The sequence below is a fragment of the Pseudoalteromonas sp. JC28 genome (assembly GCF_013319255.1).
GTDB lineage: Bacteria > Pseudomonadota > Gammaproteobacteria > Enterobacterales > Alteromonadaceae > Pseudoalteromonas.
Map to the genome: position 1 here is coordinate 57,672 of NZ_QOKX01000007.1, position 57,671 is coordinate 115,342.

Annotated in this window: 52 protein-coding genes (2 of these 52 cut by a window edge); 23 read left to right on the forward strand and 29 right to left on the reverse strand. The window is 45.0% G+C overall.

Annotated elements, in window-relative coordinates:
- The 6 genes from DS891_RS15755 to dapE form a co-directional block, all read right to left on the reverse strand.
- Positions 1 to 3,589, reverse strand: the 5' portion of a protein-coding gene (locus DS891_RS15755) for an SDR family NAD(P)-dependent oxidoreductase (RefSeq protein ID WP_174170305.1). It extends 950 nt beyond the left edge of the window; only the first 3,589 of its 4,539 coding nucleotides appear in the window; it begins with the start codon at positions 3,587 to 3,589; its stop codon lies beyond the left edge, outside the window.
- 2 nt (positions 3,590 to 3,591) lie between these two features.
- On the reverse strand, positions 3,592 to 9,048 hold the full coding sequence (locus DS891_RS15760; protein ID WP_174170306.1) for a non-ribosomal peptide synthetase: 5,457 nt from the start codon (positions 9,046 to 9,048) through the stop codon (positions 3,592 to 3,594).
- A 126-nt stretch (positions 9,049 to 9,174) separates the two neighbouring features.
- Positions 9,175 to 9,915, reverse strand: coding sequence for an alpha/beta fold hydrolase (locus tag DS891_RS15765; protein WP_174170307.1), 741 nt, complete (start codon positions 9,913 to 9,915; stop codon positions 9,175 to 9,177).
- The gene (locus DS891_RS15770; protein WP_010607677.1) at positions 9,912 to 10,148 is read right to left on the reverse strand and encodes an MbtH family NRPS accessory protein; all 237 of its coding nucleotides are present in this window, start codon (positions 10,146 to 10,148) and stop codon (positions 9,912 to 9,914) included. Before DS891_RS15770 ends, DS891_RS15765 begins: the two co-directional genes overlap by 4 nt.
- Positions 10,149 to 10,471: 323 nt before the next feature.
- Positions 10,472 to 12,088, reverse strand: a complete 1,617-nt coding sequence (locus DS891_RS15775) for a cyclic peptide export ABC transporter (protein WP_174170308.1) — start codon at positions 12,086 to 12,088, stop codon at positions 10,472 to 10,474.
- Positions 12,089 to 12,355: 267 nt separating this feature from the next.
- Positions 12,356 to 13,552 carry a succinyl-diaminopimelate desuccinylase gene (dapE, locus tag DS891_RS15780; protein WP_174170309.1) on the reverse strand — a complete coding sequence of 399 codons (1,197 nt, stop codon included), beginning with the start codon at positions 13,550 to 13,552 and terminating at the stop codon, positions 12,356 to 12,358.
- 321 nt (positions 13,553 to 13,873) lie between these two features.
- Here dapE and DS891_RS15785 point away from each other — a divergent pair, with 321 nt between their 5' ends.
- Positions 13,874 to 14,635, forward strand: a complete 762-nt coding sequence (locus DS891_RS15785; RefSeq protein ID WP_174170310.1) for an IucA/IucC family C-terminal-domain containing protein — start codon at positions 13,874 to 13,876, stop codon at positions 14,633 to 14,635.
- On the opposite strand, the gene DS891_RS15790 is transcribed toward DS891_RS15785, so the two are convergent.
- The 4 genes from DS891_RS15790 to DS891_RS15805 form a co-directional block, all read right to left on the reverse strand.
- Entirely contained in the window at positions 14,600 to 15,232 is a 633-nt protein-coding gene (locus DS891_RS15790) for a GNAT family N-acetyltransferase (protein ID WP_174170311.1), read from the reverse strand. The two genes, DS891_RS15785 and DS891_RS15790, sit on opposite strands and share 36 nt — an antisense overlap.
- A 151-nt stretch (positions 15,233 to 15,383) precedes the next feature.
- Positions 15,384 to 16,280: a sensor domain-containing diguanylate cyclase gene (locus tag DS891_RS15795; protein ID WP_254605904.1), complete on the reverse strand. Its 897-nt coding sequence runs from the start codon at positions 16,278 to 16,280 to the stop codon at positions 15,384 to 15,386.
- Positions 16,281 to 16,465: 185 nt separating this feature from the next.
- Positions 16,466 to 17,164 carry a DUF3581 family protein gene (locus DS891_RS15800; RefSeq protein WP_010607683.1) on the reverse strand — a complete coding sequence of 233 codons (699 nt, stop codon included), beginning with the start codon at positions 17,162 to 17,164 and terminating at the stop codon, positions 16,466 to 16,468.
- A gap of 177 nt (positions 17,165 to 17,341) precedes the next feature.
- Positions 17,342 to 17,980, reverse strand: a complete 639-nt coding sequence (locus DS891_RS15805; protein WP_102056190.1) for a cytochrome b/b6 domain-containing protein — start codon at positions 17,978 to 17,980, stop codon at positions 17,342 to 17,344.
- A 238-nt stretch (positions 17,981 to 18,218) separates the two neighbouring features.
- On the opposite strand from DS891_RS15805, the gene DS891_RS15810 reads away from it, so the two are divergent.
- The 3 genes from DS891_RS15810 to DS891_RS15820 all read left to right on the forward strand — a co-directional run bounded on the left by DS891_RS15810 (position 18,219) and on the right by DS891_RS15820 (position 20,064).
- Positions 18,219 to 19,076, forward strand: coding sequence for a transporter substrate-binding domain-containing protein (locus DS891_RS15810; protein WP_174170312.1), 858 nt, complete (start codon positions 18,219 to 18,221; stop codon positions 19,074 to 19,076).
- A gap of 75 nt (positions 19,077 to 19,151) precedes the next feature.
- Complete coding sequence (locus DS891_RS15815; RefSeq protein WP_010379179.1) at positions 19,152 to 19,640, forward strand: glutathione peroxidase; 489 nt, start codon at positions 19,152 to 19,154, stop codon at positions 19,638 to 19,640.
- Positions 19,627 to 20,064 (forward strand): MarR family winged helix-turn-helix transcriptional regulator, encoded by a 438-nt coding sequence (locus DS891_RS15820; RefSeq protein WP_102056188.1) that lies wholly within the window; start codon positions 19,627 to 19,629, stop codon positions 20,062 to 20,064. Before DS891_RS15815 ends, DS891_RS15820 begins: the two co-directional genes overlap by 14 nt.
- A 65-nt stretch (positions 20,065 to 20,129) precedes the next feature.
- Here DS891_RS15820 and gltX read toward each other — a convergent pair whose 3' ends face one another.
- The 4 genes from gltX to proB form a co-directional block, all read right to left on the reverse strand.
- On the reverse strand, positions 20,130 to 21,617 hold the full coding sequence (gltX, locus tag DS891_RS15825) for a glutamate--tRNA ligase (protein WP_010607688.1): 1,488 nt from the start codon (positions 21,615 to 21,617) through the stop codon (positions 20,130 to 20,132).
- An 83-nt stretch (positions 21,618 to 21,700) separates the two neighbouring features.
- The gene (locus tag DS891_RS15830) at positions 21,701 to 22,066 is read right to left on the reverse strand and encodes a glutaredoxin (RefSeq protein ID WP_026000901.1); all 366 of its coding nucleotides are present in this window, start codon (positions 22,064 to 22,066) and stop codon (positions 21,701 to 21,703) included.
- Between the two features lie 86 nt (positions 22,067 to 22,152).
- Entirely contained in the window at positions 22,153 to 23,121 is a 969-nt protein-coding gene (locus tag DS891_RS15835) for a GGDEF domain-containing protein (protein ID WP_174170313.1), read from the reverse strand.
- Between the two features lie 71 nt (positions 23,122 to 23,192).
- Entirely contained in the window at positions 23,193 to 24,332 is a 1,140-nt protein-coding gene (gene proB / locus DS891_RS15840; RefSeq protein WP_010607691.1) for a glutamate 5-kinase, read from the reverse strand.
- A 220-nt stretch (positions 24,333 to 24,552) separates the two neighbouring features.
- Between proB and DS891_RS15845 the strand changes: the two genes are divergently transcribed.
- Entirely contained in the window at positions 24,553 to 24,780 is a 228-nt protein-coding gene (locus DS891_RS15845; RefSeq protein ID WP_010379194.1) for a hypothetical protein, read from the forward strand.
- Between the two features lie 17 nt (positions 24,781 to 24,797).
- Here the strand turns inward: DS891_RS15845 and DS891_RS15850 are convergent, their stop codons facing one another.
- Positions 24,798 to 25,298 carry a DUF1543 domain-containing protein gene (locus DS891_RS15850; protein WP_010607693.1) on the reverse strand — a complete coding sequence of 167 codons (501 nt, stop codon included), beginning with the start codon at positions 25,296 to 25,298 and terminating at the stop codon, positions 24,798 to 24,800.
- A gap of 108 nt (positions 25,299 to 25,406) precedes the next feature.
- Here DS891_RS15850 and DS891_RS15855 point away from each other — a divergent pair, with 108 nt between their 5' ends.
- On the forward strand, positions 25,407 to 27,047 hold the full coding sequence (locus DS891_RS15855) for an amidohydrolase (protein ID WP_174170314.1): 1,641 nt from the start codon (positions 25,407 to 25,409) through the stop codon (positions 27,045 to 27,047).
- On the opposite strand, the gene DS891_RS15860 is transcribed toward DS891_RS15855, so the two are convergent.
- Positions 27,038 to 27,256, reverse strand: a complete 219-nt coding sequence (locus tag DS891_RS15860; RefSeq protein ID WP_010379202.1) for a YgjV family protein — start codon at positions 27,254 to 27,256, stop codon at positions 27,038 to 27,040. The genes DS891_RS15855 and DS891_RS15860 overlap by 10 nt on opposite strands.
- A 284-nt stretch (positions 27,257 to 27,540) precedes the next feature.
- Between DS891_RS15860 and DS891_RS15865 the strand changes: the two genes are divergently transcribed.
- Complete coding sequence (locus DS891_RS15865) at positions 27,541 to 28,197, forward strand: Crp/Fnr family transcriptional regulator (RefSeq protein ID WP_010607695.1); 657 nt, start codon at positions 27,541 to 27,543, stop codon at positions 28,195 to 28,197.
- A gap of 58 nt (positions 28,198 to 28,255) precedes the next feature.
- Here the strand turns inward: DS891_RS15865 and DS891_RS15870 are convergent, their stop codons facing one another.
- The 8 genes from DS891_RS15870 to DS891_RS15905 all read right to left on the reverse strand — a co-directional run bounded on the left by DS891_RS15870 (position 28,256) and on the right by DS891_RS15905 (position 36,946).
- The gene (locus tag DS891_RS15870) at positions 28,256 to 28,819 is read right to left on the reverse strand and encodes a phosphoribosyltransferase (protein ID WP_010607696.1); all 564 of its coding nucleotides are present in this window, start codon (positions 28,817 to 28,819) and stop codon (positions 28,256 to 28,258) included.
- A gap of 345 nt (positions 28,820 to 29,164) precedes the next feature.
- Entirely contained in the window at positions 29,165 to 31,468 is a 2,304-nt protein-coding gene (parC, locus tag DS891_RS15875) for a DNA topoisomerase IV subunit A (RefSeq protein ID WP_174170315.1), read from the reverse strand.
- A gap of 8 nt (positions 31,469 to 31,476) precedes the next feature.
- Positions 31,477 to 32,586, reverse strand: a complete 1,110-nt coding sequence (locus DS891_RS15880) for a sorbosone dehydrogenase family protein (protein ID WP_174170316.1) — start codon at positions 32,584 to 32,586, stop codon at positions 31,477 to 31,479.
- Between the two features lies 1 nt (position 32,587).
- Entirely contained in the window at positions 32,588 to 34,477 is a 1,890-nt protein-coding gene (gene parE, locus DS891_RS15885) for a DNA topoisomerase IV subunit B (RefSeq protein WP_174170317.1), read from the reverse strand.
- Between the two features lie 77 nt (positions 34,478 to 34,554).
- Positions 34,555 to 35,118 (reverse strand): YqiA/YcfP family alpha/beta fold hydrolase, encoded by a 564-nt coding sequence (locus DS891_RS15890; RefSeq protein WP_174170318.1) that lies wholly within the window; start codon positions 35,116 to 35,118, stop codon positions 34,555 to 34,557.
- Positions 35,103 to 35,879: a metallophosphoesterase gene (locus DS891_RS15895; protein ID WP_174170319.1), complete on the reverse strand. Its 777-nt coding sequence runs from the start codon at positions 35,877 to 35,879 to the stop codon at positions 35,103 to 35,105. The genes DS891_RS15890 and DS891_RS15895 overlap by 16 nt, the downstream gene beginning before the upstream one ends.
- Positions 35,866 to 36,321: a DUF1249 domain-containing protein gene (locus tag DS891_RS15900; RefSeq protein WP_010379051.1), complete on the reverse strand. Its 456-nt coding sequence runs from the start codon at positions 36,319 to 36,321 to the stop codon at positions 35,866 to 35,868. The genes DS891_RS15895 and DS891_RS15900 overlap by 14 nt, the downstream gene beginning before the upstream one ends.
- A gap of 22 nt (positions 36,322 to 36,343) precedes the next feature.
- Positions 36,344 to 36,946 carry an NUDIX domain-containing protein gene (locus DS891_RS15905; RefSeq protein ID WP_174170320.1) on the reverse strand — a complete coding sequence of 201 codons (603 nt, stop codon included), beginning with the start codon at positions 36,944 to 36,946 and terminating at the stop codon, positions 36,344 to 36,346.
- Between the two features lie 247 nt (positions 36,947 to 37,193).
- Here DS891_RS15905 and tolC point away from each other — a divergent pair, with 247 nt between their 5' ends.
- From tolC to DS891_RS15920, 3 genes are all read left to right on the forward strand, one after another.
- Positions 37,194 to 38,540, forward strand: coding sequence for an outer membrane channel protein TolC (gene tolC, locus DS891_RS15910; protein WP_174170321.1), 1,347 nt, complete (start codon positions 37,194 to 37,196; stop codon positions 38,538 to 38,540).
- 105 nt (positions 38,541 to 38,645) lie between these two features.
- The gene (gene lpxL, locus DS891_RS15915) at positions 38,646 to 39,569 is read left to right on the forward strand and encodes an LpxL/LpxP family Kdo(2)-lipid IV(A) lauroyl/palmitoleoyl acyltransferase (RefSeq protein WP_010607704.1); all 924 of its coding nucleotides are present in this window, start codon (positions 38,646 to 38,648) and stop codon (positions 39,567 to 39,569) included.
- Positions 39,570 to 39,595: 26 nt separating this feature from the next.
- The gene (locus DS891_RS15920) at positions 39,596 to 40,204 is read left to right on the forward strand and encodes a TcpQ domain-containing protein (RefSeq protein WP_017217000.1); all 609 of its coding nucleotides are present in this window, start codon (positions 39,596 to 39,598) and stop codon (positions 40,202 to 40,204) included.
- Here the strand turns inward: DS891_RS15920 and glnE are convergent.
- Positions 40,201 to 42,996, reverse strand: coding sequence for a bifunctional [glutamate--ammonia ligase]-adenylyl-L-tyrosine phosphorylase/[glutamate--ammonia-ligase] adenylyltransferase (gene glnE, locus DS891_RS15925; protein ID WP_174170322.1), 2,796 nt, complete (start codon positions 42,994 to 42,996; stop codon positions 40,201 to 40,203). The two genes, DS891_RS15920 and glnE, sit on opposite strands and share 4 nt — an antisense overlap.
- 79 nt (positions 42,997 to 43,075) lie before the next feature.
- On the opposite strand from glnE, the gene DS891_RS15930 reads away from it, so the two are divergent.
- From DS891_RS15930 to ruvX, 6 genes are all read left to right on the forward strand, one after another.
- Positions 43,076 to 43,969, forward strand: a complete 894-nt coding sequence (locus tag DS891_RS15930; RefSeq protein WP_029215930.1) for a hypothetical protein — start codon at positions 43,076 to 43,078, stop codon at positions 43,967 to 43,969.
- A gap of 11 nt (positions 43,970 to 43,980) precedes the next feature.
- Positions 43,981 to 44,478: a hypothetical protein gene (locus DS891_RS15935; RefSeq protein ID WP_010607708.1), complete on the forward strand. Its 498-nt coding sequence runs from the start codon at positions 43,981 to 43,983 to the stop codon at positions 44,476 to 44,478.
- A gap of 62 nt (positions 44,479 to 44,540) precedes the next feature.
- Positions 44,541 to 45,275 carry a 16S rRNA (uracil(1498)-N(3))-methyltransferase gene (rsmE, locus tag DS891_RS15940; protein WP_010607709.1) on the forward strand — a complete coding sequence of 245 codons (735 nt, stop codon included), beginning with the start codon at positions 44,541 to 44,543 and terminating at the stop codon, positions 45,273 to 45,275.
- A gap of 57 nt (positions 45,276 to 45,332) precedes the next feature.
- Positions 45,333 to 46,292, forward strand: a complete 960-nt coding sequence (gshB, locus tag DS891_RS15945) for a glutathione synthase (RefSeq protein ID WP_174170323.1) — start codon at positions 45,333 to 45,335, stop codon at positions 46,290 to 46,292.
- Between the two features lie 19 nt (positions 46,293 to 46,311).
- Positions 46,312 to 46,869, forward strand: coding sequence for a YqgE/AlgH family protein (locus DS891_RS15950; RefSeq protein ID WP_010607710.1), 558 nt, complete (start codon positions 46,312 to 46,314; stop codon positions 46,867 to 46,869).
- 42 nt (positions 46,870 to 46,911) lie between these two features.
- Positions 46,912 to 47,361, forward strand: a complete 450-nt coding sequence (ruvX, locus tag DS891_RS15955) for a Holliday junction resolvase RuvX (RefSeq protein WP_102056175.1) — start codon at positions 46,912 to 46,914, stop codon at positions 47,359 to 47,361.
- 307 nt (positions 47,362 to 47,668) lie between these two features.
- Here the strand turns inward: ruvX and DS891_RS15960 are convergent, their stop codons facing one another.
- From DS891_RS15960 to DS891_RS15970, 3 genes are read right to left on the reverse strand one after another with little or no spacing between them, the layout of a single operon-like run.
- Positions 47,669 to 48,556: a hypothetical protein gene (locus tag DS891_RS15960; RefSeq protein ID WP_174170324.1), complete on the reverse strand. Its 888-nt coding sequence runs from the start codon at positions 48,554 to 48,556 to the stop codon at positions 47,669 to 47,671.
- Positions 48,534 to 49,655, reverse strand: coding sequence for a PilT/PilU family type 4a pilus ATPase (locus DS891_RS15965; RefSeq protein ID WP_174170325.1), 1,122 nt, complete (start codon positions 49,653 to 49,655; stop codon positions 48,534 to 48,536). The genes DS891_RS15960 and DS891_RS15965 overlap by 23 nt, the downstream gene beginning before the upstream one ends.
- Positions 49,656 to 49,669: 14 nt before the next feature.
- Positions 49,670 to 50,716, reverse strand: coding sequence for a type IV pilus twitching motility protein PilT (locus DS891_RS15970; RefSeq protein WP_010379026.1), 1,047 nt, complete (start codon positions 50,714 to 50,716; stop codon positions 49,670 to 49,672).
- A 30-nt stretch (positions 50,717 to 50,746) separates the two neighbouring features.
- On the opposite strand from DS891_RS15970, the gene DS891_RS15975 reads away from it, so the two are divergent.
- The 7 genes from DS891_RS15975 (at position 50,747) to DS891_RS16005 (ending at position 56,899) form a co-directional block, all read left to right on the forward strand.
- Positions 50,747 to 51,430 (forward strand): YggS family pyridoxal phosphate-dependent enzyme, encoded by a 684-nt coding sequence (locus tag DS891_RS15975; protein ID WP_010607714.1) that lies wholly within the window; start codon positions 50,747 to 50,749, stop codon positions 51,428 to 51,430.
- Between the two features lie 13 nt (positions 51,431 to 51,443).
- Complete coding sequence (gene proC, locus DS891_RS15980; protein ID WP_174170326.1) at positions 51,444 to 52,265, forward strand: pyrroline-5-carboxylate reductase; 822 nt, start codon at positions 51,444 to 51,446, stop codon at positions 52,263 to 52,265.
- 9 nt (positions 52,266 to 52,274) lie between these two features.
- The gene (locus DS891_RS15985) at positions 52,275 to 52,808 is read left to right on the forward strand and encodes a YggT family protein (protein WP_010607716.1); all 534 of its coding nucleotides are present in this window, start codon (positions 52,275 to 52,277) and stop codon (positions 52,806 to 52,808) included.
- A gap of 10 nt (positions 52,809 to 52,818) precedes the next feature.
- Positions 52,819 to 53,253 (forward strand): DUF4426 domain-containing protein, encoded by a 435-nt coding sequence (locus DS891_RS15990; protein WP_010607717.1) that lies wholly within the window; start codon positions 52,819 to 52,821, stop codon positions 53,251 to 53,253.
- 7 nt (positions 53,254 to 53,260) lie between these two features.
- Positions 53,261 to 53,854 carry an XTP/dITP diphosphatase gene (locus tag DS891_RS15995; protein WP_174170327.1) on the forward strand — a complete coding sequence of 198 codons (594 nt, stop codon included), beginning with the start codon at positions 53,261 to 53,263 and terminating at the stop codon, positions 53,852 to 53,854.
- Complete coding sequence (gene hemW / locus DS891_RS16000; protein ID WP_174170328.1) at positions 53,851 to 54,987, forward strand: radical SAM family heme chaperone HemW; 1,137 nt, start codon at positions 53,851 to 53,853, stop codon at positions 54,985 to 54,987. Before DS891_RS15995 ends, hemW begins: the two co-directional genes overlap by 4 nt.
- Positions 54,988 to 55,066: 79 nt before the next feature.
- A complete protein-coding gene (locus DS891_RS16005) occupies positions 55,067 to 56,899 on the forward strand; it encodes a DUF885 family protein (protein ID WP_010607720.1) in 1,833 nt (610 codons plus the stop codon).
- A 150-nt stretch (positions 56,900 to 57,049) separates the two neighbouring features.
- Here DS891_RS16005 and DS891_RS16010 read toward each other — a convergent pair whose 3' ends face one another.
- Positions 57,050 to 57,671, reverse strand: partial view of a HAMP domain-containing sensor histidine kinase gene (locus DS891_RS16010; protein WP_174170329.1) — the end only. The gene runs 1,181 nt beyond the window's last position; 622 of the gene's 1,803 nt are visible here — the last part of the coding sequence; its start codon lies off the right edge, out of view — the gene reads right to left on this strand; its stop codon occupies positions 57,050 to 57,052.

A 57,671-nucleotide genomic window follows, 5' to 3' on the forward strand; every position in this document is an offset into this window, starting at 1 on the left:
TTTGCTGTTGTGCCTCTGAAGGCGTGCTGCGACCAAGTAACACTAATTTAGCCTGGTAGTGCTCCGCCAAATGCTCAGCCATTACCAAACCAACGCCACCTAAACCGCCGGTAATTAAGTACACCCCACCTTGGCGATAAATCGCTTCATTTTGCTTAGGTTTAGCCGTTGCTTCAAAGCCCATCAGCCAACGATGATAAGACCGATAAGCAACCACCTCGCCCGCTTCGCCATGCTGCTCTGACAACAACCAATCTACCCAGTCACCGTGAAGTTGTGCACCAAAATCAACCAATTGACACTGAATGTGTGGGAACTCCTGCGGGATGACTTTACATGGGCCAAGTAACATCGACTGAGCGGGTGAAATCTCATCATTGCCCGACACATCGGCCAACCCTTGGCTCACTACGCTCAAATTAACCGGCTGACCTAACTGTTGCGATTCAAGTGCTTGAGCAAGTGCGATTAGACTCATCATGCCCTGTTGTTGAGTTTGGCTTAAATCAGTAGGCTCGCTGGTCGGCAAGCTCCACAAATGGAATATATGCGATACAGGACCATGAATTTGATTCACGCTTGCAATAAGTTGCTGATAGTCGCTCAACTGTGCCGCGCGGATCACAAACTCATTATCCGATTCTTGCTGATATGCTTGCCCTAATTTGACCCGAATTAGCTTATCGCTCTGCGTGTGCAGCTTATCAAGGAGCAGGTCGCAGGCCTTATGCTCTGTTTCAAATAGCAAAGTACAACCCAGTTCAACGGGCTGAGTTAAATCAGGAACCGAGCGCTTATATGAAGGGATGTAACACCACTGTTCAATCGGTTTTGGTGCTAAGGCGTTATGGTTGTTTTGCGCCACAATATTTGCATCAGCTTCAATCCAAAAACGTTTTCGCTCAAACGGGTAAACAGGTAAGGCGACGCGATGAGGCGTCTGCTCATACAAGGCATCCCAATCAATCTCTACGCCCTCAATCCATAAACGCCCCAAGGCTAAGGCAAAGTGTTGCTCTGTCTCTTGCGCTTTTCTTGGGTGTGGTAGCGAAGTGACAATACTCGTTTGCGCTTTTACTTCTGCATCCCGTCCAGCAAGTTGACTTAGCGTATTACTTGGTCCCACTTCGAGTAGCACAGTTTGCTCTAAGCCATTTTCTGACTCTGGATTGTCAAGATTGATGATAGTGCGCAGACCTTGGTTAAAGCGCACCGCTTGTGCTAAATGCTGCGCCCAATATTGAGGGTCGGTCGCTTGTTGGTCAGTTATCCAAGTGCCTGTTACATTCGATACAAATGGAATGCTTGAGGCATTGCACTGAACCTGGGCAATCAACTTAGCCAGTTGATCACCTGCATCACTCACCAAGGACGAATGGAACGCATGGGAAACATGTAAAGGCTGTACTACGGCCCCTTGCTCAGTGAGCCTATTTGATAGTGCCGCTATCGCTTGCTCTGAGCCCGATACAACACAGTTTTCAGGGCTATTCACCGCTGCCAGCTCAACTTTATGCTCAAGATTGTCGGTATCAAGATAAGGAGCTAAGGCGGCTTCTGAGAGCGCCACCGATAACATACAGCCCGGTGCTTGCGCCTGAATAAATTCGCCCCGCTTGGCGACTAGGTATAATGCATCCTCTAAACTAAACACCCCGGCAATACACGCGGCGACGTATTCGCCGATACTGTGGCCAATCATAGCACTGGGCTTTACTCCCCACGCCAACCATTGCTGCGCCAATGCATATTCCACAGCAAATAATACCGGCTGAGTGACTGAGGTTTGTTTTAGTTGCGCCGCACCGTGCTCAACGTCCGCTTCATCAACAAAAATAAGGTCTTTAATATCTTGCCCAACATGCGCTATCAGACCCTCCCGACAGCGGTCAAATGCATCTCTAAACACGCTTTCTGACTCATACAGTGCGCGGGCCATATTGATATGCTGCGAACCTTGCCCCGGGAACATAAAGGTAACGGGTCTGTCACCCGAAACCGTTAACTGCCCTTGTGCTCTTAATGTGCTGGTGTCGTCAGCCAGTGCTGCAATCGCTTGCTCACTATTTTGCGCTACCACGACAGCACGATGGGTTAGGCCTTTCCTACCGACTTGCAAAGTGTAAGCACTATCTTGCCACAAAGGCTGAGTGCTTGCTTGCTTAAACCAAGTTGCTAACTGCTCGCGGCGACTGGCCAGTGCAGTTTTGGTATGGCCTGACAGCGGCAAGATTTGCCAGTTGCGCTGCGACTGCGTCGCACGTTGAACTGGTGGCTCCTCAAGGACCACATGCACATTGGTGCCACCAATGCCGAATGAACTCACCCCAGCACGGCGTGGGCCTGTTTCATTTGACCAAGGCGTCAGCTTATCCGCGACATAAAATGGGCTATTGGCAAAGTCAATTTCTGGGTTAGCTTGCTTGTAGTGCAAACTCGGCGGGATTTGTCCGTGCTTCACTGTCAGCGCGGCCTTTATTAACCCGGTAACCCCTGCGGCTGCATCTAGGTGGCCGACATTCGATTTGACTGAACCTACGGCACAATATTGCGTTTGCTCAGTATCCATTCGGTAGGCGCGGGTGAGCGCAGCAATTTCAATGGGGTCGCCAATCACCGTGCCGGTACCATGCGCTTCAACGTAACCAATGCTCTCTGCCGGGGTATCAGCCATTTCCAGTGCTGCGGCGATAACTTCAGCCTGCCCATCCACACTAGGTGCGGTGTAACCTGCTTTAGTATTACCATCATTATTCATTGCAGAGCCTTTGATCACGGCATAAATGGTATCGCCATCAGCCATTGCATCTTCAAGGCGTTTAAGTACCACGACACCAGAGCCAGAACCAATTACCGTCCCTTGAGAATCTGCGTCAAACGGACGACAGTGACCATCTGGAGACAAAATTGCGCCGGGTTGATATACATAACCGCCCTGATGCAAAAAGTTCAACCATGAGCCGCCAGCCAAGGTCATATCTGACTCATAATTCAATAATGAGCGTGTCGCCATGTGGACTGCAGCCAAGGAAGTTGAGCATGCCGTTTGTACCGTTACCGCAGGGCCCTTTAGGTTTAGTTTGTAGGCCAGTGTCATGGTCATGGCATCTTTGTTATTACCGTTCATCAGCGCTTGTAGCTGCGAGATATTACCAAGATCGCTAAAACGGCCACTTTGCATCAAATTAGAGATTAGATAAGTGTTTACGCCACAGCCGCCATAGACACCTATTGGAAAGTCACACTTGTCACCATCGTAGCCAGCATTTTCCAGCGCCTGCCAAGCGGTTTCTAAAAAGAGACGTTGCTGCGGGTCAAGCTCTTCTGCTTCACGCGGTGAATAGCCAAAAAATGACGCGTCAAACTTGTCTTGATCAGGCAACAACGCACACCGAGGGACAAAGTTGGGGTCAGCAATAGTCGCTTCCGGCACCCCAAGTTCACGTAATTCTGCCTCTGTGAAGGTTTTGATTGATTCCACCCCGTTTTTTAGGTTTTCCCACAGGGCATCTACGTTCTCAGCTCCTGGGAAACGACCTGCTAGGCCGACAATGGCAATATCTGTGCTTGAATAAGTTTCTGTAGTCATGCTTAGCTTTCCACTTTTGTGCGTGTTTTTTTCAAGAAGGCTTGGCGCTGGCGTTGACCACGCGCCGATGCTTTTTTCATTTCTTTGGCAACTGCTTGCTGTGCATTCGCAGCGCCTTCAGGTGTACGTTGTTCAAAGTAAGTGGCCATGGCACTTACGGTTGTCATATGAAACAGTTCTAACATGGTCAATTTACAGCTAAATTCGGCTTCAAGACGTTGCTGAATCTGACCAAACAATAGGGAGTGACCGCCCAAGTCAAAGAAGTTGTCATGCAGGCCAATTTGTTTCGCATCTAGACCTAGCACTTCCGCCCAAATCGCAGCGACTTTATTTGCTAAGCCGCCTGTTGGTACTTGATGGCTTTCACCACTCCCCCACTGAGGTTCGGGTAAGTGATGACGGTCAATTTTGCCATTGGCCGTCACAGGCAAGTTTGCCAATACGGTGATACAACTCGGGACCATGTAGTCTGGTAGTTTTTGCAGTAAACTTTGCTTCAGTGTTTGCGCGCTAGGTAATACGCCTTGGCCATTCGCCTCAGCGCCAACATAAGCCACCAAATGTGTCCCAGAATGACCATGTTGGCCATCACCGTCTTTGGCCAATACAACCGCTTCTTTAATGTGTGGAAGTGCCATTAATTGCGCTTCAACTTCACCGAGCTCTATCCGAAAACCACGAATTTTGACTTGATGATCGATGCGCCCTAAATATTCCAGTTCATCGCGTTGATTCCAACGAACCAAGTCTCCCGTTCGATATAAGACTTCGCCATCGCTACTAAATGGGTTGGCAACAAAACGCTCTGCGGTCAGGGCTGGACGCCCCAAATAACCACGAGCAACACCACGACCACCCACGTAAAGTTCACCGCTTGCTCCTTGTGGTACAGGATTCAGATCGGCGTCTAAAATATAGGCCTCACGCGCACCTATCGGCTTGCCAATTGGTACAGTGCTAACCTCATGTAGCTCACCCGGTAAACTGATCCATGCCGTTGGTGTAATAATGGTTTCAGTTGGCCCATAGGCGTTGACAATCCGAGGCGCAGAAAACGCCCGATGAGCGTCTTGATAATCTGTGCGGCTAAATTCTTCACCGCCGACAATACAGGTGCGAATTTGCTTACAGTCGTGCAAATGCGGCGTCAAAAGGCGTAAATAGGCGGGCGGTAAATGCAGTGCCGTCACCTTGTGCACGTTTATTAACTCACTGACGGCCTCCACATTGAGCTGCGCCTTAGTCGCCAGCACTAACGCACCACCTTTGATCAGTGGTGTCATCCACTGCTCACCTGCGGCATCAAAGTTAATCGAAAAGAACTGCAGCTCCGTGTGATCGCTATCCACTCCATATACGTCAACCATATTTTGAATATGCATGGACAATGGGCCATGCGTAACGGCAACCCCTTTGGGCAACCCCGTCGAACCTGAGGTGTAAATAACATACGCTAAGTGCTGGGAATGTGATGCAATCGCAGGGTTAGTCGTCGCAAAGTCGCCAAGTGATATATGCTCGTATGCAAGCACTGGGATGGCGTTTTCAGCGTTTGGAATATGCGCCACGAGCGCAGCATTCGTCAGCACCAACTTAACCCCGCTATCCTTCACCATGTGAACAAGCCTGTCCTCCGGGTACGTCGGATCGAGTGGCACATAGGCGGCTCCCGCTTTCCAAATCGCAAATAGGGTGACATACATCTCAATACCGCGCTCAAGCGCCATACCGACACAATCTTCAGGCCCAATACCTCGACTTTTTAAATAGTGCGCGAGCTGGTTGGCTCGTTGATTTAATGCGTTATAACTTACGGTTTGTTGGTTGAAGATAAGTGCGGGCGCATCTGGCGTGCGCTTCACTTGCTGCTCAAACAATTGATAAATGGTAGAGTCATCCGTTGCAACCGCAGGCCCTTTGGCAACCTGAGTCAACCACGCTTGCTCTGCCGAGGTTTGCACACATAGCTGCGCAAGTGGCGTTGCGCCAGACTCAAGCTGGGCATGTAGCAGAGCAACATATTGCTCAGCCATACGCGCTATCGTTTGCGGCAAAAATAGTGCTCTGGGATAAACAAACTCTAGCGCTACTTGATCCTCTTCTAGCTCGTAAGTTTCAAGCGTTAAGTCAAATTGCGGCGCCACTTCTAGTGGCTGCCAAGCGCGGGCTGATAAGTTAGTATCCGTTGCGACCAACGGCTGCCATGCACGAGTATCATGCTCCGTATGGCTAAACATTACTTGGAAAAGCGGATGTGTATCGACGCTCCGATCCGGCGCTAGTGCTTCGACTAGATACTCAAAAGGAACATCTTGATTTGCTTGTGCGCCCAAGACGGCAGTTTTGACTTGCGCCACAATATCTTGCAAACAAGCCTGACCCGAAAACTTCGCAGGGATCACTTGGGTATTTACAAAAAAGCCTACTAACTCTTGGAGTTGAGGCAAATGGCGGTTCGCAACTGGTATCCCCACTCGAATGTCATGTTGCCCAGTATGACGATAAAGCAATGCATGAAAACTGGCTAACATCACCATAAATAAGCTGGCGTTTTGTTTGGCCGCTTGGCGACGAAGTTGCTTAACCAGTTGAGCCGGTAAGACGACACTGTGATTTGCACCTAACAGTTGCTTATTATTTTCAGGAGAGTGCGATTTATTGACTCGAGGAAAATCCGTGCATAACTGCAAAATAGGTTGCTCATCGCAGGCAAGCTGTGCTTGCCACCACGTTAATTGTGCTTGCGCTGCATCGGAGGTGAGATACGAGCGCTGCCACAAAGAAAAATCTTGATAGGTGATTGCACCCTCTCGCACTTTACTCGCGCTCAAGGTGCCCAAATAAATATGTGCAAGTTGGTCAAGTAATATTTGCATCGATACGCCATCGGAAACGATGTGATGCATCACTAGGATCAACTGATAGCCTTGCTCACCTAGATTAATTAGCGCCGCGTTGACGACATCCCCTTTAGTTAAATCAAATGCGTATTGGCTCACTGTGGCAACCAATTCAGCCAATGCCGAAGTTTGCTGCGGCGCTGCAACATTACTTAAGTCAAATTGTTGCAGCGGCCAATGACCCGTTTGCGCAACCACTTGGATTGCCGTACCGAGTTCATCGGTATCAAAGCGTGTGCGCAGCGCTTGGTGTTCAGCCACCAGAGTATTTAATGCGTTTTGCAAGCGCGTAGCGTCTATGTCTGAGTGTAGGTTGATGCGCGCACCAATATTGTAAGCACTGCTATGGGGCTCTAGTTGCCATAAAAACCATAGTCTCGCTTGCGCATGAGACATTGGAACGGCCCGCTCAATTCCATACTCGTTGGCAATAATGGAATTGATTGATGACACGTTGGAAGCTTCTTTAGCCACCAACTGTTGGCGTTGTGACGCGGCCAAAATAGCATCGGCTTGCTCGCCTAAGCGCAAACAATGAAATATTTCTGTGGGATCAAATTTCACTTGCCAGTGTTGCTCAATGGCGTGAATTAACTGTACCGCTTTTAGCGAGTTACCGCCTTCTGCTAGAAAGTGTGCATCGCGACTAAAATCACTCTTACGATTGAGCACGGCTTGCCAGATATTGGCCAGTGCTTGCTCGTGTTCTGATAAAGGTGCTGGGGCCAAAGTATCTGCCAGTGTTTGACCACGCACCAGCTGATGATGTGCATAAATCGCATAAGCCTTATCAGCATTATCTTCTGACAATGGCGCAGCGACACTCAATTCAGCGGCTTGCGTCCACATTTGCTTGCAGGCGCTGCGCTGTAATTTGCCACTGGATGTTTTTGGCAAGCTTGCAGGTTGCATCATCAAAACGCCTGTGACGGACTCATCACAATATTCTGCAACGATTTCCTTTAAGCGATTAACCAACAACTGCGGACTCACTTGGCGCTGAACCTTGCGCGCAATTTCTAGGGCCACGCCAACGCCTTCGCTATGGTTATCCGTGGCTGCAAATACCGCGATCCGACCTTTCCGGGCGAACTCAAATTCTGCTTCGATAATTTTTTCAATATCCTGAGGGTAGATATTGCGACCATGAGAAATGATCAAATCCTTGATGCGGCCAACAATGTATAGTTGATTATCTTGCCACACTCCTAAGTCCCCGGTGCGAAGCCAGCGCGCTTGCTCATGTTCTACAAAGGTGTCTGCCGTTGCAGCTGGGTTTTGCCAATAGCCCTGAGCAATACTCGGCCCCGATACCCAAATTTCACCCACATGTCCTGCCGGCAATGCCGCCTTGGTCGTGCTGTCTGTGATCCGTATACTATGATGTGAAGCTGGTACGCCACAGGCTACCTGTTTTACGCCGTGCTCAGCTTGTTGTGCGATACCTTGTGCAAGCGAGGCGGCAGAAAGTGACTGTACCACTAGGCCAGATTGTCTTTTTGGCCCAGTAACAAATAAAGTTGCTTCAGCCAATCCATAACAAGGGTATATGGCTTGAGGATTAAAACCTGCAGGCGTGGCTTGTGCAAAAAAGCTATCAAGCGTATCGACCCTTACAGGCTCTGCGCCGCTAAAGGCAACTTGCCAAGAAGACAGATCCAAATTCGCCATTGCGCTTGGTCTTATCCTTTCAACACACAAGCGATAACCAAAATCTGGGCCACCGCTTGACGTACCTCGATGTCTAGCAATTGCTTCAAGCCAGCGGATCGGTTTTTCAAGGAAGTAGCGAGGCGACATCAAGACACATTTTGAGCCATTGAATAAAGGCAAAATCAAGCCAGCCATTAATCCCATATCGTGGTACAGAGGTAACCAAGACACCACAACCTCGTCTGCTATCACCCCACACCCTTCGCTGATGGCTATTTCATTTGCAATTAAATTACCGTGACTCACCATAACCCCTTTCGGTGCTGCCGTTGAGCCTGAGGTATATTGTAAAAATGCCAACTCTTGTGGTTGTGGTGTATGCGCTTGCCAACAGCCATGCTCTTGATGAGTTAACTGGTCAACAAACATTAAACTTGCAGCACTTAGGCCGCTGTTGTGCATTTCTTGTTTGGCTAGTTCAACTAACTGATGATCTACAGAATGCGCTAAAATAGCGGTTGCTTGACAATTTAGCGCAATCCCAACAACGCGCTGAATATGCTGAGAGCGTGAAGATTCGGGAACAAATAAAGGAACCGCGATGAGACCGGCATAAAGGCACGCGAAGAAGCTGATAACGTAGTGTTCATTGTTATCTAGCATCAACAGCACGCGATCACCTTGACGACACTGTAGCTGCAGCTCGGCCGCTAGTCTTTTAATCTGTATATCTAATTCACCATAGGTAAATGAGCGCTCATCCAGCACACCTTCTTTGTCACTAACGACCACCAGCGCGGTTTTATCCGCTTGGATCTGCGCAAGGTGTTGTAAACGCTCAACCATACTGTGGGGCGTCTCGCCCGTGAGATACGGGTTTAGTTGTAATGGCTTGTGTTGCATATTGCAGCTCTACCTCAATTTTTCTATATGGGCTCGCGACTAGAGACAAGATTAAAAAGCGAACCGACTAATACCAAGTGTTTAATGCTGTGTGATAACCCAAGTCCTCAAGTGCAGCGCTTGGTTTTACTCACAACTACTGACCAAAGCAGCCGCTGATGTATTATGGCGACTCAGTGTTTGCTCAAGTGCAGACAACACTGAAGCTTGGGCACTGTGAATATAAAAATGCCCACCAGCGAACCCTTGTTGCGATAATGGATGACGGGCGTGTTGCTGCCAGGCCAGTACTTCGCTAACACTGATTAAGTCATCGTGACCATAAAAAGTGGTTACCGGCACGGTTATTTGCGAAGAGCTCGGTGGCGTAAACGAGCGCAATGCGCGATAGTCAGCGGCCAGCACCTCAAGCGTCATCTCCAATAAATCAGCATTGTCAAATAGCATGTCTGGCGTTCCTCCCTGCGCTCGCAATTCAGCAATGAGCGCTTGCCGATCATTAGGTTCTGGATAGCGCTCAGGATGAATAAACTGTGGCGCAGGACACGCCGATAGCATCAAGGCGTTAGGCAAAGGTAAATTGCGCTGTTGCAACTGCAGTGTGACGCCATAGGCAAGCAAAGCTCCCATGCTGTGGCCAAAAAAAGCATAATCACCGACCATCTCATGCTGATAACACTGAAGTATCGCACTCACTTGCTCGTGGTAGTTTTCGACTTTCGCTTCATCTAACCTAGGGCCTCTCCCTGCAAGCTCAACGGGTACTAGCTTTATCCAGCTAGGTAATTGCCGACTCCAACGTAAGTACATTGAGGCACTCGCCCCAGCACAAGGCAGGCACAACAACTTAATGCTTGGTGTACTCACGCGTCACCTTGTTGCGCTTGCTCAGCCATCCACTGACGCAAAGAGGCAGGTCGCATATCTGTCCAGTGCTCGTTAATGTAACTTTGCACGTGGGCCTTATCGCCCTGAACACCCGCTACAGCTTGCCAACCCGCAGGTACCGCTTTCCACTCGGGCCAAATTGAATATTGTTCTTCTTGATTAATAAGCACGATGAAGGTTTCATCTTCGCGGTCAAAACAGCTCACTGACATGACATCTCCTGATAAATATTGCACTGCTACTATAGGCAGTCGGTTTACATTCTGATGAGGTTGGGTAGCCATAAGGTATGTATCTCCGTGCTACCTTCTCAACATGCCAATAAATTTGGCGATATTGCCTCTGTAGACGAATAGAAATGCGAATTGTTTAAAGAAAAAGGCGTCTATATTCTGATTTTTTACCAGTGCAGATAATTGAACGCGTATAGGAGGGGGATTGCGGCCTAAATATGCTTAGCCGCTAAGCGGTTATCAAGTTAAACGCAGTGATAGTGTTGGCTTGCACTGCGCTCAACTTTAACCACTCAGGTTATTTATGCAGCTGCCTCTTCACGCTGATAAAGTTGGCCGTGCTCCATTCGCAACAGTCGATCGGCGCAGTCAAAATACTTATCGTCATGAGAGATAACCAACAGCGTTTTACCCTGCGCTTTAAGCTCTGGTAATAACTGGCGATAAAACACCTCTTTAAATATAGGATCTTGGTCCGCCGCCCATTCATCAAAGACTAAAAACGGACGCAGCTCTAAATGGGCTACCACCATGGCTAGTCGCTTTCTTTGCCCTTGAGATAACGCACGCGTTGAAAATGCACCATTGGCAACATGCACTTTACGATTAAGTTGGAGCTTTTCTAACAGTGAGTTTGCGGCCGCATCTAATTCAGCCGAAGGGATATCCAGCAATTCTTCAAACAAATAAAAGTCAGAGAAAATTGCGGTGAAAAGCTGCCTATACTCATCTAGATCTTCTGGGTTAATGGTTTTGCCATCTAAGCGAAGTTGACCAGTATTACTCTTGTATAATCCGACCAACATCTTAGCCAGCGTGGTTTTGCCACTGCCATTACCGCCAACCAAAAAGACAATTTCCCCCGGTTTAAATGATAAATCGATAGGTCCAAGTGTGAATAAATCATCAGAAGGTTCATGATAAAACTGATGTGTTAATCCGCTTAATTCAAGCTGCTTAAACGAAGATGGCGCATTCGGTAAGTGCTTTTCTTTCGCTCCTTCGGATAAATGCGCGGTGACAGCTTCAATGCGCGCAGCTGATGCTTTCGCTATATTGGCCGCGGGCAGAGCTTTTAGTAAGTTCTCTAAGGGCGCAATCATATATATAAAGACCAACGCAAAGCCCGTTAGTATTTGGGTACGCTGCGCTGAATCTGCTACCAGCGCGAACAAAACCGCGCCAATAAATGCGTAGATTAAGAAATTTCCCCAAGCGGTAGAAATAACAAAGACAGACATGCCCACCGTCCGTTGCTTACGAACCGATTCAATGGAATCTCCAAGCACGTTATCTGCAAATCGCTGTCTTTTACCAGCATGTAAGCGTAGCTCTTTGGCACCATCAACCAAAGCACTAAAGTGTCCAAACAAGCGATCTTGCTCTTTTGCTGCACTATTTAAATAGCCGATGGCTTTGAGATGAACCAAATGATAGCCAATAGAGCCTAAACCCAAGACCACCAGCGCCATCACAAATACATCCAGCGATAACCAAGCAATGAAAGCCATACAACCAATAACAATTATACCGTTGACAACGATCACCGGTAAACGGACGAAAAACTCAGCGACCTTTAAGCAGTGTTCAGACAGCGCTGATTGCACCTTGGCTCCGCCCACTTCTTCAAGTTGACGATAATCTGCTTGCAGCACCTTATCTGAAATATGCCTTCTCAGCACAGCGTGTGCCTGTTGACTCAATCGCTCAAACAATGTTGAAGCCACCACCTGAAAAACCAGCACAGCCACCACCAAGGCCACAAAAATACCAAAAAATTGATTGGCTTCTTGTTGTGATGAATTCAATACCTTATTAATTTGCGTGAGTAACAATACGGCACACACACCGCAGATTGCACTCGTGAACACAGCCGCACCTAACAACCATTTTGATTGACGAATTAAATACCCAAGCACACGATTTCCTCATAATTCAATTACTGAGTCTGATAGCAACAAGACGAAGCACTTCTAAAGTTGTTTAACGAAAGTCTAAAAAAAACTAGATTTATACCAATTTACCTAAATGTTGAGGCCAGAAAATCTTGTCTTTAGTCAGGCAAAAATTTTGCTATTTAGTTGTTCTAACTGATAAATTTTTAACACAGCTCGCGTCAGATTTAATCCCTCCAAATCGAGCAAGTATGAAGTCAAACTGGTATTGTCTGCCTAAAGGCGAGCAACTTACTCACCAGCGGGCAAATTAAGGTGTTGCTTAGCGCCAAAAAAATCACTGAGCACCGTTAAATAAATCTGCTCGATTTCCAGTAAATCACTTATGGGTAAACACTCATTGGCTTGGTGTATCGTGTCGTTTTTAACACCACATTCAATCGTTTGGGTGTGACCATTGGCAAAAAAACGCCCATCAGACGTGCCTCCAGCGGTGTTCACTATGGGGTATCTCGCAGTACACCGCACGATGGCGTTTTCCACTAAGTTTAAGAACGAATCTTCGATATCTGCACTGGTATAGTAGGGGTTACATGCCCTTGACCAATCTAGACTCAGGTTGTCTTTAAATCTTGCTAAGTGATTTTCGATAATGCCGATGATCTCTTGATTACTATACCCATGGCTGTATCTAATATTGAAATTAACCTGGCACGCTTCAGGTACGATATTATCCACATCAGTCGTCGTATTGACGCCCGTGACTTGAAGGGTTGTTTTGACATCTGGCTGGTCTTTTTGCCACTGTAAACCGCACAGTGTCGCCACTATTTTACCCGCGATATGCGCTGCATTGATCGTTTGTTCGGGATAAGCGACATGGCCTGCTTTCCCTTCAATTTTTATGGCACCTGAGATTGAGCCGCGGCGACCATTTCGGATCACATCACCCACTCGATTGTGCGAGGTAGGCTCTCCAACAAGGCAAGCGTCAATCGTTACACCATCTTGACTGAGTCGCTCGACGATTCGCTTGGTACCAAATTCAGCTTCCCCCTCTTCATCGGATGTCAGCAACCAATAGAAAGTGCCTTTAAGCTTTTGCTTCGAAGCCAGTAAGACGCGTGTGGCACTCAGCATGGCAGCAATGCCCCCTTTCATATCGGACACGCCCCTGCCATAAATAACATCGTTTACGACAGTCGCTTTAAATGGATCGGAATGCCAATGCTCCTGCTCAGCGGGGACAACATCAACATGACCAGAAAATGCAAAACTTGGACCTTCAGAAAAAACCTGCTTGGCTATAAGGTTACGCACTCCATTTTCTTCAAACCATGAGGTTTCAAACCCGAGTTCCTCAAGATATTGGGCGATTGTTAAGATCAACCCGGCATCACAAGGCGTCACAGACGGCGCTGCAATGAACTCCTGTAGAAGACTTATAGAGGTACTTATTTGGGTTATTTTTTTAGTTAGTTCTTGCATGTAGAGCCTAGTTCCCAAGCCGAATATTTGTTTTTGTTGCACACCACTTTTAGGCAGCAACCACGACACTCAGACTAGTGACGAAACTAAACTAAATTTTTTTACATAAGATTATTGATTTGTCGGCGTTCGGTATTTTTTACCCCGCCAAAACATGTAATTTGACCATTAACTGAATTTTTCTAGTGCCGTTTTTGGCAGATAACAGCCAAACAAACATAAGCACTACAGTAATGTGGGAGTTTGAGACTAAAAGGCGGTATTAAATTAATGAAGTTGCGCTTCGTCATTAACCATAAACCTCTATAGCTGTTCGTTTCAATGCTGCCGAATTTAGTGCCTTTTTTTAAACCTCCTTATGATACGTATGCGCAAGGTGTTGACCTCACCCCTTTACGATCTACAGCGACTTTTTCTGAGTTATTAGAGTCACCACATTTTATCGACCACATAACTCGCTTTAGCTTAGAGAGAGGCGTAACGAAATCAAGGGCTCAAGCCTCCGTGTGGCATATGTATTACACCTTCAATATTTTTCCAAGCATCATCGTGAGCCATTCATTATTGCTAACACCCTTGCCACTAAAGCTTTGCGAATTGAGCTACAACCCTGAGCAGCTCAGCATTTTGCTGCCGCATCAAGGTAAAGCACTTAAAAACAGTGACACAGAAACACGCTATCACGACTTGTTGTTCAATCACTTATCACCGCTTCACGACCTGCTACACCAAGCTTTTGGCGTAAAAGAGCGGACGTTATGGAGTAATTGCTTTTATCGCTTGAATGACTTTTTCGACATTATTATGGGGCTTGTGGGTACGCATCCAACATTGCTTCAAGATAAACAAATACTGACTACATCCGCCCACTTAGGGGCGCTAAAGAATCCGCTTAAGTTTGCCGAAATAACCGCACATGATCCGAGTGGCAAATATCAAATCCGCCCTGAATGCTGCCTTCTCCACGACCGAGAAAATGGCAATTACTGCCGCGACTGTCCCAAACACAAGCACAATATGGTGCAAAGAAAAGCCGCGTTAAGTAACCTAAGCAAACTGAGGAAAAACGTCTCGATAGAATGAAGCTTTCTCAGCCATCACTAACGCAGCCCGCTTATGAGGAAAATCAAACTCAAACTGGCTATGATAGCCAAGTTCTGCAATGCGAGTGAGTAACCTTGCATTATCATGGCGAGGCTCTAGTACAATGCGCTGAGTATCTTCATGCCCTAAATAAATAAGGTGACTTAAACTGGTCATCCAAGCACGAAAATTTTCGGGACCTCTGCATGATTGCTCGCCAACTAATAAATGGATGCCTCTATCTTTAGGCTGCCACTCATAATATCCCGCTAACTTATCTAACTCAGCCCAATAGACTTCAACATAGCCAAATGGCTGTTCATCAAAATACACGATAAGTGGCAAACTATAGTTGTCTGCTAAGCGTTCGCTGAGATACTGCCATTGCTTTTCTTCTGACCACGCCTGCTGCCAAAAATGTGCAACTCGAGGATCGTTCATCCACTGACAAAATAGTGGTAAATCCGCTTTTGAGATCAGCTTAAAGCGCACTGTCTTATTGATCTGCGGGTTGTGATACGAGGCAAGCTCTGTACCTTGCAGCGCGGTTTTGTCGGCACAAGGGAATTGCTGCCACAAAGGGTGAATTGAATACATACTTTTCCACTTAAATTACACAAACGACTGTCATTGAAGCGACAAAGCCCGTTTGAAAGATTTAGTAACCGAGTCATGAGGTTACATGCACTCTGTTTAGTAGACGGTGACTAAGGGAATTAATTTAAGGAAAGCGCGATTTGTAGGCACGCTAGTTCATTTTTTTCTGATACATGTATTTGTCTGCTCGAGAGAATAAACTGGTCATGCTTTCAAACTTACTGTCGCTCTTGGCAAATCCCGCAGAAAAACCACACTTGGGGAGCTTTTTCTTTTTTAACGCCTGATAGAAATTAGCCTCACTTTGAAAAATAAAGTCGTTTACTGCTTCTTCATTATCTCGTTGTACAATAGCCAGAAACTCATCGCCGCCATAGCGCCCAATAATATCATCTTCGCTACTTGCGGCTTTCAAGGCTTCAGCCAAACTTTGTAACACCTGATCTCCAACTTCATGACCATAGCTGTCATTTATCGGTTTAAAACCATCTAAATCAAGAAAGACACAGTAAAGCGCACCACCCAGTTTTAAGGCAATATCACGCTTATGTTCACCGAGTATTTCAGTCGCACGGCGATTTAGTACTTCAGTCAACGGATCTTGCATCGCTATCGCTTTGATTTTGCTATAGCGCTCAATCATCACCAAATCGTCTTCTAGCATATCGCGTAAGTGTTCAATAAACTCAACCAACGAAGCGTTGTAATTTGTAGGCTTAAAATCCATCACACACAATGTGCCAAACGATTTTCCATTGGGCCAGTGGATTGGTACACCCAAATAAGACTCAAAGCCATCATTGGCAACCTCAGGGTTATCGTCCCATTGATAGTTTACGCTGGCGTGCTGCTCATATAGATTGCGATTATTAGCGACAACATGCTTACAAAAGATATTGGTTTCTTGCGGTATAAAACCACCTGCAGGATACGGGTTTTCTTCTTGGTCACTTGCAATCATCACTGCAAAACCGTCTTCTTTTTTTTGTACCACAAACGCAGCAGGCGCCGAAAAAATCTTCGCCATCAAATCGACTGTTTTTGCCATTTTAATAATGTTTGTTGTGAGGCTTCTGGTTTGAGCAAGTCAGCATACGGCACAGTAATACCATTTAATTCAATTACATTTTATCTAAACAGTATAGCGGACAGCTGAAGAGTGGATGAATTATTGTTTCAAAGGAAAACGGTGTGGGCAACACGCTGACAGGTGCGTCAGCGTGTATTGGGAGGTTACGGCTTTAATGCTACTTTTCTATCGTTGTAATAGGCAATCAAATCATCAACGGTTTGCTGACAATACTCACGGATCCCAGAAACTAACATGTGCTTTTCACCATAACCGACTTTAGTGCCGTTCGACAGCAAGTTAAAACGCAGGTTGATTTTGCCACGTTTGCCTTCATAGCTAAACTCAGGTTTAGCCGCTTCCAATGTTACTTCCGTTACCGATATATCATCCATATGAATAGACATAGATTCGTATATCACCATTGGCCTTGCTGGGTTTATCATTACCTCTTGCTCACCCATCAATGGGATGATCACATGAGGAAAGGTAGTGCCTGAAAATTCTACGTAATTTCTCGTCAAACTATTGATGAGCGTTGGGCACGTGCTGGTTTCGCCAGCGCGCGACACGGACAGCATCACTTTATCATTTGCGGTAATATCAAATTGTGCAGCACCTTCTGGCAATGTAAGGGTTGTTGTTTCATCAACCATGCCCACGAAGCTAAACTCCATATTCTCGCTTAAGCCGTAGTGCTTTAACACTAAGGAGAAAAGTAGATCACCCGGTACACAAAACTTCTTTGCATCGATGTCGTGCAGTGGGTTGTAGTCGTCCGCGACTCCTTTTGCAAATAAACTCCCCTGCTCTCTGGTAATGGTGATCTCATTTGCTTGTTGTTGATAATACGGCTCTAACATCGCTACTTTTCTCTAACCTCTATGATAAAACTGCGCCATGTTACCAGAATTTTCTGAAATAGAGGTCATATCTGTTACGATAATCTGTTAACAAATATTACATTGACCGGACTTGGCACTAAAAGTTAGCGAAGTTATTGAAAACAATGACCTCGCTAACCTCTGTTTAGAGTTAAGTTACATTAACCCTTGTAATGGCTCAGCGCCCCACGTAAAGAGTAACAAAGCTGAAAGTGCAATAAAGATAAGGTATGCAACAACACCCGATTTCATGACAGGCGTGCTGACTGCATGTTCTTGCTTACCAGTAACTAATGTCTTTACTAGGTTTTGACCTTTTAGGCGATACACCACAATAGCAAATATATGCAGTGCAATGGCGGCAATTAACAGCTCAATATTGGTGTGATGTATATCGCCTGCTAATTCAACTAAGTCGTAAGATACATATTGTGCAAGTGGGCCTTCCACCAAAATATCATCTGTTGTCATCAAGCCAGAAACAAGCTGGACAATGATCAGCACAAAAAATAGCAGCACCATCAAACTTCCCGCAGGATTATGTCCGACATGGCTTTGTTTTGATTTAATGGCCGATAAAATTGCTTTAGGTGAATGAAATAACGCGCTTAATTTAGCGGTTTGGCTACCAATGACACCCCAAATTAATCGCGCTGCCATCAGTGCTAACAATAAATAGCCAGTAACAAAGTGAAGATCCATCATGCCTTCTTCACCGGTAATATATAAGGTTACTAGTCCTGCTACGAGCAGCCAGTGAAACCCGCGGATAAATCCATCCCACACTTTGGTCATCGTTTATTTGCCCCATAGGTAAAAATCATTGCAATGATGACAGGTTATAAAACTCAGCACAAAGAGTTAAGGTTAAATAACCGCTTATCTTGATTTGGCACCGTATTTCGCGTCCAATTTATATACATCTGTCCGATGTTTGTTAGGCTTTTAGACATGTTTTTGCCGCAAACTTCTCAGCTCCGAGTAATAATGTTCTATAGTAAACTGGTATTTGCTTTGCGGGGTTGGAGCGATAATGAAATATTTACTGCTAATGCTGCTGTTATTTGGTGCGTGCTGCAACGCAAAAATATTGCTGATCTCGAATGAACCTGCCGATGAGCAAAGACTTTTTAGCAAACAAGCCCATAGTTTAGAGTCAGATACCAACAACTTGCTTTTAAACCAGTTTGGCCGAGATTACTTTGACTTTAACATTGTCACCCCAACCAAGCTTAACCAATTACTAGCAAGCGAAGAGCCTGTGTGCGCGGTGTCTCGCCTAAAAACCCCAAGTCGCCAGCAAGCCTTCTTGTTTACCATCCCCATCCACCTATATCCGAGCCATAGATTATATTACTTCAAACAGCACACCCCAATGGATGCCAGCCTTGTGAACGCCACGGGTAAGCTAAAGTCGCTTGCAAGTTTAATGGCTTACTATCCACAGACCACTATCATCAAAGAGGTCGGCAAATCTTATGGCAATACCATTGACTCTGCATTAGCGCTACTTGAACCCAAAAATGTTGCCATTAGACCGTATAAAACCTCAGCACAAACCATTATGGAGCAGTTTAGTGCAGGTAAAGTCGACTTTATATTAGCCTACCCCGCTATTTTTCAGCAAAGCTTTCCAAAGGACAAAGCCCATCTAGTGGGCTCATTACCGATTGCAAATAACCTCCCTCATCTTGAAGGCCATATTGCTTGTAGCCACACCCAAAAAACACGAGCATTTATCGACAAGGCCAACCAGATGATCCGTGCACTATATTCCACCAGTACCTACTTAACCACACACTTAAAATATCTCCCCAAGCAAGATCACGCATTGATCACCAGGCGGCTTGCGATGCTAAGCGCCAAATATCAACATACTCCTGCAAAATAATTTCAACTGCGGTTGCACAAGGGTCATACTTAGTCTAAATTAAATCGCACACGATTAAATCACAAGAGACTAAAAATGACGACACTCTATCAGTTTGAAGCAAACACGTTACAAGGTCAGGCATATCACTTTACCGACTTACAAGGCAAAGCTGTCCTTATTGTTAACACGGCCAGTGAGTGTGGATTAACACCACAATATGAAGGACTCCAAGAGCTACACCAAAAATACGCGGATCAGGGACTTGTGATCATCGGCTTTCCCTGCAATCAGTTTGGTAAACAAGAACCCGGCGATGCAAAACAAATTCAAGAAGGCTGCTTAATCAACTATGGTGTTGATTTTCAGATGATGGAAAAGATTGAGGTTAATGGCGATAAAGCACACCCACTGTATCAATACCTAAAGTCCGCGCTTCCAGGGCTATTTGGTAATAAAATCAAATGGAACTTCACTAAGTTTTTATTTAACCAGCAGGGTGAACCCGTTAAGCGCTATGCCCCAATCACCAAGCCTGAACAAATAGCCAAAGATATTGAAAAGTTACTAAATGAGTCAATCTAACCCGCAGCTCAATCTCGATAACCAGATCTGTTTTCGGCTATATAGTGCATCAAGACAGGTTACACGACTCTATCAGCCGTTACTCAAAGAGGTTGGGCTCACGTATCCGCAATACATAGTGTTATTGATTTTATGGGAGCAGGACGGACAGCTCGTGAAAGAAATAGGAGAACGAGCTGAACTCAATAGCAACACCCTAACACCGCTCCTTAAGCGCTTAGCAGAGCGTGGTCTCGTTACCCGTAGCAAAAATCCTGATGATGAACGACAAACCTTCATTCACTTAACTCAAGCAGGTAAAATCCTCGAGCAATCATGCGCTTGTATCCCAGCACAAATGATGGCAAAAGCGGGCTTAAGTATGGAGCAAATTCAACTGTTAAGGCAGTCTCTTGATGTGTTGATGGCACAAGGAAAGCGGTAAACACGATACATTTCGGACAATAAAAAAGCCGCTACATCAGCGGCTTTTACAATACGGTCTCGCTATTATGCAATAGACGGGTACTCACGGTATGCTTTTTCAAGCTTTTTCGCTTGCTTTTTAGATACACCAATATGCTCTAGTGCCACTCTTAAACGCGCACGAGAAAGGTCTGAACCTAACACTTCCATCGCATCTACTACTGAGGTCGATGAGGTTTTGCCTGTAATAGCAACGAAGATAGGCTCTAAGAACTCTTTGATCTTTAACTCATGGTGTGTCGCCACAGCCTTTGCAATAGAGAAGATCTCAGACTTGTTCCACGTACGCAGCTTTTCCAATTCCCAAATAAAGAACTGCAGAGCTTGACGAACCACTTCTTCGTCCGCTTTACCAGCCGTTAATAACGCTGGATCGTATTCAGGTAAGCCCGCCACAAAGTGGCCTGCTAGCCCCACCAAATCAGATAGCGTGTTGATACGCGCCTTGGCTTCAGGAAGTACGCGAGCCAACATATCACCGTTAAACTTCCAGTCGACAAAGCGCTGGATAAGTTCTGCATCGGTTAGGTTTTCGCGGATCCACAGACCGTTTAACCAGTTAAGCTTGTCAATATCAAAGATAGGTCCACCAAGCGATACGCGCTTCATATCAAAGTGTTCAATCATCTCAGCCAAAGTGAACTTTTCACGCTCATCCGGCATTGACCAACCCATACGACCTAAATAGTTAAGTAGTGCTTCTGGTAAGAAACCCATTTCTTTGTAGTAGTTAATTGAAGTTGGGTTTTTACGCTTTGACAGCTTAGACTTATCAGGGTTACGAAGTAGCGGTAGGTGACCAAGTACAGGAGCTTCCCAGCCGAAGTCTTCGTACAGTTTTAGTAGTTTAGGCGCAGAGTTGATCCACTCTTCACCACGGAAGATATGGCTAATTTCCATGTGATGATCATCTACTACGTTTGCAAGAAAGTAAGTTGGGAAGCCGTCGGCTTTCAACAACACTTGCATGTCTACGTTTTCCCATGGGATCTCAATTTCACCGCGTAGGTAATCGTTAAACTTAAACGTGCCTTCTTCTGGGATTTTCATGCGAATTACGTAAGGCTTGCCAGCTTCAAGGTTTGCCTTTACTTGTTCTTCAGATAAACGTAAGCCACGGCCATCATATTTAGGGCGTAAGCCTTCTGCCATCTGCTCTTCACGCATTTGGTCTAGCTCTTCAGCCGTTGCAAAGCAGTAAAACGCTTTACCATCATCTACAAGCTGCTGTGCAAACTTTTTGTATAAGTCAGAACGCTCTGATTGACGGTATGGACCAAACTCGCCACCCACATCCGGACCATGATCCCAGTCAAGCCCTAACCAGCGCAGGCTGTCCATGATAGCTTGCTCAGATTCAACAGTACTACGTACCTGATCGGTATCTTCAATTCGTAATACAAACTCACCACCTTGCTGCTTGGCAAAGCAATAGTTGAATAAGGCAATATAAGCCGTTCCTAAATGCGGATCACCGGTTGGAGAGGGTGCGACACGAGTACGGATAGTCATCAAAATTCTCTTAAAAATGGATTAGTCGATTAATGGCGCTATGCTAGCATAGCGCCTGATTAGCGCATAGTAAGGCGCGTGAATTAAGCTGCTTTTTCCAGCTTTTCTAGATAAGCAACAATATCATTGGATTCGTACAGCCAAGTGACTTCGCCTTGCTCTTCGATTCGCAAGCATGGCACCTTCACTTTACCGCCCTGCTCTAGCAGCTCTTGGCGATATTGCTCATCATTTTTGGCATCACGGGTTTCAAGCTTTAGCCCTTCACGCTTGGCAGCGCGGCGCACTTTAACGCAAAATGGACATGCCTTAAATTGGTATAACTTTAAGTTTGCCGTCATAGCATCTAGCTTTTGCTGTTGTTCTGCGGCACGTTTTTTACTGCGTGGGGTAAAAATAAAATCAAAAAGTAAAATCAGACGTCCTAAAAACCATCTTACAAATTGCATAACGTTTCCCAAACCTTTTGCTAAATTCGCTAAAAAATAGGTTGGGGAGTTTAGCATAATCTTTAAGCGCTATATATAAGCGGAGCTTAAAACAACTCTATTTCTGCACATGCGTATTGTGATTCAGCTAACCCTAAAGCGAGGTAGTTGGTAACTTGGTTTCTGCCATTTTCTTTTGAGTGATAAAGCGCAAGATCGGCTTTATGAACTTGCTCAGAAACTTGTAGTGTATCGACCACTTCAGTAAAACCTAGGCTTACAGAAACATGCTCTACTTGCGGAAATCGGCTGGAAGCTATTGTACTTCTCAAGCGCTCAAGTGCTACTGCAGCAGAGTCATCATTGCGACTTTGAAATAGCACCGCAAACTCCTCTCCGCCGTAGCGAAACACATAGTCTTCTGCTCTAAAGTTAGCTTTGATCTTTTGCGCTACCAACAGGATCACTTCATCGCCAATCACATGACCAAAATTGTCGTTTACCTGTTTAAAGTGATCGATATCTACCATCGCTAAATACCACTTGCGGTCTTCACTGTCATCACGGCATACCGTAAACCCGTCCCCATTGGTTATTTCCATGACTTTTTCATCAAACGTTTGGCGATTGAGTAGCTCGGAAAGCGGATCGATACGAGCAAAGTGCAATGTTGCCATTTGATGCGCAAAAACAGTGAGTAAGTGCTTCATTAAAGTCGCAGTGGTGAGATTTACTTGACCTTCTATATATAAAAAACCAACGAGCTGAGCTTGGTGATAAAACGGGATAACACTATCGCCGTGGTATTGAATGAGGTGTTTGTCATCTTGACGCTGCTGTAATTTATCTACCACGGCATCTACCGGTCCCACCACAACACAAAAATCGCGATGGCTCACAAATATAGACTTTGGGACTTCTTTTTCCGATAAGCTTTTACTGAAATAAAATGCATAGCTTTCCCCACAAACATCGGAGATAACCCGCTCAAGGGCCTGCATTAGCACCAGTTCACTCTTTTGCGCCAAGAGCTCTAAAGTAAGTTCGTGACCACAGGGTGAATAGCTAATCGACATTCAAGGCCTCTCAATAAAGTTGACTCTTGATAAGTGTAGAACAGCTCTCTGAATTTACAGTAATTTATAGGCTAATTTAATACTTCTTGTTGGCTATGTTGATTTAAGAGCACCAAATTATCGCGATGGATGATCTCCTCTGCACTTTCAAAGCCAAGACACTGCGCAAATTCACTACTATGACGGCCAATTACCAAACCAAGTTCTTGATTACTTAAGCTAGTTAAACCTTGTGCCTGTAGCGTGCCTTGTTGGCAAAACACTTGAACCAGCTCACCACGTTTAAATTGCCCTTCAATCGACACGATACCTTTTGCTAGTAAACTTGCTCCTTGATTACATACCGCATTGATTGCGCCACTATCACAAATTATTTTACCGGTTGATTTAGGGCCAGACAGCAACCAGCGCTTGCGCCCTTCAACCGGAGCGTCAAACTTCAAAAACGTCGTGCTTGGTGCGGTTTGCGTAAGTACTTGCGGTAAAATGTCGTATTCACTGCCTTTTGCAATCACGACATCAACGCCTGCTCGTTGTGCGATGTCGGCGGCTTGCAACTTAGTCGCCATACCACCCGTGCCAAGTTGTGTGCCACTGCCACCAGCTAGTGCTCTAAGTTCGTCGTTTATATGTGTTACTTGCTCTATCAACTGCGCATCTGGATTGGCTCTGGGATCTGCGGTAAAAAGACCATGCTGATCGGTGAGTAATACCAATTTATCAGCATTTGCTAAAATTGCGACGTAAGCAGAGAGGTTATCGTTATCGCCAACTTTGATTTCAGACGTTGCCACCGCATCGTTTTCGTTGATGATAGGCACGACATGATGTTCTAGAAGTTTAGTAAGCATATCCCGTGCCGTTAGATAACGTTCGCGGTGCTCAAGATCGGCTCGTGTCAGTAGCATTTGTGCCACATTAACGTCGTAAATACTAAACAATGACTGCCATAAATGGATTAATTGACCTTGTCCAATCGCAGCCAACATCTGTTTTTCAGCGAGTGAATGACCAATTTGTTGCTGCAATACACCGCGCCCAGCAGCAACAGCACCGCTAGATACAACAATGACCTGATGACCAGCTTGACGCAACGTTACACACTGCCTTACCAGCTCAACAAGTCTGGGCTTGTTTAAGGTCTGGCTGCCTGCAGTTAAGACACTTGTGCCGAGCTTGATAACAATGGTTTGTTTATTGTTTTTGGTCATAGTATTTGTTGGTTTTTACAGCGATAGAGCTTCGTTATACCACGGACCTTCCCCCCTCCCAAGTAATAATACCAATTGCATTGGTATAAACTCATGAATTTTATTTCTAACTCAGAGTGAATTGGTATAATCCGCCGCACTGATTTCGATCAAGGCTTTTTTGCACCGCGTGTGAGAGAGTGTTCACCATTCAATGAAAGAATAATTAGCTGAGTTCAGAATGAAAAAACACAAAAAGAACAAAGAGATTATGATGCTACCTTTGCTGTTTGTAGTGATCTTAATGTGTGTGGGTGGCCATTTTATTTTGCAACCTAGCTACAAAGACAGCCACATTGTCGAATACTCTCTAGCTGCACTGCCGTTTTTAATGTTTGCCGTCGTGATTGTCGCTATCAAAATAGCCATAAAAGCAGATAACGATGAAAACAATGAGGGTGAGGGCTAAAGTATCCCTCACATTGGTTATAGAGGATGATAACCAAACCACAAAGGGGTAAGCGGTGTTGATTGGCCACTGTGGGTGAGCTTGATATTTAAGTTTTGATCAAATAAATCGATGGCAAAACAGTCATCTACATCATGTAAATCGTCTTTATGAATATGGCTAAAACCGTTAAGCAAAAACGCTTTTGCCTTCTCTTTTGCTTCATCGGCATTCGTTGCAACGAACAGCCCAAAGTCATGCGCCTCAGCTAAACTATCTGGCTTATATCCTCCCAAGTTCACAAAATACAAATGCTCAGCTTGCTCAACACGCTCTTCGGTAAGTTCAATGGCATAGCCATCGGCATGTTCAATGATTGTGTAGCTATCCATATGCACCGAGTTTTTATCACCAACCCATTGCTGCTTTAATTTGGGATAAGCTTCTTCAATTGTATTTGCCGCGACAAAGCGCACATCATGCATTTCAATATGGCAACCTTGAATACGGCCGCCTAGGTATACAACAAACAACTTCACTTTGACACTCCACTCCTTTAAAACCCAAGTATACTCTCAACGCAAAGACTTGGCTTTATTGAGTTAGATGATTATTCTGAATAAATACTCTCAGTGAAGGACAATATAATGAAAAAAACATTCCTCGCGCTTTTGGCTAGCTTTAGCCTGTCAACAACAGCTCAAGTAACCTTAATTCACAATGTAAATGGCTATACGCCCACTAAATCGCAGCAAATTGAGCGCTTTTCTTCTTTGGTAATTAAAGACGGTAAAGTCGTAAAAACAAGTGCAAAGGATCTTAGTACCCAATACCCGAGTGCAACCAAATTTGATGGTGAGGGAAAAACCCTATTACCTGGTTTAATTGATGCGCACGGTCATATCATTGGCCTTGGCAATAATTTACTCACACTCGACGTGCGCGGTAGCAAAACCATTGCAGAAGTAGGAAAACGGCTTAGCCACTACGCAAAAGCCCATGAAGGTGAATGGATAATAGGTCGAGGCTGGGATCAAACCTTATGGCCCGGCGGACAATTCCCAACCGCAGCCGATCTCGACAAATACGTAAAAGATAAGCCCGTCATGCTCACTCGAGTAGATGGTCACGCTATTTGGGTAAACTCAAAAGCGATGGCGCTTGCAAACATTTCGAAATCAACAAAGACACCGGAAGGCGGTGAAATCATTACACTGAATAGCGGTATGCCGAGCGGGATCTTTATCGACAAGGCAGAAGACCTTATTCGCACTCATGTCCCAGCTCAGTCGGATGCACAAGTAAACAAGGCGCTTAATAAAGCCGGAGAACACTTGCTGAGTTTAGGCATTACCTCAGCTCATGATGCCGGGATTGACCACACCACGTGGCAGGTTTACCAAGCACGCGCCAAGGAACACTCAATGCCTCTGCGCGTCTACGCTATGCTAAGTGCAAGCTCCCCCAAACTCGCAGAGATGTTGGACGCCGGAGTGCTCAAAGATACACGAGATCAACTCTCTATTCGTAGTGTAAAAATCTATGCTGATGGTGCACTTGGCAGCCGAGGCGCGGCACTTATTCGCGACTATCATGACCGCAAAGGCCACAAAGGGTTAATGCTCGAAAACCAAGCGACGCTTGAAGCATTGATCACCCAAGCCATACGCAGCGGCTACAGTGCACACACGCACGCCATTGGCGATAGAGCGAATCGCATCGTGCTAGACTCATATCAACACGTTTTTAAAAAAGCAGGTGGAAGACTGCTCAGAAATCGCATTGAGCACGCACAAATTGTCCATCCGGATGATATCCCCCGCTTTAAGACGTTAGATATTATTCCATCAATGCAGCCTGTTCATGCCACATCTGATATGCATATGGCCGAAAAGCGCCTAGACGACAAACAGCTTAGCGGCGCTTACGCATGGCAAACATTCTTAAAGCAAGGAAGTAGAGTGGCGGCGGGTTCTGACTTTCCAGTGGAGCTCGCAAACCCTTTCCATGGTCTGCATGCCGCTATCACCAGACAAGACCATCAAGATTTACCCAAGGATGGCTGGCGCCCAACAGAAAAGCTAACCAGAGAACAAGCACTCCAAGCATTTACTGTTGATGCTGCGTATGCCGCATTTCAAGAGTATAAACTGGGAAGCTTAGAACAAGGAAAGTGGGCCGATTTTATCTTAATAGACCAAGATTACTTTACCGTAAGCGAAGATAAAATTGATGATATTAAAGTCGAGCAGACGTGGATTGCAGGTGAACTTAAATATCAGCGTTGATCTTTTTGTAATTTCACCAAGTGGTAGGTGTTAACTAGTGCCAGTAGACCATTAGTTAACGCCACCGGCCAAGCTTGGATAAGTGCACCATAGGCGGTAAAACAAATACAGCCCATTAAATTGAACCAACGCAACTTAGCAACATCGCTCATCATCAAAGAAACGACCAAAAAAGCAGAGGCTAAATAGCCTAAATATTCCCAACTCATTTGTCCTCTCCCCTAAGTTGCGTTAGCATATAGTTTATGCTCGAATTTACGTATCGAGCAGAATAAAAAGGCTAACCCACAAGCCCCTAGAAATTAGCACCAATAAATTAGCTCTAACACGGGAAGTGGGGGTTTAATGGTAATATCGTTTATTAAATTCTTCGCCACAGCGCTGAGATAAAACCGATACTACTTAAACGGTGTGAGTTAGCGTAAAACTGAAAAATTCATGCTAACGTCATTATAGTTTAATAAATAGGACATTTGTCCGAAGAGCCATCTAGATGTTTCAATATCATTTTTCAACCAATTTGGTAGAACAGTTACTCGCTTTTGCTGGTAATAGTTTTCAGCACAGCAAAAAAGAAGTCTTGATCCACCAAGATGAACCATTGAGTAAACTCATATTGGTGACCAGTGGCACTGTGTCTTTTAGTTATGATGTCGGTAACGGTCGTCGTCTATTACTCGGACAACTGGACTGTAACAACACGCTAATTGGCGAAATCGAAGCGCTGAATCATCAGCCTTGTATTTATACCGTGACTTGCTTGAGCGATGTAACCTATCACCTCATTGAGCTAAAATATTGGCGAAAATTACTGCTTGAGCAGCCGGAGCTGAGCCTATATACCGCGCAAACCATCGCTGCTAAGTTTACTGAAAACCAAAAGATAAACTTAGACAAGTTGCTGTTGCCGCTGAGCTACAACATTGCTAAAGACTGCTTATTACGTGCCGAGAATTCGAATCCAACATTACTTCGTGCCTATTCAACGGTAAGTGCTGAAGCCGAAAGATTTGCGACCACTGAGCGTGCATATCGTCGGGTGGTAAGTGAATTGGTAGAAAAGGGCTTGATAGTACGTAGTAGTGAAGGCTTAAAGCCAGTCGATGTTGACGCGCTTGAGGATTTTGTTGATAGCTTCGCGCAAGCTTAATTTTTCGCGGTTAGAATAACTAGGGCGAGTACTTTCTCGCCCTTGAGTACTGATTAACTTATTTTGCAAATAGGTGTTTAATATTTGCTAAGTCAGACTTTCCTTCCACTAATTCTTCCGGTGTTAAACCTGACAGCTCGTGAGGGAATACCAACCACTCATCAGACTCATGAATAAAATAATCTGGTGTCATTGGTACTTTTTTGTTTGCTGGCTTGTAGTATGGGCAAGCAACACGAATATCGCGAGGCAAGTTCAGGCGCATTAACTCTGCAAGCTTTTCTTTCAACGCAAAAATACTGCGGCCAGAATCAAACACGTCATCAACGATTAGTAATGAATCGTCAGCGTTTGCATTTTCAACAATGTAATGCAAACCGTGAACTTTGATTTCTTTAGATTGCTTACCAATGCCATAGTAAGAAGAAGTACGTACTGCGATATGATCAGTCTCTATACCTTTGTAATCGTAGTATTCTTGAACTGCGATACCAATAGGCGCACCACCACGCCAAATACCGATAATAAAGTCAGGTCTAAACCCGTCTTCATAAACTTTAGCGGCTAAGCGAAATGAATCTTCTAGCAATTGTTGCGCTGTGATATAGCACTTATCTGACATAAATACCCCGTTAGGAAGCCCGTGTGATGGTGACAAGCAGCAAGCGCTGCCAATTGATACCAATTACAATTGTTTGCAAGCCATAGGCACTTGTGTGATTGGTATAACCGAATATTTTAACGTAAAGCGCAATAAAATGCTGCAATAATAGTGTCTTTTTATTTTCATTTTTTGATTTGAGGAGCCATATTCTAAAGTTAAGGATCGCCGGGTGAACCGGCTCCTACGCAAAGTTCAATGGGTGAACAGACACCTGCGTAGCATTATTTAATTGGTGGGAGCGAGTTCACCTCGCGATAGTTTTCAACAGATAAAAATAAGGCCGCGGTGGGCGGCCTATATCGGTTATTCTTCGGTATCTACGCTGGCGTCATTGTCTTCTGGTGTCTCAACACCATTGTGCTCCAGATCATAGCTATCTACGCGCTGTAATCCGCGCGGTAACTTATTACCTCTGCGCCCTCGCTCACCGTAATAGTGCTCTAAATCACTCGGCTTTAAGGTTAGCTTGCGCTTACCTGCATGTAAGGTAACAGAAACGCCTTCAGGTACTACCGCTAACACTTTGACAAACTCTTCGCGGCTTTGCACTTTCGCGCTAGGGATAGAGATAATCTTATTCCCCTTACCTTTACCAAGCTTAGGTAAATCACGTAATGGGAATAGCAGCATTCTGCCTTCGCTCGAAATCGCCATACACATATCGGTGGCAACATCAAATACCTGGATAGGAGCCATCAAATGCGCACCTTTTGGCACGCTAACGAACGCTTTACCATTTTTGTTTTTGCTCACCATATCAGCAAAGTCACTGATAAAACCGTAACCGCCATCGGTCGCCATCAGATAAGTCGATTTGTCTTCGCCCATGACCACATGTTCAAAGTTACATCCTGACGCTAAGTTAAAGCGCCCCGTCATCGGTTCACCCTGACTCCGGGCTGAAGGTAAGCTATGCGCATCGGTTGCAAAGGCTCGCCCTGAAGTATCTAAGAACACCGCAGGCTGATTACTCTTGCCTTTCGCAGAGGCTTTATAACAGTCTCCTGAGCGGTAGCTTAGCCCTTCGGCATCGATATCATGGCCCTTCGCAAAACGCGCCCAGCCTTTTTCAGATAGCACAACAGTTACAGACTCTGATGGGATCAAATCTTTTTCGCTAAGCGCTTTGGCTTCACCACGCTCAACTACCGGTGAGCGTCTATCATCGCCATACAATTCAGCAGCTTCTTGGATTTCTTTTTTCATCAACGTCGACATACGACGCTCAGAGCCTAAGGTTTTTTCCAATCCATCACGCTCTTTTTCAAGCTCATCCTGCTCACCACGGATCTTCATTTCTTCAAGCTTTGCAAGGTGGCGTAATTTCAGGTCTAGAATTGCTTCTGCCTGCTTATCTGAAAGACCAAAACGCGCTATTAACTCTTCTTTTGGTTTGTCTTCGTTGCGAATGATTTCGATGACTTCATCGATATTCAAAAATGCAATCATCAAACCTTCAAGAATATGCAAACGCGCAAGCACTTTGTCTAAACGATACTGCAAACGTCTACGCACCGTTTCACGACGGAATACTAACCACTCAGATAAAATCTGACGCAAGTCTTTAACTTGTGGACGCCCGTCTAAACCAATCATATTGATGTTAACACGGTAGTTCTTTTCAAGATCCGTCGTGGCAAATAGGTGCGCCATTAATGGCTCGACCTTAACTCGATTTGAGCGCGGTACGATGACGATACGCGTCGGATTTTCATGATCCGATTCGTCACGTAAATCCGCTACCATAGGGAGTTTCTTCGCTGTCATTTGTGCTGCTATCTGCTCTAGCACCTTGGCACCCGAACATTGATGTGGCAACGCGGTGATCACCACTTCGCCTTGCTCTTCGGTGTACACAGCACGCATCTTGATTGAGCCACGACCTGTGGTGTAAAGCTTTTTGATCTCTTCTTGCGGCGTAATGATTTCCGCATCGGTTGGATAATCTGGCGCTTTGACCAATTCTAGAATTTCTTCTAGTTCGGTTTTAGGCTTATCCAATAACAAACAACAAGCTTCAGCAACTTCACGTACGTTATGCGGCGGAATATCGGTTGCCATCCCCACCGCAATACCCGTCACCCCATTCAGCAAGATATGTGGTAAACGCGCGGGTAACACTTGCGGCTCATCTAAGGTGCCATCAAAGTTAGCGGTCCAATCGACCGTACCTTGGCCAAGCTCTTTCAGCAGTACTTCTGAGAACTTAGATAAACGCGCCTCAGTATAACGCATCGCAGCAAATGATTTAGGATCATCCGCAGCACCCCAGTTACCTTGGCCATCTACCAGCGGATAGCGATAAGAAAACGGCTGCGCCATGAGTACCATGGCCTCATAACAAGCACTGTCGCCATGAGGGTGATATTTACCCAATACGTCACCAACGGTACGGGCAGATTTTTTGTATTTTGCTTGAGCAGATAAGCCCAGCTCACTCATCGCATATACAATACGACGTTGTACAGGCTTCAGGCCGTCACCAATATGTGGTAACGCCCTATCCATGATCACATACATGGAATAGTTCAGATAGGCATCTTCAGTAAAACGCCCCATCGGAAGTTGTTCAATGCCTTGCAAGGACAAGGCTTGAGGATCTGTCATGTTACACCTTACTTGTTGTTGTAGCTGATGCGATATATCGCATTGGCGTAATCATCGGAAACGAGCAGGCTACCGTCGTCGAGTTCTGCAATTGCGGCTGGTCGACCATGGGTTGTTTCGTTTTCCATAAAGCCGGTAAGGAAAGGTTCATAGCCTCTAATTTGGCCATCTTGCACATTTGCTCGCATTACTCGATAGCCCACTTTTTTGCTGCGGTTCCAAGAACCATGTTCAGCAACAAAAAGCTGATGCTTCATTGCCTTTGGAAATTGCTCGCCACGGTAAAAGTGAATGCCCAGCGGTGCAACGTGCGCTTGTAGTGCAAGTGCTGGCATGGCGTAGTCAGTCACCGATTTACCCTCGCCAAATTCAGGGTCTAGCACGCTGCCGCCATGAACATAGGGGAAGCCAAAATGCTGACCAATTTCGTCAACACGGTTGATTTCACATGGTGGAATGTCATCTCCCATCATGTCACGACCGTTGTCGCTGAACCATAACTTTCCAGTTACTGGGTGATAATCAAAACCCACTGAGTTACGCACGCCTTTGGCAATCGTCGAAAGCTTTTTCGTCTCAAGATTTAGTGAAAATATACGGCCAAACTTAGGGTCTTCGGCACAAATATTACAAGGCACGCCAACTGGAATGATCAGTTCGCCTTCCGGCGATACTGTCAGGTACTTCCAGCCGTGGTGACGTTTGTCAGGCAAATCATCGAACACCACTTCTTTTACCGGTGCCTTGAGGTTTTTTGCGATTTGCTTAAAACGCACAATACGCTCAACTTCAGCAACATATAAGTCACCGTCTTTTAGGGCGATACCGGAGGGCATATTCAGCCCTTCTGCAACCAAGATTTTCTTGTCGGCTACGCCATCACGGTTGTTGTCAATGAGTGCGTGAACTTTACCCGCTTTACGAGAGCCAACATACACAGTGCCATCTTTGCCCACCGCCATTTGTCTCGCATTTTCAACATCTTTCGCAAAATAGCTCAGCTCATACCCTTTAGGTACTGAAAGGCGCGAAAGCATATCATTTGCCAGCGCAGGTGAGCTTAATAACGCTACTGCCAGCGTCGTCGCTACCGTGGTCAATTTACTATGTATTTTCATGTTAAACCTCTGCCTTATCTCCGTGCTGCTCAAGCCAAATTTTACGGTCGCTAGAGCGCTTTTTAGCTAACAGCATATCCATCATTTCGAGGGTTTGTTCAGGCTCATCTAATGTCAGCTGAACTAAACGTCTAGTATTTGGATCCATAGTGGTTTCACGCAATTGCAACGGGTTCATTTCACCCAACCCTTTAAAGCGCTGTACGTTGACTTTACCGCGTTTCTTTTCGGCCTCGATACGGTCTAAAATGCCCTTTTTCTCATCTTCATCAAGGGCGTAGTAAACTTCTTTACCAACATCAATGCGAAATAGCGGCGGCATGGCAACAAAAACGTGGCCCTTACGAACAAGCTCTGGGAAGTGCTTCACAAAGAGTGCGCATAATAAAGTTGCAATGTGAAGTCCGTCAGAATCCGCATCCGCGAGGATACATACTTTGCCATAGCGCAGGCCTGATAAATCTTCAGAGTCTGGGTCAATACCTAAGGCAACAGAAATATCATGTACTTCTTGCGAGGCTAAGATCTGTCCAGATTCCACTTCCCAGGTATTTAGGATTTTACCGCGCAGCGGCATGATTGCTTGAAACTCACGGTCTCGTGCTTGTTTTGCTGAGCCACCTGCTGAGTCCCCTTCCACCAAAAAGATTTCTGAGCGTTCGGTTTCACTCCCAGAACAATCGGTTAATTTACCCGGTAAAGCAGGACCCGAAGTGACTTTTTTACGAACCACTTTTTTTGCAGCACGCAAACGTTTTTGCGCATTGCTAATACACAGCTCAGCAAGTAACTCTGCAGTTTCAGTGTGTTCGTTTAACCATAAACTAAAGGCGTCTTTGACAATGCCAGACACAAAGGTAGCGCACGAACGTGATGACAGCTTTTCTTTGGTTTGACCGGCAAATTGTGGGTCTTGCATTTTAACCGACAAGACATAACTACAGCGGTCCCAAACATCATCAGGCGTCAGTTTCACGCCACGCGGGATCAGGTTTCTGAATTCACAAAACTCACGCATCGCTTCAAGTAAGCCCTGGCGTAACCCATTTACATGGGTTCCGCCTTGTGCCGTTGGAATAAGGTTTACGTAGCTTTCAGCGATGGATTCCCCGCCCTCAGGCAACCAATGAAGCGCCCAATCAACCCCTTCGGTTGAGCCACTGAAACTGCCTGTAAATGGGGATTTCGGCAGCACTTCGTAGCCTTCAGCGCTGTCTTTTAGGTAATCCTCAAGACCTGCCTCGTAGTGCCATTCTTGCGTTTCTTTCGTCTGGTTATTTACGAAACGAATTCTAAGCCCTGGACACAATACAGCCTTAGCTTTGAGCAAGTGGTTTAACTTAGTAATTGAGAAGTTAGCTGAGTCAAAATAACTCGCGTCGGGCCAAAAGTGTACTGAGGTGCCGGTATTACGCTTACCAACGCTGCCGGTCACTCTTAAGTCTTCGACTTTATCGCCGTTTTCAAATGCCATTTCATAGATTTGCGCATCGCGTTTAACGGTAATTTCGACCCGAGTCGACAACGCATTAACAACCGATATACCCACCCCATGAAGACCACCGGAGAACTGGTAGTTTTTATTGGAAAACTTGCCCCCGGCATGAAGTTTGGTCAGGATCAATTCAACCCCAGGCACGCCCTCTTCTGGGTGAATGTCCACAGGCATTCCTCGACCGTCATCGATGACTTCAAAGGAGTTGTCTTCATGCAAGATCACGTCAATCTTGGTGGCATGTCCGGCTAAGGCTTCATCGACACTGTTATCGATAACCTCTTGGCCTAAATGATTAGGTCTGGTGGTATCGGTATACATGCCAGGACGGCGCTTAACTGGCTCTAAGCCATTGAGTACCTCAATAGCTTCGGCATTATAGTTTTGCTGACTCATAGGCTAGTTCTAGTTATCTTTTTATCCGCTAGTATATGCACAACATACAGTTTTGAGCAGAGCTTTGTGCATAAATTCTAATTTTTGATAGTTAAAAATTTGGTGATGGTGTCAAAATAGCGTGGAAATTCAACAAAGCTATGATCCCCACCAAACTCAATAATTTGACGACAATGACTATAATAACGCACCGCCTCTGCAAAAGGCAGCACCTCGTCGCCCGTTTGTTGCAATAATAGCAAGTTTTCTGGATTACTCAGCTGCTCGACATACATGGATTTTAACGCATCAATATGTTCATACTGCAGCTCATAATGACAGTCCTGATAAGGATTGTATTGTGGTCCAAGGTAGTCATTTAATAATGAAAAAGGCCTAACTGCAGGGTTTATCACCACCGCTTTACAGCCAAGATGTTGCGAAAAGTAGGTGGCGTAATAGCCGCCTAACGAGCTACCTAATAACACAGTATCAGAATCAATGACGCTATCCAACTGTGCCAATGCGACTCTCGGGTCATAATGTAGTCTTGGGACAAGGTATGGCGTTTGTTTATCCATCATATATTCACCAAACGCCGTCGCTTTATAGGATAGCTCAGAGCTATTAAAGCCGTGAATATAAACTACTTTCCGAGCCATTTTACCTCTGTTGTTATAGCGCTTTTACTAAATACGATGACACGATAAGCGGGACCCAAATCAGACTGATACCAGTCCTTTGTGTGCTTATCAAATTGGATTGATGTTGCAGGCGTAGCGTAGATAGGTAAAGTGCGAAATTGTTGTTGATATTCATTATGCACATGACCATGAAATAGCCCTAAGACTTGCTCTGAATCCACCAACAGGTTTAACAGTGCAGGACCATTTTCGAGCATATGTTTATCTAAATAGCCATCTATCGGCCTAGGATGGTGGTGAGCAAAAACAATCGTATTGTTGTTGATATTATTGTTAAGCTTGTCTTTGAGCGCACCTAAATGTGACTTAGCACACCATCCGGCGGGTGTTTCACCCTTTGAGTTTAACAGTAACACCTGCCCAAACGGACCTGTGATGCATTTATGACGGACGATTTGCCCAGCACTTATTTCTTCGAGTAAAGCTAGCTCGTCGTGGTTACCCGGCACCCAAAGCACCGGACATTGCAACTTACTCTCCCTCACTATACGAGCAAACTCATGATAAGAAGCCGCACTGTGATCTTGTGTTAAATCACCGCCAAACACCACACAATCGAAATGCTCTTTTGCCATCGCGGCGAAAGTGCGTTCAAGGTTAGCGGCGGTATTTACCGCAAAATATTCCCCAGAGGGCGTGGCAAACAAATGGCAATCCGTAAAATGACCAATACGAATTTGCGCTTTATCGAATTGCAGCTCGAGATCAAACCAAGCCATTGTTTACATCCCAGTTTAAATGCACGCGGCCTTTTTCTAAACACACCATAAGCCAATCAGCTAAAAACGCATTTATTTGATACTTTTCATCTTTTTGGTGCATATCAGGATTTGGGTAACCATAGGATGGCTTTATTCGACGATGATAATCACGGTGAATTACTTCAGCCACTTTAGCATCATGGTAGAGGCGCACAGACAACGAAAAGTGTGGCAAATGGGCGCTTACTGTCGCCATCTGCTCGATGTGAATGTCCGTTGTGTATTTACTGACTCCAGCTACGCTCAAACTGTATCGCGCAGAGGCTAAGTCAATCACTCGACTCTCACCGACCACTTCTTCAGGTAGCAATTTTAGCGCCCGTAAATAATTACGTTCGCACAGCGTGATGTAACGGGGCAGAGATTGAATATACTGCTTTGAGCTCAGCACTTGTGACAAAAATACGACTCCTAAACTGCTTCTATATCCGCGCTTTATTTAATGCCAACCATTGTAGACTAATAACAGTGGCAGCGTTATCGATTTCCTCATTATCAAGACGTGCAAGGGCTTCATCAAGTGGCATCACATGCACTTTAATATCTTCACCTTCTTCAGCCAGTCCATAAACCCCACTCGCTTTAGATAAATCAGCAAGCGCTAGATACAAATATAGTCGCTCTGTTGTACCACCTGGGCTTGATAAATAAGAGCGCATATAAATGAGCTTATCAAGCTCAAGTCCAGCTTCTTCTTTGGCTTCTTTTCTTGCAACACTCTCATAGTCTTCGCTCCCTTCTGCCATCCCTGCAATGCATTCCAAAAGCCAAGGAGAGTGTTTTGAAGCCAACGCTCCAATGCGAATTTGCTCGATAAGCAACACACTGCCTGTAACAGGATCATACGGCAATATTGCAACCGCATGACCACGCTCTAATATCTCGCGAGTTATCAGCTCTGATACACCGCCATTAAATAAGGCATGGGTAAATTGGTACTTGTGAATGGTAAAAAAACCATTGAAGATTGTTTCTATTGAAGAAACATTGACGTCGACTTTGTTGAACTGACTCAAAGGTTTCATAAAATAATCCTGTGTTTTTTAATAGCAACGGTTTAAAAGCTAACCAATCGCCCTTATAGTAGGGTCATACCTGAATAAGTAAACGAAGTCGTTTACCTTTAACTTTTTCCACTTTACAATACCCAAGTGGTATTAATATATTCTGTTACACTTGTTGGCGATGTTTTACGCATTTGGTCTTTAATTGGGCCGCAAAAACAGGGTAACATGCTGACAGTATAAAAATTGTCTAAGGACTGAGCGAAAAATGAAAAAAACTCTACTATCATTAGTTGTTGGGTTGTCGTGCGCACTTTCAAGCAGCCTGTCCCACGCGGAAGACCTACTGCAAGTATACGACATTGCAACGGCTAACGATCCTACCGTATTAAAGGCTAAAGCGCAGGCTGATGCGCAAAAATATGCACAAGACCAAGCATTAGGCGTATTGCTACCTCAGCTTGGCTTTCAAATGAGTTATACAGACGTTAACTCTGAAGGTCCATCGAGCCAGCAAAATGACTCGACAGGCTACACCATGTTTGAGTCTGACACTGACACCTTTCAGCGTTCAATCTCTCTAAGCCAAACCATTTTTGATATGGCATCTTGGCAGGGTCTTTCAATTGCAGAAAAACGTGCAATGCAAGCATCGACGCAATATGAGCAGCAAAAGCAAACTTTGATTGTCCGTATCGCTGAAGGTTACTTTAATGTACTAAGTGCGTTAGATAGCCTAGAGTTTGTACAAGCCGAGAAGCGCGCTATTGAACGTCAACTAGAGCAGACAAAACAACGCTACGAAGTAGGTTTGACAGCAATTACAGACGTGCATGAAGCAAGAGCACAATTTGACCGTGCAGTTGCAGACGAAATCATAGCAAGTAATGCAGTTGAAACAGCACGTGAAACATTACGTACGATTACTGGTAAGTACCACGCTAAGCTAGATAAGTTAAACACTGAAAAGTTCTCAACAGTTAAGCCTACGCAGAATACGAACGATTTTATCGAAATTGCAAAAGCGAAGAATCTAGACCTTCAAGTTGCAAAATCTGCGGTAGACATCGCAAAAGATCAAATTGATTTAGCTAAATCTGGGCATTACCCAACACTAAACTTAAACGCTACTTACTCTGATTCTTTAGCTGACAGTGCAGGTAGACAACATGCACCACGTAGCGACAGAACTTCGGTAGGCTTAACGTTAGACGTACCAATTTACACAGGTGGCCGTACAGTTGCAGCAACAGATCAAGCTCGCGCAAACTTTGTTGCTAGCAGCGAAGATATGGAAGCGGCAATGCGTAACATGACACGATCAGTGATCACGTCTTATAACCAAGTGGTTTCAGACGTTGCAACTTACCGTGCGCTAGAGCAAGCGGTTGTTTCAGCAGAAAGTGCATTACAAGCAACTGAAGCGGGTTTTGATGTAGGTACTCGTACCATCGTTGACGTACTAGTCAGCACGCAAAACCTGTATAACGCGAAACGTAACTTAGCTGATATCCGTTATCGCTACGTACTATCATCGCTACGCTTAAAACAAGCAGCAGGTACACTATCTCGTACCGATCTTGAAGCAATTAACCAAGGTTTGATTGAAGGCTAAGTACTTCGATTATCACCTCTGAAAAGGCCAGCTATGCTGGCTTTTTGTATTTTTACAGCAATATAGATAAACTAGCCTCTTCAATTAAGTCTCAGGTATATTACTTTGGTTACTCACTCACCTTTCAGATGGTCATTCTTAGCACCTAAATTTTGGCTGACTTGGCTTGGTGTTTTCGCCCTGTATTTGATCTCATGGCTCCCACAAGGTGTTCAATTTACACTGGGTAGAGGCCTTGGACGTCTAGTTCATAAATATATGAAACGCCGCCGTCATATTGCTGATGTCAATTTGAAACTTTGCTTTCCACAGCTAAGTGAAGCAGAACACAAAGCTATGCTACTAAAAAATATGGAAAATACCGGCATAGCAACTCTTGAAACGGGGATGGCATGGTGGTGGCCAGAGTGGCGCATCAATCAAGTAGTGGGCTCTATTAAGGGATTAGAGCATATTGAAGCCGTGCAAAAGCAAGGAAAAGGGGTACTTATGCTGGTTCCCCATATGTTGCATCTTGAGATGGCAAGCCGAGTGCTAGGCACTAAAGTGCAAGGTGTTGGCTTTTATCGCCCACACAATAATCCACTTATGGAGTTTTTTATGACCCGTGGGCGACTACGCTCAAATGAGTATTTAGTCACTAAGCGAGACGTCAAAGGCTTATTGAAAACACTCTCAAGCAAACGCGTGTGTTATTACTTGCCAGATCAAGATTATGGCCGCAAGCGCTGTGAGTTTGCCCCTTTCTTTGCGGTTCCTGATGCAGCAACAACAACTGGTACTTTATTATTTTCTTCAAGCAAAAAGGCTGAGACTTTAAGCTTACACTGTACGAGAGACGCAAAAGGGATGTATCATTTAGACATACAACCTATTTTAGAAGCATTCCCAAGTGGCAATGATCTTGCAGATGTTACTCGCGTCAACGAGAGAATGGAGCAAGCAATCAATTGTGCGCCGGATCAATATATGTGGGTGCATCGTCGCTTTAAAACGCGACCTGATGAAAAGGCACCTTCGTTTTATTAGGGCCTAGAGTCTTGGAGTAGTTTGAAATGGCTAAGAAGAAAAAAAATAAATTATCGTCAATCTGGTTTTGGACTAAACACCTATCACTAGGCGTGTTACTCATTTGGGCTGCCTACTATTTTCTTTTTGGTGCCTCTAAAGATATGAACTTTAGGGAAACCACCAATGTTGCAGCGCAAGGCCTGTCGCAATTTTACGAAAGCTTTCGAAATAGCATGAGCAATCGTGATACCGATCGTGAAAAGTATGTTATCACACTCGGAAAGCCCACCTATCCGCTTGACGATGCGCTAGCACAAAGAGCGCTCGCAGTTAAACCATCTAACCCTAAATGGACCGGTGAAAAACAACCAAGACGCTTTGACACAGGCGATACTTTAAAAGATGTACTTACAAAGCAAGCCAAAGAAGAAGGTGTGGAACTGTTTTGGTATCTAGAGCGTGACTATGTGGTGAAGTATAACTTCCGTCTCGATACTGACTTTGTTTCTGCACTCTATCAGGTTGGAACGGCGATAAACGACGACTTTGAATTTCAAGTCTACACATTTTTCTGCCCGCGAGAGCGTGCTGCGGTTATCACCGAAAACCCACCAATCTATGTACGTGAAAACTGCCGTAAGCTAGCGGGTTAAGCAAGTACCCGCTGCCAAACTTGAGTGACTTGTTGTGCGTGTTGATCAAACGCTTCACGCCCAACAACCCTGCCTAATTGGTTTAAGCTATTAAAATGATATTGATCTCTAAACAAACAATATGCAGAGATTAAGTGCTTCATTTCATCACTATCAATCACTTCAACTTCACCCGCTTGCTCTAAAATACGTATATTATCTGGATAAGTACAAAGTGCTGGATACTGACTGCTATATCGCAACACAATGTACTGACTGATAAATTCAATATCCGTCATGCCGCCAATTCCCTGCTTTAAGTCAAAGTGACTGTCACTATCTTGGTTAAGGTGGGCTCGCATTTTTTCACGCATATTGCGAACATCTTCCGCTAATTTAGGCATGTCTCGCTGCTGCATTAGTATTGCATGACGTATTTCCTCAAATCGTGCGGCCATTTTCGACTCACCTAACACCATACGAGCTCTCACTAGCGCCTGATGCTCCCATGTCCAAGCTTGCTCTAACTGGTATTGGTAAAAGCTTTCTAGATTGATAGCGAGTAAGCCCGAGTTTCCTTCAGGGCGAAGTCGAGTATCTAATTCGTAAAGCATGCCAGAGAGCGTTTTGGTATTGAACAAATGCATTAAACGCTGTGCCAGCTTCATATAAAACTGTCTTGAAGAGATAGCTTTATCACCCTGAGTTTGGCTTTCGCCGTCACGATTATGCACAAACACTAAGTCTAGATCTGAGTTGTAACCGAGCTCATATCCCCCAGCCTTGCCATACGCTATTACAGCAAAGCCTTTTTCTTCTATTGTTGCACCTTCAGGCGCACCAAAACGCGCCACCATATGCCCCCAAGCAATATCGACGGCTTTTGCGATAATCGCCTCAGCAAGCGCAGTTAGATGATCGCTCACCTTCATAATATCCAACACGCCAGTGGCGTCTGCAGCCGCGACTTTTAGCTGATGCGTTTGTTTAAATTGTCGCAGCGCTTCCATCTGTAGCTCAACATCTTGCTCATCTATACGTAAAAATGCTTGCTGGATCTCGTTTTTATAGGCCGTTAATGGCAAAGGTTTGTAGAGAGTTTGTGGGTCGATAAGCTCATCAAGGAGGATCGGGTATTTCGCAATATGCTCAGCAATCCACGCGCTATGACAACAAAGCTTGATAAGTTGAGTCAACGCACCGTGATTTTCGTAAAGTAGCTCCAAATATGCAGTACGAGACGCTACTTTATTGATCACACTGAGCACGCGAGCGAGCGCCGGCTCCATGTTTTGTTTACTAAGCTCTCGTAGCAAGGCTGGCATTAACTTATCGAGAATATCGCGACCACGAGTGCCCGCCTGCTTTTTACTTAGCCCTTGTTTAAACTCCATCAAGTCAGTTTGCCAAGTCTCAAAACACGGTGCAGCTCGGCACTGGCCTAGCTGAGCAATTTCTCCCGTTTGCCACGCGTAAACCGCGCTATCGTCTTCATCTAATTCTTCTTCAGGCGGTTCACCAATGACTTGACTAAACTCAGCCCGGATATGCTGCGTCACAACCTTTAGCATTTGCTCAACTTCGGCGTAATCGTTACATTGCAATAAGTGGCTCAGGCGCAGACAATCTAAGTTGTTGTCGGGTAAAGTTTGCGTTTGTTTGTCGTCAAATGCTTGTAGATATTGCTCAACTTTACGCAGCACTAAATAGTTCTCATGCAGACGGTTTTTGACCTCGACAGGGACAATATCAAGCGCTTCAAGCTCTTCTAATGCCTGTAACAATGAAGGGGTTTGTAATGGCGTTTCGCGACCGCCGCGTATCAGTTGCAAAGCCTGCACAATAAACTCTACTTCTCGAATGCCACCAGCGCCCAGCTTTATGTTATTCGTTAAGCCTTTGCGTCTCACCTCTTGGGCAATCATATTTTTCATCTTTCGCAGTGAATCTATCACAGAAAAGTCGATATAACGGCGATAGACGAACGGCCGAATTAAGTCGTAAAACTCTTGCCAATACGGCGACGGTTCACCAATTGGCCGCGCCTTTAACATCGCATAGCGCTCCCATTCTCGACCTTGATCTTGGTAATAATCTTCCATCGCGGCATAGCTCATTACCAAAGGACCACTATCCCCAAATGGTCTTAAACGCATATCGACTCTGAATACTTGGCCATCAATGGTAACTTGATTAAGCGCTGAAATAAGTTTTTGTGCCACTCTAGTGTAAAAAACTTGCGCCTCAATACTGCGCCGGCCACCGGATGTGTCGACACTTCTCGGATAGGCAAAGATCAAATCGATATCAGAGGAAAAATTCAGCTCCTTACCACCAAGCTTTCCCATGCCTAATACCGTCATAGGTATCGAGTTACCAGCCTCATCTTTTGGTGAGCCTGATTGCGCTTCTACGCTTAAGTACGCCCATCGGTACGCATTTGAAATCAAGGTATCGGACAGCTGCGAAATATAGCGAATACTGTCATCAATCTCATTGCCTGCAACCAAATCCAGCCACATCACTTTAAGCCAATACTTTAACCGATAGTGACGCAGCTGCTGCCAAGCTTGTTTTTCTTCAACCAAAGGCGCGGAAAAGTCAAACACATCAGGACAGTCGCGCATTTGCATCTGCGATTCATCGAGCAGCCAAGCTCCCCACTCAGGAAATCGTGTAAGCGTACGCTCGGCAAAATCACTCAACGCCAGTAACCGTGCCAGTTTGGGCTCCATCGGCGCATCACCATAAATCATTTGGTAACGCTCTTGAGCAAGCGTATTTAGCGCTGCTTGAACAAACAATTCCGACATAAAAAACTCCACGGTAGACTGGCTCTCTTTGTGAGCAGTGTTATAGTAACTCTATCTAAAACACAACCTTACACCGAGTATGAGTTATTTGTCTTTAAACAATATCAACTTTTTAGCGATTTTGATTTGCTTTGTCATTGTCTGCGGTTTAACTATTTTGCTGCGCTTAATGATCCAACGTAGCGCCAACAATCTCCTTGATGACGAGCTCGCACAACGTGACAACTTTGCACTTGGGATCAGCTATGCCAGTCAAGTGACGATGCTGTGTATTTGTGTTGCATACTTATTCAATGACTTAGGCGTGGTGAGGGCGCAGGCACACCCTCTGCAAGTGGCCTTACATATAGGGTTGATCATTGCCTTTGTATACTTCGGCCAATGGATCCATCGCAAATGGATTCTGTATCAGTTTGACGAAGAAGAAGCGATTTTAAAGCAAAATATCTGCGCCGCGATGGTGGACTCCGGCATGTTACTCGGTAACACCATATTGGTGCTTGGTTTATATCATTGGGTGCACCCGAAAGGCTGGAGCGATCTATTAGTCGTAGCCCTCGGCTTTATGCTATTGCAGCTGCTTTATACGCTAGATAGTAAAATCAGAGAAAGTCGCTTTGCCAAGTTCAATCAAGGGGCTTCTTTACAGCAAAATTTTAATCTCAGAAACACTTCTATTGGTATTCGTTATGCAGGCAAATCCATCGGCCTCTCTTTAGCCATGTATGCGGGGCTGCACAGCGCTCCCTACCATGGAGCAAAAGTGGTAGAAAACTTGTTTTCGGTTGTCATGCATTGCGGTGTAATGTGGCTTTTTCTTTACATTGGTAGCTACGTATTGCTGCATTTATCCTTACCTAAGGTCAATATTGGTCTAGAGGTAGACCACCAAGATAACGTTGGCATCGCATGTTTGGAGTTTGCAGTTTTCTGCTCAATAGGCTATTTACTTATTAACTTGTTTTCGGTGTAACGCAATACTGCATGAATGCTTTAAGTGATGGACTTTTACTGGTAGATAGCAATTGGGATTTTAGCCAAGAACTCGTCGAGCATTTGCAAAATGTGCGCTCTAGCCAAGCCAGTAATATAATTATCGCAGGTGACAACACCAAACAAATGCTCAAGATGATGTTTAAAGAGCAAATAAAAGACTACTGTTATTGTGACTTTGACAATGAAATCAGCGTCTCTGAACTTGCCAGCTATTTGCACCGTCATCATAACATTAATGCTGTGCTGCTCTATTCTCTGGACTATCATTTAGCTACCGAGGAGCAGCGCTTTATTTTTGATTCTCTTCACCCACACCGGTTTTTAATCGAACAAACCCCGCAAGGTTTTCAGATCACTAAACAGCACTCACAAGCATTAATCAATCACTTATCTTGTCATCCGGATACCGCGGGCCTCCCCGACCCTGACTTGATGCTTGCTAAGCTCACCGGGTTACTTTGCGGTAAAGCTAAAGTGGCAGGATGATGTAGACTAACCGTGCGCGAGCGCTTACCATTGCCACAAAACAGCAACTGAATAATCGAATTATGCGTATTCCACATATTTATCAAGACTCGCCTTTGGCCATTGGTGTGCCAGTTACTTTGGACGATGACGCCGCAGGACACATAGGCCGAGTGCTTAGAATGACAACCAAAGATAAAGTCAGCCTGTTCAACGGACAGGGCGGCGAGTACCTATGTCAATTAAGTGAAGTTGGGAAAAAGAAAGTCGTTGCTGTACCTGAATCATTTGAAGACAAAAATGTAGAATCCCCACTTGCCATACATCTTGGGCAAGGGATTTCTCGCGGTGATAAAATGGACTTCACAATTCAAAAGTCGGTAGAGCTGGGTGTGAGCGAAATCACCCCTTTGTTTACCACACGCTGTGGCGTTAAATTAAGTGGCGAGCGTCTAGCAAAAAAACACCAGCAATGGCAAAAGATAGCAATTGCCGCGGCCGAGCAATCCGGACGTAATACCATCACTATTATTAACCCACCGATGGAGTTGTCTGAATGGCTTGCACAGCAAAGCGACGAGTTAAAAATCACACTGCACCCTCGCGCCGAACATTCAATAAAAACACTGCCGTATAGTCAGTCTGGGATCCGCTTTTTAGTGGGGCCTGAAGGCGGCTTTACCGATGAAGAGCTCGATGCTACCGCTCAACAGCGGTTTGTTGATGTCCGTTTAGGCCCACGTGTACTTCGTACAGAAACCGCAGCGCTAACGGTACTGAGCGCACTACAGCTGCAATTTGGCGATTTAGCACTTTAAATACACAGAGCAACCCCCATATCATGGGTAAACTCAGCAAGCGCAATGGGAGCGTCTATGACGATTAAATTAGGGATCATTTCCGATCCAATCAGTGGCTTTAACATTAAAAAAGACACCGGGTTTGCCATGATGCTGGCGGCACAGCAGCGCGGCTATGAATTGTATTACATGGAAATGAATGACCTTTTCTTGTACCAAGGCGTTGCCAAAGCAACCGCGGCAAAAGCGCAGGTATTTGACGATACTTCCCATTGGTATGAACTAGCTGAGAAACAAGAAATCGACTTAGGCGACCTTGACGTTATTTTAATGCGTAAAGATCCGCCTTTTGACACTGAATATATTTACGCCACTTATATTCTTGAGCGCGCTGAACTTGCGGGTTCGCTTGTGGTAAATAAACCACAAAGTCTGCGCGACGCCAATGAAAAGCTCTTTACGGCGTGGTTTAGTGAGCATACTCCAGATACTTTGGTTACGCGTAATCAATCACAAATTCGCGAGTTTTTAGCTAAACATGGCGATATCATTCTCAAGCCTTTAGATGGGATGGGCGGCGCGTCTATTTTTAGAGTGAAACAAGATGATGTAAATATTGGCGTGATCTGCGAAACACTTACCGAGCATGGTTCTCGCTATGCGATGGCGCAAAACTATATTCCAGCCATTAAAGACGGTGATAAGCGCGTGTTAGTGGTAGACGGTGAAGTGATGCCGTACTGCTTGGCTCGCATTCCACAAGGCGGTGAAACTCGTGGTAATCTCGCGGCAGGCGGCCGTGGTGAAGCAAGACCTATTAGCGAATCGGACCGTAAAATTGCCGAAGCCATTGCCCCAACGTTAAAGGCAAAGGGCCTAATATTCGTTGGCCTAGATATCATTGGCGATAAGCTCACCGAAATCAACGTCACCGCACCAACTTGCGTAAAAGAAATTGAAGCGGCGTATGACATTTCAATTATGGATAAGTTTTATGATGCGATCGAGCGAAAACTCGACCATACTAAAAACTAACCATTAAGGGGGTCTGGTTATGAAATCACTCGCTAATCACTTTTTAGTGGCAATGCCCAGCATGGACGACCCTTTTTTCAATCATACGGTAACCTATCTTTGTGAACACAGCGAAGATGGCGCGATGGGGTTGGTGGTAAACCACCCTATCGATATCACCGTGGGCGAATTGCTTGATCAAATTGATATCGATAACGACAAATCTAGCCAAGCGGCTAAGGTAAATATCTACGCAGGTGGGCCTGTTCATACCGACAGAGGCTTTGTATTACATACGCCAAAGTTTGGTTACGCCTCAAGCCAAGAGCTTAGTTCCGAAATTATGATCACCACATCAAAAGATGTTTTAGCCTCTTTAACGTCATCACACTCTCCCGAAGGATTTATCATCACCTTGGGCTACGCCGGATGGGTAAGTGGTCAGCTAGAGAAAGAACTGAAAGAAAACACTTGGTTAGTCGTCGAGGCTGACCCCGAAATCATATTTAATACGCCACCCGAAAAGCGTTGGGAAAAAGCAGTGCAAATGCTTGGTTTCGACGTTGCACAATTAAGCTCGCAAGCGGGTCATGCGTAACTAGCCTGTCATTTTGAGCTTAGGTTAATAAACGAAGTATTCATGGAAATCAAAAAAGAAAAAGTGCCTAAAGGTAAACGTAGCATCATCGGTTTTGACTTTGGCACTAAAAGTATCGGCTTGGCTATCGGCCAAGAAATCACCGCAACCGCATCAAGCTTAGGTGCAGTTAAGGCAAACGATGGTATTCCAAATTGGGATGACATCGCGGTATTCATTAACGAGTGGCAACCTGATTTATTAGTGGTTGGCTTACCACTGAATATGGATGGTACCAATCAAGATTTAACATTCAGGGCAAAAAAGTTTGCCAACCGCCTGCATAACCACTTCCGGTTGCCGGTAGAAACACAAGATGAGCGCTTGACGACAGCTGACGCCAGAGCACGCTTATTTGAACAAGGTGGCTATAAGAACCTCGCAAAAGGTAAGGTAGACGGCATGTCTGCTTGTATCATTCTCGAAAGCTACTTTGAGGCAATGTGGGAATAGCCTGCCTAACTCTTGGGCTTGTTGAGCTTTATTTTCCACCAAGTGAATTGATATTCATACACGGCATAGTCGGTGTAGCGATAACACACTAAAAATATCAATCTAACGCCGACCTTTAATATCAAAAATTCAGTACTGATATTAAAGGTACGGCTAACTGTCTGTAAAAGTCCATCATATTTAACGGACTCTCAACGCTTTCAATCACCAGCAGTAAGGCAACTCTTATTCCCCTAAACACTTTGGTGAAATCGCCATTTTTGTACACCTAGCAAAGCAACTCTAGCCACGAATAGTGTATGAATGACTAGCGGATCTCCTGTACGGGGTTTACGACTTGGTACTTATCCAAATCAGGTATTAACCCTGCTTGCTGATATGCGCCAGTGATCCGGCCTTGCTCACGAAGTATTGCAAGACCTTTTTGTAATGCAGCAAACGCTCGTTCACCTTCTGGATGAAGCCGAGACACCGCAAAGTGCCTGCTGTCGTTTAACAGCACGACTAGATGTTCATTAGCAATGAGCTCAACATCTTCCAAAACAAAACGATTATCTAGCTTCGGCATAAGCGGCATCAACATAAAGTCGACCCAACCTTTGCTCACCATACGCGCTTGTGACATCCAATCGGGTTCAGCATGAAGCTGTTTAAGCGGAAGTGACTCCAAGGTTTGCCAATCAGTCTGCCACTTAGGGTTCGATACCGAAGTTAACTGAGTGAGCCCTTGCTCCGCTTTTAGCTGCTTTACTTTTTGATTATCTATCCCGTGATAAATACCAGCAAAATACTGACCTTTTTGAATAACGGGCTCACTGATGAAAAGCAGCCGACCTTTATTTTCAAGGTCTGCTTTCCAATAACTATCAAAGTGAAGTAGTTGTTCCCCTTTTTCAAGCAAATTGGATTCACGAAAACTGACAAAACCTGGCGTAAAAATAAATGCTTTGTCGAAGCCACCTTTTTGCAAGGCTTGCTGTGCTATCACCATATCGACAACATCACGGCGTAAATACTGGCCACTAAAATCGGTAATTTTTGTGACGTCGCGCTCACCAACAAAACGTTGATAATCTGCGAGGACATCATCTCTAATAAAAACATTAAGTGCTTCGCTGGCATTAAGTACACCAGCAAAGCTCAGCACGAAAGTGAAAAATAGGTAGCTGCGTTTAGTTCTTCGAATCCAACCCATCTACCGTAACCCCTTGTAGGAAGCCCGCACCTTTTTGTTCATTATTTTGCAGCTTGATCATCAAGCGCAGATCGTTTGGCGAGTCAGCATGATGTAGTGCGTCGGCATAGTTGATCCGCTGCTGCTTATAAAGCTCAAACAACGCTTGATCAAAGGTTTGCATGCCCATGTCTTTCGATTTTGCCATTGCCTCTTTAATCGAGCCAATATCGCCTTTTTTAATAAGCTCGGCAACGAGTGGGGAGTTCAGTAACACTTCAATGGCCGCCTCTCGACCTTCGCCTTTTGAAGAAGGCACTAGTTGTTGCGCCACAATAGCGCGCAAGTTCAGCGCCAAATCGTACTTCAGTTTATCGTGCTTTTCTTTGGGGACTAAGTGCATGATACGGTCGATGGCTTGGTTAGCATTATTGGCGTGCAAGGTTGCAACGCATAAATGCCCCGTTTCAGCAAAGCTCAGTGCATACTCCATGGTTTCTTGCGAGCGAATTTCACCAATTAAAATAACATCTGGCGCTTGGCGTAATGAACTTTTTAAGGCAGATTCAAAACTGTCAGTATCAATGCCCACCTCACGCTGAGTAATGATGCTTTTTTGGTGTTGATGCACAAATTCGATGGGATCTTCAATGGTCAAAATATGGCCACGTTGGTTACGATTACGATAACCGAGCAGTGCTGCAAGCGAAGTTGACTTACCCGTGCCCGTACCACCTACAAATAACACCAAGCCACGTTTGGACATGATTACATCGGTCAGTACCGACGGCAAACCTAGCTCATTGACATCAGGAATAGCAGTAACGATACGGCGGATAACCATGCCCGCACAATCCCGTTGCCAAAATGCTGAAACACGAAAACGCCCGATATCGTTAGCAATCGCAAAGTTGCACTCTTTAGTGTTAAAGAATTCTTGCTTTTGCTTGTCGCTCATAATCGAGGTAACAAGATTCAGTGACTGCGCGGCATCCAGTCTTTCTTCACTTAAGGCTCTAAGTTCGCCATCGATTTTGGCGCTCACCGCAAGCCCTGCCGAAACGAATAAGTCGGATGCTTGCTGATTGGCCATCGTTTGCAAAAACGGTTCTATATTCATCGCTACACCACTACTTAATAGCCGCTATTAAACTGATTTTTGTCATGCGCTTTTGCACGCGCATCTTGCTGTGTGATCAAACCACGGTTTAATAAATTTGTAAGGCATTGATCCATGGTCTGCATACCGTGCATTGCACCAGTTTGAATTGCCGAATACATCTGTGCAATCTTGTCTTCACGAATAAGGTTACGAATAGCAGGGATCCCGAGCATGATTTCATGCGCTGCGATTCGCCCGCCGCCAACTTTTTTCACCAACGTTTGTGAAATCACCGCTTGTAGCGACTCTGACAGCATAGATCGCACCATGTCTTTTTCTTCACCTGGGAACACATCCACAATACGGTCGATGGTTTTTGGTGCTGAGGTAGTATGCAAAGTACCAAATACTAAGTGGCCTGTTTCCGCGGCAGTTAGCGCTAAACGAATGGTCTCAAGATCACGTAATTCACCAACTAAAATAACGTCAGGGTCTTCACGGAGTGCACTTCTCAGCGCCGCGTTAAAGCTGTGTGTGTCTCTATGTACTTCACGTTGGTTAATAAGGCTTTGCTTGTTGTCGTGAACAAATTCTATCGGGTCTTCGATGGTTAGAATATGGTGATGTTTGTTGTTATTAATATAATCCACCATCGCAGCCAGCGTGGTTGATTTACCAGAGCCTGTCGGGCCGGTTACCAATACTAAGCCACGTGGGTTGTCGGAAATCTTAGTGAAAATGTCTGGTGCCCCCAAATCATCTAAGCTCAGCACTTGATTTGGAATGGTACGGAACACCGCAGCAGGACCACGATTTGAATTAAAGGCGTTAACACGAAAACGCGCCAGATTTGGCACTTCGAACGAGAAATCTACCTCAAGGTTTTGCTCATAGTCACGACGTTGATTATCATTCATAATATCGTAGATGAGGCTGCTGACGTCTTTTGCTTCTAACGGCGGGATATTCACCCGACGTACGTCCCCGTCAACACGTATCATAGGGGAAACACCCGAAGAAAGGTGTAGGTCAGATGCTTTGTGTTGAACACTAAAAGCCAATAATTCTGTAATATCCATTTATAACTCCACAATGAGCACTAGTACTATATGGTTACAATAGCAGAACGCTTAGATAACGCCTACGGCAGGATAGAAAAAGCCAAACAAAACTGTCAATTCAGCGAAACAGTACAATTACTCGCGGTTTCTAAAACCAAACCTATCGCCGATATTGAGGCTGCAATTGCGGCAGGTCAAACCCAATTCGGTGAATCTTACGTACAAGAAGCGGTTGATAAAGTTGCCTATTTTAAACAAAACAAAGCGCTTGAATGGCACTTTATTGGTCCAATCCAGTCCAATAAATCAAGATTAGTCGCCGAAAACTTTCATTGGGTACAAAGCGTGGATAGAGAGAAAATCGCACGCAGGCTAAATGAGCAAAGACCAACAAACTTGAAGCCACTCAAGGTGCTATTGCAGGTCAATATTAGCGGTGATGACAACAAATCAGGTTGTCATCCCAATGAGGTTGATACGCTCGCGCAATTTATTAATGACTGTCGTCAATTGGAGCTTCGTGGCTTGATGACTATCACTGAGCAAACCGATGATAAACAAAAGCAATTACAATATTTCCAGCAAATGCGCGCTTGCTTTGATAGACTAAAGGACCAATATCAACAGCTAGATACCTTATCGATGGGAATGAGTGGCGATTTAGACACTGCGATTGCAGCAGGTTCCACTATGGTTCGCATTGGTACTGATATTTTTGGCAAACGACAGTGAGGTGAATAACACAATGTCAAACAAGACAATTGCATTTATTGGAACGGGAAATATGAGCTATGCCATTATCGGTGGCATGATCAAAAGTGGCTTTGACGCGCAGTCTATTATTGCCACCAACCGCAATGCAGAGAAACTTGCCAAAGTCGCAGAGCAATTATCGGTAAAAACAACACAAGATAATCTAGAAGCAGTCGCCGCGGCTGACGTCATTGTCTTGTCTGTAAAACCACAGATGATGGCCGAGCTGTGTCAGACCTTTCAAGATGCAGATATTGATATTAGCAATAAACTGTTTATCTCTGTCGCCGCCGGAATTACCGTTGCACGACTGAGAGAAATGCTCGGCCAACCGGTAAAAATGGTGCGCTGTATGCCTAACACGCCATCGTTGCTTGGACGCGGTGTGTCTGGCTTGTATGGCGTCGACATCAGCGATGAAGAAAAAGACTATGTTGAGCAAGTATTTTCATCCACAGGTATTGCCCTGTGGCTTGATGAAGAGTCGAAAATCAACGACGTTATTGCGGTAACAGGTTCGTCTCCAGCGTATTTCTTCTTATTTATGGAAGCCATTGAAGAAAAGGCTAAAGCCCTAGGTTTTAGTCCTGAGGAAGCCAGAAAGCTTGTGCAGCAAACTGCGCTAGGCGCGGCTGAAATGGCATTATCGCAACCTGAAATTAGCATTGCTCAGCTACGCGCTAACGTCACCTCTAAAGGTGGCACAACCCACGCAGCCGTTGAGTATTTAAAAGCACAGCAATTACCAAAAACCGTAGCGGACGCGATGGATGCATGTATCGCGCGCGCTGAAGCAATGGAAAAAGAAATCTAAAGGTGACCAATGAATGCCATGCAATTTTTAGTCGGGATCGTATTTGATCTATTTTTAATGGTCGTATTACTACGATTCTGGTTGCAGCTTGTCAAAGCGGACTTTTATAACCCGCTAAGCCAAGCGGTTGTTAAAGCAACCTCTTTTGCCGTGAACCCGCTGAGAAAAATCATTCCGGGTGTGGGCGGTTTAGATCTTGCCTCTTTGGTGCTGGCATTCATGATTGGTTTTGCCAAAATGGCGACGCTGATGGCGTTATTCGGTGGTTACTTTGACGCTTTAGGCGCGCTGATTGGTGGCGCTATTACGGTAGTAAAAGAAGCATTTAGTCTGGTGTTCTGGATCCTTATTATTCGTGCCATTTTAAGTTGGGTAGCGCAAGGCTACAATCCAGTCGCCGCCGTGTTCGAGCAATTAACAGAGCCGATGCTAAGACCTATTCGTAAAGTGATCCCACCGCTAGGCGGACTGGACTTATCTATTTTAGTCCTAATTATCGGCATGCAATTTTTGCAGATTCTAATGATGGATTTACTGAGATAGGAGCATCCCAATGAAACCATTTATTATTGTGTTAATGATGCTGCTTGCACCGGGCGTATTCGCTCAAGATGAACAAGGCGGCCAATTTAAAGACTTAGGTCCTTGGGAAGTGCATTATATCGCCTTCCCGTCTACCTTTGTTCAGCCCACAATTGCAAAAGCGTATGGCTTAATTCGTAGTGGTAACAAAGCGATTGTGAATATCTCGGTCTTGGCCGACAAGCCAGGAAAACCAGCAGTTAAGGCACGCGTTGCAGGTAGCGCCAAAAACTTACTTGGTAAAACCGTACAGCTAGAGTTTAAAGAAGTCGTAGAAGGTGAGGCAATATACTATCTTGCCCAATTAGATTACGACGATGAAGATATTTTTCGTTTCGACATTGAGATCAGTGAAGGTAAGCAAAGCCGCAAACTCACGTTCTCACAAAAGTTTTATGTAGAGTAGAGAAAATATGTCAAATAAAGTGGTACTTGCCACGGGTAACCAAGGTAAAGTCAAAGAGCTTAGCGCGATGCTAAATCAGTATGACATTGAGGTATTACCGCAAAGTGATTTCAAGGTGCCAGAGGTTGCAGAAACCGGCACGACCTTTGTGGAAAACGCCATTATCAAGGCACGTCATGCAGCTAAGGTTTCTGGCTTGCCTGCCATTGCCGATGACTCAGGCCTTGAGGTAGACGCGTTAAACGGCGCACCTGGAGTATATTCAGCGCGTTATGCTGGCGCAAACGCCGACGACCAAAAAAATATTGATCACTTACTCGCAGCGCTTGGTGAACAAACTGAGCGCAGCGCCCGTTTTTGGTGTGTTCTAGTTTATATGCGCCACGCTGACGACCCAACGCCGATTATTTGTCAGGCAAGTTGGGAAGGTGAAATCACCACAACGCAACAAGGCCGAGAAGGGTTTGGTTACGACCCAATCTTTAAGGTACAAGGTTTAGACTGCACATCAGCAGAGCTAACCAAGGAAGAAAAAAACGCAATCAGCCATAGAGGACAGGCACTTAAACAACTCGTCAGTCACTTTCAAGGCCTCGCGTGAAACTACCTCCATTAAGTCTTTATGTGCACGTACCTTGGTGCGTGCAAAAGTGTCCTTACTGTGATTTCAACAGCCATGGTAAAAAGGGCGATATCCCTGAAACGGAATATATTCAACATTTGCTCAACGATATCAAAGCCGATCTTCACTATGTTCAGGGCCGTAAACTCTGTAGTATTTTTATTGGCGGTGGCACCCCTAGTCTGCTTTCAGGTGAAGCGTACCGCTATTTACTCAGTGAAATTGAGGCGCTAATTGGTTTTGAGGATGACATTGAAGTCACTTTAGAAGCAAATCCAGGTACAGTTGAGACAGATCGTTTTAAGCATTATGTCGCGGCTGGCATCAATCGTATTTCGATAGGTGTACAAAGCTTACAACAGGAAAAGCTTACTCAACTTGGTCGTATTCATGGCGAGCAAGAAGCGCTAAATGCCGCTCAAGAAGCACATCAAGCAGGGTTAAATAGCTTTAATCTTGATTTGATGCATGGTCTTCCTAATCAATCGGTTAGCGACGCCTTAAGTGATTTAGAAAAAGCCATTGCAATGGCACCGCCACACCTTTCTTGGTATCAATTAACCATTGAGCCAAATACGCAGTTTGCCTCTAAGCCTCCGGTTTTACCTGAGGATGAAACACTGTGGGACATCCAAGAACAAGGTCAGGCATTACTTGCGGAGCACGGCTACCAGCAATATGAGATCTCAGGCTATGCCAAAGCGGGATTTCAATGTCGACATAACTTGAATTATTGGCAATTTGGCGATTATCTTGGGATCGGCTGTGGTGCGCATGGCAAAATCACTTTGCCTGAGCAGCAACAGATCTTAAGAACCGTAAAGGTAAAACACCCTCGTGGCTATATGGATCTGAGTAAACCCTATTTGTATGAGCAGTGGCATGTTGCAAGCGATGACAGACCATTTGAGTTTTTTATGAATGTGTTCCGTTTAAAAACTGCCGCATCAAAACAACAGTTTATTGACTACACTGGTCTTGAACTTAGCGCTATTGCAACGCAAATTGCTGAGGCCGTAGATAAGGGTTTGATTGAGGAAACCAACGATTCATGGCTAGTTACAAATAAAGGCCACCGATACCTCAACGATCTGCTAGAGTTATTTGTTTAATATAGAAATTATGCGGGTGATATTCACTGCAACCCGCATGAAAACCGCCATTCGGCAACATATAATAAAAGGGTATAAAATGCGTAAATTAACCATTTTAGCAGCAGCGGTAAGCGTCGCGCTTTTTGCTGGCTGTCAACAAACCACACACTCTCCAGCACCTGCTCCAAAAGCTGAACAACAAGTCGTAAAAAGTGAAGTAGAAAAGGCAAACGCACTTTTTGAAGCGTCGTTTACCCGTGGCGTAATGCGTAGCCCAGTTTACCAAACTTATATGGGTATCAAACAAGACTACGACAAGTGGGATGACGGCAGCGAAGCGCGCCAACTTGAAGATCTTGAACTGACGAAACAAGACTTAACTGCGCTTAATGCAATTGATCGAAATAAGCTAGATGCCAATACGCAAGTGAGCTACGACTTATTCAAGCAAGGTCTTGAAAACACCATTGCAGATTTTAAATGGCGTTATCACTCATATCCGGTAAATCAGATGTATGGTACACACTCAATGGTGCCTGCATTTTTAATCAACCAGCACCAAATTACCGATGTCAAAGATGCCAAAGCGTATATTTCACGCTTAAACGGTGTACCGGCTGTATTTGATCAGCTCATCGTTGACTTAAAAGCGCGTGCAGATAAAGGTATTATTGCACCAAAATTCGTTTTCCCTCACGTCATTGAATCAAGTGAAAATATCATCAAAGGTGCGCCATTTGCTGCGGGTGACGACTCAACGTTACTGGCTGACTTCAAACGCAAAGTAGCAACACTTGAAGTCAGTGAAGACGAGAAATCAGCGCTGGTAAAAGAAGCAACAGATGCGCTAACAACAGCAGTAAAGCCTGCTTATAACAAGTTGATTGGTTACCTACATAAACTTGAGAAAAAAGCAGACAAACGTGACGGTGCGTGGAAATTCCCTAACGGCGAAAAATTTTATAATAACGCCCTAGCACGTACGACAACCACATCGTTAAGCGCTGAAGAAATTCACGAAATCGGTTTATCTGAAGTGGCGCGTATTCATGACGAAATGCGAGCAATCAAAGAGAAAGTGGGCTTCAAAGGCGATTTAAAAGCCTTTATGGAGTTCATGAAAACCGACAAACAGTTTTACCTTCCAAATACAGAAGCTGGTAAGGCACAATATTTAGCCGAAGCCAAAGCGATGATCGATAATATGAAGTCACGCTTGGATGAGCTGTTTATCGTTAAGCCAAAAGCGGACATGATAGTAAAACGCGTAGAGGCATTCCGCGAAAAATCTGCAGGTAAAGCTTTCTACCAGCAACCCGCGCCTGACGGCTCACGTCCCGGTGTTTACTATGCAAACCTTTACGACATGGAAGCGATGCCAACTTACCAAATGGAAGCCTTGGCTTATCACGAAGGTATTCCAGGTCACCACATGCAGATCGCGATTGCTCAAGAGCTAGAAGATATGCCTAAATTCCGTAAGTTTGGTGGCTACACTGCATACATCGAAGGCTGGGGCTTATATTCTGAACTTGTACCAAAAGAAATGGGTTTATACGAAGACCCCTATTCAGACTTTGGTCGCTTAGCGATGGAATTATGGCGTGCATGCCGCTTAGTGGTAGATACTGGGATCCACGCAATGAAGTGGACACGTCAAGAAGGTATTGATTACTACGTAAACAACACACCAAATGCTAAGTCAGACGCAGTGAAGATGGTAGAGCGCCATATTGTTATGCCTTCACAAGCCACTGCGTACAAAGTGGGGATGTTGAAGATCCTAGAACTTCGTGAAGCCGCTAAGAAAGAACTAGGCGATAAGTTTGATATTCGTGAGTTCCACGACATCGTACTGAAAAATGGCCCAGTTCCACTAAACGTGCTTGAATCATTTGTTGATGAGTGGGTCGCGAGCAAAAAAGGCTAACTCCTACTGCCAATGAACCGAATAAAAGCCAGCACGATCAGTCATGCTGGCTTTTTTACTTTATTTACCTTACATAAGCTGTATTCAGATAAGCAAATCGGTATAAGAAATAACGACCGCTAGAGCGCGAGTTGTTATTCCATGCTGAGATTACTCTTCTATAAAATTAAACTCTGTTCCGGTTAAAATAATATGCAAGCAGGCACCGCCATGCGCTGGGCTTTGCATTTTGATTTCGCCCTTCAACTTCTGTGTTACTAAGTTATATACAATACTCAAGCCAAGCCCTGTCCCCCCCGAAAAACGCTTTGAAGTAACGAAAGGCTCAAATATAGCGGGCAATAACTCTTTATCTATACCGGCACCATCATCTTTAAAATAAAAATGGATATAGTCATTAATTAACACGGTAGATACCACAATATTGAGCTTTTGCCCGTCAATCTTGGCGTGCTTGATGCAGTTGTTAATACTGTACCCAACAACTTGGCTAAACACCGACGGGTAGCTTATTAAAGTTAAGTTTTCGGGGATTTCGAGTTCAATGGCATAGTCTTCTTGGTTTAATTCTGATTGGTAGCAATCAAAGACATTTTTAACTAAATGCTTAAGGTTGAACGCGCTCTTTTCTTCAAACTCTCGATTCACTGCCACTAGCTTAAAATCATCTACCAGTGAGGCTGTGCGGTGGAGGTTATTCTCTAATAAATATAGCGCGGCTTCTGCCTCAGTAATTAGTGTCGTCAAGGTTTGCCGCTGTAACTTACCAAGT

Bases quoted from the DNA above. Each gene is read 5' to 3' on its own strand.
- DS891_RS15830 (WP_026000901.1), bottom strand. From the start codon at position 22,066: ATGCAATTTGTAAGATGGTTTTTAGGACGTCTGATTTTACTTTTTGAT.
- DS891_RS15805 (WP_102056190.1), bottom strand. From the start codon at position 17,980: ATGACCAAAGTGTGGGATGGATTTATCCGCGGGTTTCACTGGCTGCTC.
- DS891_RS15890 (WP_174170318.1), bottom strand. From the start codon at position 35,118: ATGGCTCGGAAAGTAGTTTATATTCACGGCTTTAATAGCTCTGAGCTA.
- dapE (WP_174170309.1), bottom strand. From the start codon at position 13,552: ATGCAAGAACTAACTAAAAAAATAACCCAAATAAGTACCTCTATAAGT.
- DS891_RS15990 (WP_010607717.1), top strand. From the start codon at position 52,819: ATGAAACCATTTATTATTGTGTTAATGATGCTGCTTGCACCGGGCGTA.
- proB (WP_010607691.1), bottom strand. From the start codon at position 24,332: ATGACCAAAAACAATAAACAAACCATTGTTATCAAGCTCGGCACAAGT.
- DS891_RS15950 (WP_010607710.1), top strand. From the start codon at position 46,312: ATGAAATCACTCGCTAATCACTTTTTAGTGGCAATGCCCAGCATGGAC.
- DS891_RS15895 (WP_174170319.1), bottom strand. From the start codon at position 35,879: ATGGCTTGGTTTGATCTCGAGCTGCAATTCGATAAAGCGCAAATTCGT.
- DS891_RS15920 (WP_017217000.1), top strand. From the start codon at position 39,596: ATGGCTAAGAAGAAAAAAAATAAATTATCGTCAATCTGGTTTTGGACT.
- DS891_RS15845 (WP_010379194.1), top strand. From the start codon at position 24,553: ATGAAAAAACACAAAAAGAACAAAGAGATTATGATGCTACCTTTGCTG.
- ruvX (WP_102056175.1), top strand. From the start codon at position 46,912: ATGGAAATCAAAAAAGAAAAAGTGCCTAAAGGTAAACGTAGCATCATC.
- DS891_RS15865 (WP_010607695.1), top strand. From the start codon at position 27,541: ATGTTTCAATATCATTTTTCAACCAATTTGGTAGAACAGTTACTCGCT.
- DS891_RS15930 (WP_029215930.1), top strand. From the start codon at position 43,076: ATGAGTTATTTGTCTTTAAACAATATCAACTTTTTAGCGATTTTGATT.
- DS891_RS15905 (WP_174170320.1), bottom strand. From the start codon at position 36,946: ATGAAACCTTTGAGTCAGTTCAACAAAGTCGACGTCAATGTTTCTTCA.
- DS891_RS15760 (WP_174170306.1), bottom strand. From the start codon at position 9,048: ATGCAACACAAGCCATTACAACTAAACCCGTATCTCACGGGCGAGACG.
- DS891_RS16005 (WP_010607720.1), top strand. From the start codon at position 55,067: ATGCGTAAATTAACCATTTTAGCAGCAGCGGTAAGCGTCGCGCTTTTT.
- proC (WP_174170326.1), top strand. From the start codon at position 51,444: ATGTCAAACAAGACAATTGCATTTATTGGAACGGGAAATATGAGCTAT.
- DS891_RS15960 (WP_174170324.1), bottom strand. From the start codon at position 48,556: ATGGGTTGGATTCGAAGAACTAAACGCAGCTACCTATTTTTCACTTTC.
- tolC (WP_174170321.1), top strand. From the start codon at position 37,194: ATGAAAAAAACTCTACTATCATTAGTTGTTGGGTTGTCGTGCGCACTT.
- DS891_RS15815 (WP_010379179.1), top strand. From the start codon at position 19,152: ATGACGACACTCTATCAGTTTGAAGCAAACACGTTACAAGGTCAGGCA.
- DS891_RS15970 (WP_010379026.1), bottom strand. From the start codon at position 50,716: ATGGATATTACAGAATTATTGGCTTTTAGTGTTCAACACAAAGCATCT.
- DS891_RS15855 (WP_174170314.1), top strand. From the start codon at position 25,407: ATGAAAAAAACATTCCTCGCGCTTTTGGCTAGCTTTAGCCTGTCAACA.
- DS891_RS15800 (WP_010607683.1), bottom strand. From the start codon at position 17,164: ATGTTAGAGCCGTATTATCAACAACAAGCAAATGAGATCACCATTACC.
- DS891_RS15935 (WP_010607708.1), top strand. From the start codon at position 43,981: ATGAATGCTTTAAGTGATGGACTTTTACTGGTAGATAGCAATTGGGAT.
- DS891_RS15795 (WP_254605904.1), bottom strand. From the start codon at position 16,280: ATGGCAAAAACAGTCGATTTGATGGCGAAGATTTTTTCGGCGCCTGCT.
- DS891_RS15785 (WP_174170310.1), top strand. From the start codon at position 13,874: ATGCTGCCGAATTTAGTGCCTTTTTTTAAACCTCCTTATGATACGTAT.
- DS891_RS15810 (WP_174170312.1), top strand. From the start codon at position 18,219: ATGAAATATTTACTGCTAATGCTGCTGTTATTTGGTGCGTGCTGCAAC.
- gshB (WP_174170323.1), top strand. From the start codon at position 45,333: ATGACGATTAAATTAGGGATCATTTCCGATCCAATCAGTGGCTTTAAC.
- DS891_RS15770 (WP_010607677.1), bottom strand. From the start codon at position 10,148: ATGTCAGTGAGCTGTTTTGACCGCGAAGATGAAACCTTCATCGTGCTT.
- DS891_RS15790 (WP_174170311.1), bottom strand. From the start codon at position 15,232: ATGTATTCAATTCACCCTTTGTGGCAGCAATTCCCTTGTGCCGACAAA.
- DS891_RS15975 (WP_010607714.1), top strand. From the start codon at position 50,747: ATGGTTACAATAGCAGAACGCTTAGATAACGCCTACGGCAGGATAGAA.
- DS891_RS15985 (WP_010607716.1), top strand. From the start codon at position 52,275: ATGAATGCCATGCAATTTTTAGTCGGGATCGTATTTGATCTATTTTTA.
- gltX (WP_010607688.1), bottom strand. From the start codon at position 21,617: ATGACTATCCGTACTCGTGTCGCACCCTCTCCAACCGGTGATCCGCAT.
- rsmE (WP_010607709.1), top strand. From the start codon at position 44,541: ATGCGTATTCCACATATTTATCAAGACTCGCCTTTGGCCATTGGTGTG.
- DS891_RS15820 (WP_102056188.1), top strand. From the start codon at position 19,627: ATGAGTCAATCTAACCCGCAGCTCAATCTCGATAACCAGATCTGTTTT.
- DS891_RS15835 (WP_174170313.1), bottom strand. From the start codon at position 23,121: ATGTCGATTAGCTATTCACCCTGTGGTCACGAACTTACTTTAGAGCTC.
- parC (WP_174170315.1), bottom strand. From the start codon at position 31,468: ATGACAGATCCTCAAGCCTTGTCCTTGCAAGGCATTGAACAACTTCCG.
- DS891_RS15880 (WP_174170316.1), bottom strand. From the start codon at position 32,586: ATGAAAATACATAGTAAATTGACCACGGTAGCGACGACGCTGGCAGTA.
- DS891_RS15860 (WP_010379202.1), bottom strand. From the start codon at position 27,256: ATGAGTTGGGAATATTTAGGCTATTTAGCCTCTGCTTTTTTGGTCGTT.
- glnE (WP_174170322.1), bottom strand. From the start codon at position 42,996: ATGTCGGAATTGTTTGTTCAAGCAGCGCTAAATACGCTTGCTCAAGAG.
- DS891_RS15870 (WP_010607696.1), bottom strand. From the start codon at position 28,819: ATGTCAGATAAGTGCTATATCACAGCGCAACAATTGCTAGAAGATTCA.
- DS891_RS15965 (WP_174170325.1), bottom strand. From the start codon at position 49,655: ATGAATATAGAACCGTTTTTGCAAACGATGGCCAATCAGCAAGCATCC.
- parE (WP_174170317.1), bottom strand. From the start codon at position 34,477: ATGAGTCAGCAAAACTATAATGCCGAAGCTATTGAGGTACTCAATGGC.
- DS891_RS15995 (WP_174170327.1), top strand. From the start codon at position 53,261: ATGTCAAATAAAGTGGTACTTGCCACGGGTAACCAAGGTAAAGTCAAA.